A 55,922-nucleotide genomic window follows, 5' to 3' on the forward strand; every position below is an offset into this window, starting at 1 on the left:
GCAGAAGTGCCGCAGGCTCGCGAAGTACGGGCACGACCGGGTCCACCGCGGCTGGGAGTTGAGCGGCGGGTTCGCGACCCACGTCGAACTCCTCGAGGGCACGGCCATCGTGATCGTGGGGGAGACGCCGCCCGCCGCCGTCTTCGCGCCCGCGTCCTGCGCGACGGCCACCGCGATCGCCGCACTGGATGCGGCCGGGCACGACCTGCCCGGCACGGCGGTGCTCGTGACCGGCGCCGGGATGCTCGGGTTGACCGTCGCGGCCATGGCGGCCGATGCCGGGGCGCGCGTCGTCGTGAGTGATCCGGACCCCGCCCGCCGGCTGCTCGCCGGCCGCTTCGGCGCCATCGCGACGGTCGACCCCACGATCGGCGCCGCCGAGCACCTCGACGCCGCACACCTCGCGGCGGGTGTGGAGGGCTTCCCCGTCGCCATCGAGATGTCCGGCGACGCCCGTGCCGTGGACGCCGCCATCGCGTCGCTGTCGATCGGTGGAACAGCTGTCCTCGTCGGCAGTGTGTCGCCCGGTGCACCGCTCGGCATCGACGCCGAACGCATCGTCCGACGCCTCCTCACGGTGCGCGGGGCACACAACTACCGACCGCGGGATCTGGCCCGCGCGGTCGACTTCCTTACCGGTGCGTGGCGTCGGTATCCGTTCGCCGAACTCGTCGGCCCGGAGTTCCCCTTGCAGGACGTCGACGACGCGCTCGCCGCAGCCGCGTCGGGCACCTTCCCGCGCGTCGGGGTACGACCCTGAACGGACCACGGGGTGCGCTTCGACCTGGCGCGGATCGTCCGATGAGCCAGGCGGGGTCCCGACGACGGCTCGGCGACGGCCCGCCAAGGCGGCGTGACCCCTTCGGGCGCCCCCATTCCGGGGGCCACCGCGGTCGATCCGCCGCGGATTTCCGCCGATCTCGGCTCGTGAATCCCGCCGCATGACCCACCTTGTGGGGTATCCTCGGGCCATGACGGTCACGACTCGCCACCCCGGGGTGGTCCGTGTCGGTGGTCGCCTCATGGTCGTGGATCCCTTCGCGGAACGAGGCGAGCTCACCGAGGGTCAGCAGCGCGGTCACCAGCTGCGGCGGAGGATCACCCTCCTGCTCGGTGCCTTCCTCCTCCTCACGGGCTTCGTCCTCGGTGCGACGGCGGGCGTGCTGGTCGAGTGGTGGCTCGTGCACGACGAACGCTCGTCCGTGTCACTCCCCGGCTTCGACCCGGATTGGGCGCCCGGACTCGACGTCGTCGGCGCCTTGCTCGGTGCGATCCTCGTCGCCGTCCTCCTGCTCGCGTCGGCCGAGCGACGCAACCGCCGCCGCCGACTGGACGGCGGACACCAGCCGTCGCGGTGGATCGATCCGCTCAACGATCACCTCATCGGGCTGAGTGACGACCTTCCGTGGACCTCGCTCTGGACGCTGACGCGCATGTACGCCACTGCGGAGCGGCTGCAGCGGGAGCTCGTGGAGCGCAGCGGCACACGCAGCGAGGTGGGCAGTGACGATTCATGCGATCTCGTCGAGGCACGGCTCGCGGCCGACGATGCACGCGACGCGCTCGAGAAGACGGCCACGCTCATGGGTGTCATCGTGCCGGAGGGGCCGCTGCCCGATGCGCAGGCCATCCTGGCCGACAGCGCTCGGCTCCGTGCCCGTCGGAAGACGAGCTGACCGGTACCTTCGATCAGCGACCGGTGCCGGTGAGGCGCTCGAGGAGTTCGCGGTAGCGGGCGGCCGTCTGCGTGACGATCTCGGCAGGCAGGGTGGGTGGTGTGGGCGTCGAGGCGTCGTTTTGGTCCCAGTTGTGGGCCAACCAGTTGCGGACGATCTGCTTGTCGAAACTCGCCATCCGTGCGGTGGGGTCGTCGCTCGTCAGGTAGACGTCGCGGTCCCAGTATCGGCTTGAGTCGGAGGTGAGCACTTCGTCGCCGAGCGTGATGACGCCGGTCGCCGGGTTGCGGCCGAACTCGAACTTCGTGTCGGCCAGGATGACGCCGTGACGCTCCGCCGTGAGCGATGCCGTCTCGTAGATGCCGAGTGACAGGTCCTTCAGTGCGACCGCGTCGTCCTCGCCGATGAGTTCGACCATGCGGCTGAACGAGATGTTCTCGTCGTGCTCGCCGAGCGGCGCCTTGTACGCGGGGGTGAACAGCGGCTCGGGCAGGCGATCGCCGTCGCGCAGACCCTCGGGCAGCGGGATGCCGCAGACGGTGCGGTTCGCGACGTACTCCTTCCAGCCGGAGCCGGTGAGGTAGCCGCGGACGACGCACTCGATGGGGAACATGTCGAGCTTCCTGACGAGCATCGCGCGCCCGGCGAACTCCACCGGGATGCTGGACACCGCGACGCCCGCGGCGTCGAGCTCATGATCGGGCACGAGGTGGTTCGGCACCTCGCGGAGCTGGTCGAACCACCAGAGGCTCAGGCTGGTGAGCAGATCGCCCTTGCCGGGGATGCCCGGCTCGAGGACATGGTCGAAGGCGCTCACCCGGTCGCTCGCGACGACGAGCAGGAGGTCGTCGGGGCCGGCGGCCGGCTCGTACAGGTCGCGGACCTTGCCCGAGTAGACGTGGTTCCAGGCGTTGGTCTCCGAGGGTGCGCTCACTCGTTCATTATCGCGCATGGCCTCCTCTCTGGCCGATCGTCGGCCTTGCGTCAGCGTCGACGGCAGCGTATATTCCATGTGGAATAGTTCGAGCGGAACGATGGTGGGAGTCATGGGCAAGGTCAAGCCGCTCGGTCCGCTCGCCGTCGCCGCGCTCGGGTATCTGGCCGAGCGACCCATGCACCCCTACGAGATGTACCAACTCGCGCTCCACCGGCAGGAGGACCGCGTCGTCAAGGTGAGTCCCGGCTCGCTCTACCGCGCCGTCTACGGACTCGAGGCCGACGGCCTCGTGCTCGCTTCCGGGACCGACCGCGAGGGAGCCCGTCCCGAGCGCACCACGTTCGAGATCACCGACCTCGGTCGGCACCTGCTGGGGGAGCGGCTGCGCGAGCTGCTCAGCACCCCCACGAACGAGTACCCGGAGCTCGGGCTCGCGCTGTCCGAGGCCCACGAACTGGGCGCCGAGGAGGTGCGGATGCTGCTCGAGACCCGTATCCTCCGGCAGGAGGCCGAGCTCGCCGACCTCGATCGCCGCATGACGTGGGCGCTCGAACGCGGGATCCCGCGCGTGTACTGGATCAACGTCCCCTACTCGGCCGCCATGGTGCGCGCCGAGATCGCCCACCTCGAATCGCTCCTCGCCGAGATCGCCGACGGTGCACTCGCCTGGCACGTGCCGGGGACCCGTGCGCCACTCCACGAGCAGGCGGCGACCCCGCCCGTGTCCTCTCAGCCGACACCCTCCCCGTGAACCTCCGGGACGACCGACCAGTCCGGCCGGCGGTCCCGCTCATCCTCGCGTCCCGAACGCGAACCCGTCCTCCATGCAGAAAGGGACATCATGTCCGCATCCCCCACGCCGCCGCCCGCCGGCGTCCCGTCTCCTGCGAAGGGGGCCGTGCGCCCTTGGCCGGCGCTCTGGTCCTTGGTCATCGGCTTCTTCATGATCCTCATCGACACGACCATCGTGTCCGTGGCGAACCCCGCGATCATGCGCGGCCTCGACACCGACATCAACAACGTCATCTGGGTCACGAGCGCCTACCTGCTCGCCTATGCCGTGCCGCTGCTCATCACCGGTCGTCTCGGCGACCGCTTCGGCCCGAAGAACCTCTACCTCACCGGTCTCGTCGTCTTCACCCTCGCCTCGCTCTGGTGCGGCCTGTCGGGCTCCATCGAGATGCTCATCGTCGCCCGCGTCGTGCAGGGTCTCGGTGCGGCGCTCATGACGCCGCAGACGATGGCCGTCATCACGCGCATCTTCCCGCCGGATCGCCGTGGCGCGGCCATGGGTCTCTGGGGAGCGACCGCCGGTGTCGCGACGCTCGTCGGCCCGATCCTCGGCGGCGTGCTCGTCGACGGCTTCGGGTGGGAGTGGATCTTCTTCATCAACGTGCCCGTCGGTGTCATCGGCTTCATCATGGTCTGGCGCAACGTCCCCGCGCTCGCCACGCACCCGCACAGGTTCGACGTGCTCGGGGTCGTCCTCAGCGGACTCGGGATGTTCCTCCTCGTGTTCGGCATCCAGGAGGGCCAGAGCTACGACTGGGGCACGATCACCGGTCCGATCACCGTGTGGAGTCTCGTCATCGCCGGCGTCGTCGTCCTCGGCCTGTTCGTCGTGTGGCAGGCCGTCATGAAGGGTGAGCCGCTGCTCCCGCTGGCGTTGTTCCGCGATCGCAACTTCTCGGTCGGCAACCTCGCGATCTCGACGATCGGGTTCACGATCACGAGCATGTCGCTGCCGCTCGTCTTCTTCTACCAGACCGTCCGCGGCCTGACCCCGACGCAGTCCGCGCTCATGCTCGTCCCGATGGCCGTGCTCTCCGCCGGCCTCGCGCCCGTGGTCGGGCGGGCGATCGACCGCGTGAACCCGAAGTGGTTCGCGCTCGCGGGGCTCCTCCTGCTGGCCCTTGCGCTCGGCTGGTACTCGATCCTGCTCACGCCGGAGCAGCCGATCCTCTTGCTGCTCCTCCCGAGCGCCGTCCTCGGTCTCGCCAACGGCTTCATGTGGGGCCCGGTCTCCAATCTCACTACCCGAGGGCTCCCGCAGCACCAGGCCGGCGCCGGCTCAGGTGTGTTCAACACGACCCGTCAGATCGGAGCCGTCCTCGGCAGCGCCGCGATCGCCGCGCTCATCCAGGGACGTCTCGCGGCCGAGCTGCCCGCCGCTCCCGGTGGGGCGACCGGAGGCGTGAGCGAGGTGACGGGCGGCGAGCTGCCCGAGTTCCTGCACGCCGGCTTCACCACCGCGATGGCCCAGTCGCTGCTCCTGCCCGCAGCGTTGGCGCTCGTGGGCGCCGTCGTGGTGCTGTTCTTCCAGAAGCCGAAGGCGGCGTCCTGGTCGACCCCGGAGACCCAGCACGGTCAAGCGACCGCAGCGGCCGAGGCGGCGAGTCGCGCAGCCGCCGAGTGACGCGTTCGGAGCGACGACACCGGGTCGGCTCAGGGATCGACGAGGTCGCTGACCGTCCTGGTGCCGCCGTTCCAGAATCGGAGGCCGAGGACCCGTCCGTCCGGGTACGGGCCGATCGCAGCCAAGGTGTCGAGCGCTGTGGCCGTCTGCTCCCGGGTCAGCCGACGGGAGAGCGTGACGTGCGGCGTCCAGAACCCCGGCCGAGTGTGGTCGAAGGCGCCCTGGACCAGCGCGGCGATCCGGTCGTGCAGCTCGAGCAGAGCCACCCCTGGGACGACACCGAGCGCGAGGACCGCGCCCGACCGACGAGGGAAGAACAGCGGGGCGCCGAGGCGGACGGGGAACGGTCGGAAGTCGGGTCGTCCCTGCAGCTCCAGCGTCGCCCCGGCGGCCAGGGTGACATGCGGACGGTTGCTGGCACCCTGATGGGTGGACAAGCTCGGCAGGCCGGCCTCGGCCAGGGCACGCCATCGAGCCCGGACGGCCGCGTCGAGCTCGTCGTCGAAGGTCACGTCGATACTGTCCGTCATCAGTCGGTCGGCACCGGCCAGACGTAGTCGAGCGTCGCCGGGTCGTCGGGGAAGATGCCGCTGTAGAGCTCCGGCGCTTTGGCGAGGAGCTTGGACCGGTGGGAGCGATGGACGTCGGCCCGCCCGAGCCACGGCGGCAGCTCGAAGTCGTCCGCCTCGTAGGCTCCGAAGTCGTCCGGGGCGTCGGCGAGTGCCAGCAGGGTCTTCTCGAGGCAGGTGTCGGCGTGACCTCGGCCGACCCAGACCGCGCAGGTGGCGACCTGGTAGTCCATGAGCGCGGGCCGATACCCTCGCCACATCGCCGTCACCGGATGATGCTGCCAGCCGTACCCCGGGACGATGAGCGCCTTCATCACCTGCAGCGTCTCCACCCGCTGCTTGCCCAACCGCTTGTCGTCGAGGACCTCGGCACTCGCCAGGAAGTCGGGGTAGGGGAGGAACGTCTGCACCCTCCCAGTCAACACGGCGGCAGCGCCCGTCGACAGGGCTTGCGGTCCTGGACCGCCTCAGTCGACGGGGAAAAACGGGAAGACGGCTGCGGCGAAGGATCGCGGCTGCTCCACCCAGGGGTAGTGTCCGCACCCGTCGAGCACGATGGCCTGGCCGAGGGGGAACCGCTGCGCGAGGGCGACGACGGGCGCGAGTCCCGTCAGGCCGTCCTCGGAACCCGCGACCACGAGCACGGGTGCCGTGACGGTTCGGAGGGCGTCGCGGATGTCCTCGACCTCGTCGATCGTGGGGGTGTGCACGAACGCGTCCTGCGCGGCCGGGTGCCAGGCGCCCAGGCGCTCGTGTTCGCGGGCGGTGTCGTCCCACTCGCCCCAGGCGATGGGCGCCACCGCCGGGAACAAGCGGTTCCCCGACGCGGAGTCCGGGGCCGCGAGCAGTTCGGGCAGCGCCTCGAGGAAGCCGGGATACCAGTCCTCCGCCGCGTGTCGGGCGATGATCTCCGCGCTGTCGTCGTCCGTGTCGACGAGCCAGGTGGCGGGTGGCGTGATGAGGCACAGGCGGTCGAGCCGGTGCGGGTAGCGCGCTGCGTAGCTCACGGCGACGCGGGTACCGGCGGAGTGCCCGAGGAGTTCGAGGCGGTCGACGTCCAGCCAGCGACGCACGGCCTCGACGTCCTCGGCGAGTTCCGGCCAGCTCGCCGCCGCGGTCGACGACCCGCTCTCGGACCGTCCGACCCCGCGCTGGTGCAGCAGGATGAGGCGACGCCTGGTGCTCAGGCCCGCGAGATCACCGAGGTAGGCCGGGTGACGCGCCGGACCGCCGGCGAGGACGACGAGGGGCGGCAAGGCGTCGTCGCCGATCACGTCCACGTGCAGCCTGGTGCCGTCGTGACTCTCGACGACGGCCGACGACCCGGTTCCCGCTGCTGCGCTCATCCGGGCCGCGATCAGGAGACGCGTGCGGCGATGTCGGTGCGGTACTGACCGCCCTCGAGTTCGATGCGCGACAGCGCCTCGTACGCACGTCCGCGTGCCTCCGGGAACGTGGATCCGAGGGCCACGACGTTGAGGACGCGGCCGCCGGTGGCGACCAGGCCACCGTCGACGTCGGCCGTGGCCGCGTGGACGAGGTGGACCCCCTCGACGGCGACGGCGGCGTCGAGGCCGGTGATGCTCCGGCCGGTGACAGGCGTTTCGGGGTAGTTCTGGCTCGCGAGCACCACGGTCACCGCGCTCGCCTCGGCGAACGCGGGCCGTGGCTGCTGGTCGAGCGTGCCGGTGGCCGAGCCGAGCAGGAGCGCCGACAGCGGGGTGACGAGCCGGGGGAGGACGACCTGCGTCTCCGGGTCGCCGAAACGTGCGTTGAACTCGATCACGCGGATTCCGCGTTCCGTGAGGATGAGCCCGGCGTAGAGGAGCCCCTGGAACGGGTTGCCCTCCGACGCCAGCTGCCGTACGACGGGGACGGCGACGGTCTCCAGGACCTCGTCGACGAAGGCCGTCTCGCTCCCGAAGCGGTTGTCGAGCCAGGGCAGCGGGGAGTAGGCGCCCATCCCGCCGGTGTTCGGGCCGGCGTCGCCGTCGAGCAGTCGCTTGTAGTCCTGCGCGGGGGAGAGCGGGAGCACCGTCTCGCCGTCGGTGATGAAGAAGAGGGAGACCTCCTGGCCGTCGAGGAACTCCTCGACGAGGACGCCGCCGTAGCCCAGCCAGTTGGTGGCGTGCTGGATGGCCGCGTCGCGGTCGTGGGTGACGAGGACGCCCTTGCCCGCCGCGAGGCCGTCGGCCTTGACGACGTACGGGGCACCGAAGTCGTCGAGCGCGGCGATCGCTGCGTCGAGGTCCTCGGCGCGGACCGCGCGACCGGTGGGCACGCCGGCTTCGTCCATGATCCGCTTCGCGAAGGACTTCGAGCCCTCGAGCGCGGCCGCCGAGCGATTGGGGCCGAAGACCGGGATGCCGGCGGCGCGCAGCTTGTCGGCCACGCCGGCGACGAGCGGGGCCTCGGGCCCGATGACGACGAGGTCGACCGCTTCGTCGCGGGCGAAGTCGCGCACGATCGAGGGGTTCTCCTGGTCGATGCCGACCACGGTCACGTCGCCCGCGATGCCCGCGTTGCCGGGGGCGGCGATGATGTGGTGCCCGGCCTCTTCGGAGAGGAGAGCCTTGATGATGGCGTGCTCGCGAGCACCGGAACCGAGGACGAGGATCTTCACCCGTCTAGCTTAAGGCGCAATGGCCTAGCCTCGAATGCATGGCCAGACCCAGGATCACGGACGCCGTCGGTCGCGCTGCCCTGGAGCAGGCACTCGGGGACGCACCGGCATCGCGCACGGACACGGCGACCGCGGTCCGCTACCTGTTGGAGCTCCTCGTCGAGCGGGCACCCGGCAACACCGTCGAGGTGCGGGTGCCGCCGTTCGGCGCGGTGCAGTGCATCGAGGGCCCCCGCCACACCCGAGGCACGCCGCCGAACGTCATCGAGATGGATGCGCCGACCTGGCTCGCCCTCGCCTCAGGCCGCATCGACTGGACCACGGCGATGGCCGGCGGCACGGTGCACGCGTCCGGCCAACGCGCGGACCTCACGGGCCTCGTGCCACTGCTGCTGCCGCGCTGACGTTCGGCGGGATTCCGCGTGCTGCCGGGAGCGAACCGGGGTGGTGCATCACCGCCTCGTGCGCTGTGATGGAGGCATGAGCACGAAACGGCTGTTGGTCCTGGGCGGGACGGAGTTCGTCGGGCGAGCGGTCGTCGACGAGGCCGTCGCCGCCGGCTGGGAGGTCACCGTCTTCCATCGCGGCACGAACCGGTCCTCCCCGTCGGACTTCGTCAGCGTGCTGCACGGCGACCGGACGCTGCCCGGCGGACTCGACGCGCTCCGGGTCGGGTCGTGGGACGTCGCCGTCGACACCTGGTCATGGGCTCCGGTCGCCGTCCGCGACGCGGCCGCGCTGCTGGCCGACCGGGTCGGGAGCTACGTCTACGTCTCGAGCCGTTCCGTCTACGCCGACCCGCTTCCCCCCGGAGCTTCGGAGGACGCGCCGGTCGTCGACGGATCGGCGCACGACGAGGGCTTCGCGGACTACGCCCGTGCCAAGCGCGGCGGTGAGCTGGCCGCCGTGCAGGCGTTCGGTGACCGAGCGGTCTTGGCGCGAGCGGGCCTCATCCTCGGCCCGCACGAGAACATCGGCCGACTGCCCTGGTGGCTGGCGCGGATCGCCGAGGGCGGTGAGGTGCTCGCCCCCGGCGACGCCTCCGACCCCATCCAGTACATCGATGCGCGGGATCTCGCGGCCTTCCTCCTCACGGCCGGTTCGACGGGCGCGAGTGGTGCGTTCAACGTCGTGAGCGAGCCGCGGGCGGCCACGCTGGGCGATCTGCTCGACGCCTGTATCGCCGCAACCGGGTCAGGCGCGACCCTCCGCTGGGTGGATCAGGAGCGGGTGCTCGCGGCCGGGATCCAACCCTGGACCCAGCTCCCCGTATGGCTTCCGACCGGACCCCACGCGGACGCGATGCATCACGGAGACGTCTCGCGTGCGATCGCGGCGGGTCTCCGTCGTCGTCCGCTCGCCGAGACCGTCGCCGACACCTGGGGTTGGCTGCAGGCCCTCGGCGGTGTGGCGCCGCAGCGTCCGGACCGCCCCGTCATCGGACTGGACCGCGCCCTTGAGCGGGCCGTGCTCGCCGGGAGCTGAGCGGCTGTCAGCGGACCTCGCGGAGCAGGGCGAGCCGACTGCGCGTCCTGACCGCGTCGCGGGCGAAGCCGCCCGGCCCGAGGGCGGGGTCGGTCATAAAGGTCTCCCGGTCGGTGGCGGCCACGACGTGGAGTTCGACGCCGAGATCGCACAGGGCGTCGATGAGCAGGACGAACCGGGCGCGCGCCTCCCGGGTGAGGGCATGGGACGCGGGCAGGCCGTCGAGGACCCACCGGTCGTAGTCCGCCGCCCAGGCGAGGTAGTCGCCCACGGAGGTCGGACGTTCGATGAGTTCGGCGCTGGCGAACCACACGCGGCCGTCGCGCGCGGCGGCCGCGTGGAACGTGTGGCCACTGATCGTCAACGTCGTCGCCTCGCCCGGCCCCGGTCGGTGGAGGCCGACGGTCGCGAGGCGGGCGTCCGCGGCCTCGCCGGCGATGGACCAGCTGCCACGGGCGAAGCCGTCGCGGTGTCTGACCGGGGAGCTGCGACGGTGGTCGGTCGAGCCGGCGAGTTCGAGCACCTGCATGTTCGCCTCGATCAGGGCGATGCCGGGCTCGAAGACGTGATGGTACGCCGGGTCCGGCAGGAGGTCCTGCGGCCGGAAGTTCGAGCTCGTCAACAGGGTCACCTGTCGGGCGAAGAGGGCTTCGAGCAGCCGGATCATGAGGGTGCCGTCGCCGGGATCGTGCACGTGGAACTCGTCGAAGAGCACGACGTCCACGTCGGCGAGCAGCTCGTCGACGGCTTGCTCGACCGCGTTCGTCACCGCTCCCGCCGCCGCCCGGGACGCGGCGCCCGGCTCGCCCGTCGCGCGGGCCGCGTCGGCGGCCTCCGCGCGGACCCGGTGGATCGCGGCGTGCAGCCCGCGGAAGAAGGAGTGGAAGTGGACGCGACGCCGCCGCTGCGTCGGGAGCGCTGCGAAGAACGCGTCGAGGAGCCAGGTCTTGCCCCGCCCGGCCGCACCCCACAGGTACAGGTGTGCGGGTCGATCGTCGGCGATCCGGAGCGATGCCAGGCGCCTCGCCACCTCCAGCTGCTCCGGCTCGAGCGTGAACCCGGCGGCGGCGGCGGCGGACTCGACCGCCGAGAGCAGGGCGTCGCCCGGAGGGATCGGAGCGGGATCGGTCGTCTCGGTCCCCGTCGTGTCCACCGCTCGATCGTACCCGTCTGCTCGTCGACCGCGGCCGTTCACCATCGGTTCACGATGCCCAGGATCGTGGGGGAGAATGGAGGCATGACAGACGCCACCGGGCAGCCAGCACCGGAAGCTCAGCACCCATCCGAACCGACCGGTCCGACGCCCTCGACCGAGCCCGACACCGAGGTCGCGACCGTGTACTCCTCCGGTTCGGTCTCGGTGCGCCGGTCACCCCGCTACTGGCGGTTCCTCGTCATCGGTGCCTTCGTCGGTGTCATCGCCGCACTCATCCTCACCTTCGCGTTCCCGGGGAGCGCCGACTACTCGCTCACCCAGGTGTTCGGCTTCCTCCTGCTCGTGTGCGTCGTGGTCTTCGGCGCGATCGCCCTCGTCGTCGGTCTCCTCATCGACCGCTCCATGGCGCGACGGACGCGGATCGTCGCAGCGGATAGAGTTGACGTGCATCCAGCCGGGACCCCCGCGGCCGACGCGGAACCGACCGGTTCCGTCAGTGCCGAGCCAGGTGAGTCCGGCCCCCGGAATCCACCCATCGCAGAAGGTTCAGGACGGTCATGACCTCATCCACCAGCTACCGGGAGGCCGGTGTCGACACGGCGGCCGGTGACCGCGCCGTCGAGCTCATGAAGGCCGCCGTCGCGAAGACGCACGGCCCGGAGGTCTTCGGCGGCTTCGGCGGGTTCGCCGGCCTGTTCGACGCCTCGGCCCTCACGGCCTTCCGTCGGCCCCTGCTGGCGACGTCGACCGACGGCGTCGGCACGAAGGTCGCGATCGCCCAGGCCATCGACAAGCACGACACCATCGGCCAGGACCTCGTCGGCATGGTCGTCGACGACATCGTCGTGGTCGGTGCGAAGCCGCTCTTCATGACCGACTACATCGCCTGCGGCAAGGTCCACCCGGAGCGCATCGCCTCCATCGTCGCGGGCATCGCCCGGGCCTGCTCCGACACCGGGACGGCGCTCATCGGCGGCGAGACCGCGGAGCACCCCGGACTCCTCGGGGTCGACGACTACGACGTCGCCGGCGCCTGCACCGGTGCGGTCGAGGCGGACGCCGTCCTCGGTGAGCACCGCGTCGAGGACGGCGACGTCGTCCTCGCACTCGCCTCCTCGGGCCTGCACTCGAACGGCTTCTCCCTCGTGCGGCACATCCTCGCCCAGGCGGGCGTCGGCTACGCCGACCACAGCGACGAGCTCGGCACGACGTTCGGCGAGGCCCTCCTCGAGCCGACGCGGCTCTACACCCTGCCCCTCCTGCGGCTGCTCGACGCCCCGGCCTTCGCGGGTGGCGTCCACTCGCTCAGCCACGTCACCGGCGGCGGGATCGCCGCCAACCTCGCGCGCGTCCTGCCCAAGGGGTCCTGGGCCGAGGTCGACCGCTCCACCTGGAGCCCGTCACCGGTGTTCCGCACCCTGAGCGAGCTGGCCGGATCCTCGCTCGAGTCGAGCGAGGGCACCTGGAACCTGGGCGTCGGGTTCTTCGCCGTCGTCTCGCCGGCGGTCGCCGACGGCGTCACGGCCGCCCTCGAGGCCGACGGGATCGCGACCTGGCAGGTCGGCACCGTGCACCTCGGCGACGACGCCGCAGACCTCAGCGCGTTCGAACAGGGTGCCAAGGGGGTCGACGGCGGCGCCGTCCGCCTCGTCGGCGCCTACCGCGACTAGTCCCACCGCTCTCCGGCCCACCTTCCTCCGTTCCGCCACTCGCCCAGCACGAACCCCAAGGAGTCCCCACGCATGTGCGGCATCGTCGGCATCGTCTCAACCGAGCCTGCCAACCAGCAGGTCTACGACAGCCTCCTGCTCCTCCAGCACCGCGGTCAGGACTCCACCGGCATCGCGACCGCCGACGGCAGCACCTTCCACATGGTCAAGGCCAAGGGCCAGGTGCGTGAAGCCTTCCGCACCCGCGACATGCGCTCGCTCCTCGGCAACATGGGCCTCGGCCACGTGCGCTACGCGACGAAGGGCGACGCCGCCAACGAGAGCGAGGCGCAGCCGTTCTACGTGAACGCGCCCTACGGCATCACGCTCATCCACAACGGCAACCTCACGAACACGCGCGAGCTCAGCAAGGACCTGTTCCACGTCGACCGTCGTCACGTGAACTCCACGAGCGACACCGAGCTGCTGCTCAACGTCCTCGCGACGGAGCTGCAGGGTCAGATCAGCGGCCTCGACCTCGATCCCGACCAGGTGTTCAACGCCGTCGAGAACGTGCACGAGCGGGTCGAGGGCTCCTACGCGACGATCGCCCTCATCGCCGGTCACGGCCTGCTCGCCTTCCGCGACCCGTTCGGTATCCGCCCGCTCATCCTCGGCAAGCGCCAGACGGGCATGGTCGGCAACGACTGGGTGGTCGCCTCGGAGTCGCTCGTCCTCGAAGCCGGCGGCTACGAGATCGTCCGTGAGATCGCCCCGGGAGAGGCCGTCTTCATCACCGCGTCGGGTGAGCTGTACTCGCGGCAGTGCGCGAAGAACCCGCGGCTCGTGCCGTGCTCCTTCGAGTACGTCTACCTCGCGCGCCCCGACTCCGTCATGAACGGCATCTCGGTCTACGAGGCCCGGCTGCGTCTCGGCAACAGGCTCGCCGACACCATCGCCGAGTACACGCCGATGGGCGACATCGACGTCGTCATGCCGATTCCGGACTCCTCCCGTCCAGCGGCCATGCAGGTCGCGCAGAAGCTCGGCATCGAATACCGCGAGGGCTTCTACAAGAACCGGTACGTGGGGCGCACCTTCATCATGCCGGGCCAGGCGCAGCGCAAGAAGAGCGTCCGTCAGAAGCTCAACGCGATGGGCTCCGAGTTCAAGGGCAAGAACATCCTCATCGTCGACGACTCGATCGTCCGCGGGACGACGTCGAAGGAGATCGTCGACATGGCGCGTCTCGCCGGTGCCAACAAGGTGACCTTCACCTCCGCCGCACCGCCGGTCCGCTACCCCCACGTGTACGGCATCAACATGCCGTCCCGCCAGGAGCTCGTCGCACACGGTAAGAAGATCCCCGACATCGCGCGTGAGTTGGGCGCTGACAACCTCATCTACCAGGAGGTCGCCGACATGAAGGCCGCCATCCTCGAGGGCTCCGGCATCAGCGACCTCGAGATGAGCTGCTTCACCGGCGAGTACGTCACCGGTACGGTCTCCGAGGAGTATCTCGAGTGGGTGGAGCGCTCGCAGCTCTCCTGAGCCCTGCCTGAACGACGAAGCGCGCGAGCCCCGAGGGGATCGCGCGCTTCGTCGTTCAGGAACCGACTGCTACTCCGGCGCACCGGGCTGCTCGAGCGGCGCCGGCGTGGCTGCGGGGGCCGCCTTCGGCTTCGTCGTGCGCGGCTTCGCCGGTGCCTTCGCGGTGGCCGTCTTCGCTGCGGCGCCCGTCGTCTTCGTCGTCGGTGCCTTCGCGGCTGCGGTCTTCGGCGTCGTGGTCTTGGCCGCTGCCGCCTTGGGCGTCGTCGAACCGGTGGTGGCGCGCGTCGAACTCGTCTTGCGGACGGTGCTCCCCGCGGCCGTCGCCGTGGTCGTCTTCGCGGCGGGCTTCCGAGCCTTCGTCGAACGCGTCGTCGTCGACCGGCTGGTCGAGGTGCGTGGCGCGCTCACGGCCGCGGCCGGTGCGGTGGCCGACACGGTCTCGTCGCGTCCGGTCGTGTCTGCGGCTCCGGTCTCGTCGCTCGCGAGGCGCGCCTCGGTCTCGTCGGCGGCGGCTGCGACGGTCTCCGCGTCGCCGGTGGACGTCGACTCCAGGACGATCGACTCGGCCGGTTCGGCGGAGGTGTTCGCTGCGGCGGCGGCCTCGGGCGCGCGGTCGGTGCCGGAGAAGACCGCGGCGAACTGCTCGGTCGGGGTGGGCTCGGCGGCGCGCACCCAGTCCGAGGTGGGCTCCGCGGCCGGAGCCTCAGCGGTCGGAGCCTCGGTCGACGGTGCCTGGTAGGCGCCGTACTGCTGCGTCGCCTGGGAGCCCTGCTGGGTCTGCGTCGTGCCGTATCCGCCCGTCTGGCCACCGGCATACTGCGAGGTGTCGTAAGCGGTGGTCTGTCCGTACTGTGCGGGGTCGTACACCGGCGCCTGGCCGGTCTGGCCCGCCTGGTAGGGGTGCTGCTCGTAACCGCTCTGACCGGCGTACGGTGCCTGCGTGGGGTTCGGCTGCGAGGCGGCCTCGCGAGCGGCAGCGCGCTGCTGCTGCTGGTTCACGAGGCGCGCGACCTCGGCGTCGATGGCGTCCTCGGTGATGTGCTTGGACGGACCGTAGGCGTCGAGTCCGACGAAGACCAGGGCGATGCCCATCACGAAGATCGGCCAGATCGGCCAGAAGTACCCCCAGGCGCCGGTGAGGAGCCAGATGACGATCAGGAGGACGGAGACCGCACCCCAGACGGCGAGAAACTGCTTGAAATCGTGCTGCGCCTTCAGGCGCTTCTTGGCGGCAACGCGGAGTTCGTCGGTGTTCATCCGTCCAGGCTAGTCTCCGCCCAGTGAGAACTCCATTTGCCGACATTCGTCTGGGAGATCACCCGGCCGAGACGTGCCGGAGCGATGGCAAACCGCTGATGCAGACGCGCCGGAACGGTGGGAAGGACGCGCCTACGCGCCCTTCGCCTCACCGTCGGCGTACTTCTCGGCGTACTCAGCCCACTTGGCGATCTCGTCGTCGTAGCTCTCGTCGACGCCCGTGCCCGGGTGGTCGACGGAGTGCCCCGTGAGCTCGCGCTCGAGCGCGTTGTAGTTCACGTCCGGGCTGAACGACTTGAGCTCACGAGCGATCTTCGTGTGCTTTGCCTTTTGACGGCCACGACCCATGCGAGACCCCCTCATGATTTTCTGACCGGCCGCGCTTGCGGGGCGTCCGGGGCTTTCGCCTACCAGGGAACGATAAAGACTAGCGTTGAGCTTACCATGCCGCCCGTGGACGGGGCGCTCGTACGGGGACGGTCCGGCGCGCACCGGTGCCGACACCGCGACGGAACGGGGCTGGGCCAGCACGCCGAGTGGTGGGACGATGGACCCATGACCGGAACCCTGCACATCACCGGAGATGCGGACGCCGACCGCCTGTTGTCGACCGACCCGCTCGCCCTGCTCGTCGGCATGCTGCTCGATCAGCAGGTGCCGATGGAGACCGCGTTCGCCGGCCCGCTGAAGATCAGCGACCGCCTCGGTTCCTTCGACGCGGCCACCATCGCGCGGGAAGAACCCGAGGCGTTCGCCTCGCTCTTCAAGACGAGTCCCGCCGTGCACCGGTTCCCGGGTTCCATGGCCGGCCGGGTGCAGGGGCTCTGCGCCGCGATCGTCGACGATTGGGACGGTGACGCTGAGGCGATCTGGACGCGCGACGCGCCCGACGGCCCGGAGATCCTGAAGCGCCTGCTCGCCCTGCCGGGGTTCGGTGAGCAGAAGGCGAAGATCTTCCTCGCGCTGCTCGGCAAGCAGTACGGGCTCGACGCGGCCGACTGGCGGGAAGCGTCGGCGCCCTACGGCGAGGACGGCAGCCTCCGGTCCGTCGCCGACATCGTCGACCCGGAGTCGCTCGCGCAGGTGCGGGCGGCGAAGCAGGCGGCCAAGGCCGCCGCGAAGCGCGCGAAAGGGGAGTGAGGACATGAGCGAAGCGCAACGCTCGGCCGCGATCGTGGTCGGTGTCACGCCGGGGCAACCCGACACCGTGCTCGTCGAAGCGGCGTCGTTCGCGCAGGCCTTCGCCTGCCGGCTCGTCCTCGCCCACGTCGACGCGAGCCGGTTCGTCGTGGTCGAGAACGTCGACGGCACCGTCACCTCACTCCCGTTCGACGCCGATCTGCACGACTTCGATCCGGAGCCCGTCGATCCCGACCTGGAGGCGACGGCGCATCGCCTCCTCGACGACACCGGCGTCGCCTGGGAACTGACCCAGCTCGCCGGCGACCCGGCTCGCGCCCTCGGTCGACTCGCCGATTCGGTGTCCGCGCGGGCGATCATCGTCGGGACCCGGGAGCGCGGCCTCCGCAAGGGGATCCTCGAGTTCTTCAACGGTTCCGTCGCCGCGACGCTGGCCCATCGGCAGGCGCGTCCGGTGGTCGTGGTCCCGCTCGCGCCGAGCGCCACCGACGAACCGCTGTGGGACGCCGCCGCCGGCGACCTGCGGTGACGGCCGCTCCGACGGGGACACGGGCTCCGCACCTCCGACCCGCCACGATCGCGATGGTCGCGCTCGGTGGCGCGATCGGGACGGGCGCCCGCGAGGCGATCTCCCTCGCGGTCCCGCCCATCGGCGGTGTCCCCGTGGCCATCCTCGGCATCAACGTCGTCGGCGCCTTCCTGCTCGGCCTCCTCCTCGAGTCGCTCCTCCGACGCGGACCCGACGACGGCCGTCGACGCGATCTCCGCCTCTTCCTCGGTACCGGCGTCCTCGGTGGTTTCACGACGTACAGCGCGCTCGCGGCCGACAGCAGCGTCCTCCTCATCGAGGGGAACGCTGTGGTGGGGGTGCTGTACGCGGTGGGGAGCGTCGTGCTGGGCGTCCTCGCGGGCTGGGGCGGCATCGTCCTCGCCCGACGGATCGGCGGTGGCCGCTCGTGACGCCCTGGCTCTTCCTCGCGATCGCGGCGGCCGGCGGTGTCGGCGCCGCTGCTCGCTTCGTCGTCGACGGCCTCATCCGCTCCCGCGTGGGCGGCGCGTACCCCTGGGGGACGACCGCCATCAACGTCAGCGGGTCGCTCCTGCTCGGCCTCGTCACGGCGCTGGCCCTCGGCGGGGTCGTCGACGAGGCGTGGCGGCTCGTCCTCGGAGGTGGGCTGCTCGGTGGGTACACGACGTTCAGCACCGCGAGCATCGAGACCGTCCGGCTGCTCCACGACGGACGTTCCCGGGCCGGACTGGTGAACGCGTTCGGCATGCTCGTCGCCTCGGTCATCGCGGCCCTGGCCGGCTACTGGCTGGGCTCGCTCGTCGCATGACCGCTCGTTCGCCCAGACCTGGGCGAACGAACACGGCGGCTACGCCTCGAAGCGGCGGTTGTGCCTAAGGTTCAGCACGATCGGGATCCCGAGGGCGACGATGAGCAGCAGGATGCTCCAGAAGCCGATCTCCGACCACAGCAGGAAGACCCCGAAGACGCCGAGTCCGCCCGACAGGCCGCGCAGGATGATGGTGAACTGCGGGAGTCGCTGCGGGCGGCCCTGCCACATCGGCAGCGGCGAGTCGGGGTTCGCGGCGATGAGGCGGACCATCGACAGCGTCCCGAAGACGGCCGCGAGGAACAGCAGCGAGAGACCCCAGGTGAACATGTCCCCAGTCTGTCAGTCTGCGGCCGACCCCTCACGCCGTCGCCGGAGCGCGTGGCCGATCAGGAGCGAGGCTGCCCCGTGTTGCGGTCGATGTGCGGCTTCCGCTCGATCGGCTTCTTGACGCGGACGATCTCGCCACGTCGTTCCTGGCCGGGCAGCGGCCGTGACCGACGTCCGTAGATGAGCTCCGAGGAGTCGAGCAGCCACGGCACGAGGGCGACGGTCACGCCGTGGACGAGCATGATCTGGTTGCGGATCCGCGACGCCCGCCGGTTGTGGAGGAGGCTCTCCCACCAGTGCCCGACGATGTACTGCGGCATGTAGACGGTCACGACCTCGGCGCCGTGCTCAGCACGGTGCGCCTTGATGTACTTCGCGAGCGGCATCGCGAACTCGCGGTACGGCGACTCCAGGATGACGAGCGGCACGTGGATGTTCTGTTCGATCCACTGCTGCTCAAGCAGCTTCGTGGCCTCCGGATCGATCGACATGTGGACCGCTTCGAGGCTGTCGTGCTTGGCGGCGATCGCGTAGTCCAGCGCCTTGAGGATCGGCTTCTGCATCTTGCCGACGAGGACGATCGCGTGGTCGCCGGTCGCGCCGAAGGTCGTGGTCGGGTCGACCTCGACCTCCTTCTCCACGTCGCGGTAGTAGCGGTTCACGCCGAGCATGAGGACGAAGAGGATCGGCATGAGCACGAAGACGAGCCAGGCGCCGTGGGTGAACTTCGTGATCGTGACGACGATGAGGACGCTCGCGGTGAGCAGGGCGCCGAACGCGTTGATCGCGAGTCCGCGGTAGACGGAGCCGCGGTTGTCGCAGCCCTCCCGGAGCATCCGCAGCCAGTGCTTCACCATGCCCGTCTGGCCGAGCGTGAACGACACGAACACCCCGATGATGTACAGCTGGATGAGCTGGGTGAGGTTCGCCTGGTAGACCACGAGGATCGCGCATGCAGCGAGACCCAGGATGATCATGCCGTTCGAGAACACGAGGCGGTCGCCGCGGGTGTTGAGCGACTTGGGGGCGTAGGAGTCGCGCGCGAGGACGGCACCGAGCAGCGGGAAGCCGTTGAAGGCCGTGTTGGCTGCGAGGAGCAGGACGCACGCGGTCGCCGCCTGGATGAGGAAGAACGGGATGCTGTTCGCGCCGAAGACCGCGGTCGCGACTTGTGCCATGAGGCTCGGCTGCGGCGTCGTCGCGCAGTCCGCGAACCCCTCGAGGTGACAGGCGTTCTCGGCGTAGTGCACGCGGGAGATGAGGGCGAGTGCGGTGAGGCCGACGAACAGCACGATCGCGGTGCCGCCCATGAGGACCAGCGTCTTCTGGGCGTTCTTGATCTGCGGGCGGCGGAACGCGGGCACACCGTTCGAGACCGCTTCGACACCGGTGAGTGCCGAGCAACCGGAGGAGAAGGCGCGCAGGAGGAGCAGGATGAACGCCGCCTGGGTGAGGCTCTCACCCTGCACGGTGAACTCGGCGCTCGAAGCGACCGGGGCGTCGCCCATGAAGGTGCGGGCGAGTCCTGCGACGATCATGACGAGCACGCTCGCGATGAAGAAGTAGGTGGGGATCGCGAAGGCCTTGCTCGACTCCCGGACACCGCGCAGGTTGACGGCCATGAGGACGAGGACGAATCCGACGGCCAGCTCGACGCGCCACGGGTTGAGCCCGGGGATCGCGGAGATGATGTTGTCGACGCCCGAGGCCACCGAGACGGCGACCGTGAGGACGTAGTCGACGAGGAGGGCGGAGGCGACCACGAGGCCGGCCTTCTCGCCGAGGTTCCGGTGGGCGACCTCGTAGTCGCCACCGCCCGACGGGTACGCCTTGATGAGCTGCCGGTAGCTCGCGACGACCACGACGAGGAGGATCACGACGCACGCGGCGACCCACGGCGCGAAGCTCAGGAAGGCGAGCCCGCCGAGCGTCAGGATCATGAGGAGTTCCTGCGGTGCGTACGCCACACTCGACAGCGCGTCGCTCGCGAAGATCGGCAGTGCGAGCCGTTTGGGGAGGAGCTGGCCCTCCAGGTTCTCGGTCGGCAGCGGGTCCCCGATCAACCAGCGTTTTGCCGATCGTGGTTCTGTCCCGGGCTCTCGACCCTCAGTTGTCACGAGCGGCGATATTACTCCTTCGGGAACCGGAGTCAAGCGGGGATGAGCTGGATGGACAGGCATCGTCACCCGACCGTGACGCAGTGTTCATCGACCGGGGGAGTGGCGGACCAGGATGGTCGACCAATATTCTGAGCGACGGCTGTTGCCTGGCTGTGAGCCCGGACAGTCGCTCGTGATCGACCACCCACCTCAAGGACCCTCATCGTGACCGCTCGCCGTCGTCTCCTCCCGCTCGCCCTCGCCGCCCTCGCCGCGACCCTGACGCTCTCCGGGTGCAGTGTCGTGGAGGGCATCCTCCCGAAACCCGCCGAGACCCGGGACGCGCAGTCCGGCGAGATCGTCGGTGGAGGTACGACGGACGTCTTCACCCTGTCGGTCGGCGACTGCCTGAACGACGAGTCGTCGTCCGACGAGGTCACGGAGGTGCCGACCGTGCCCTGTTCCGAGCCCCACCAGTACGAGGTGTACGGCGAGGTCACGCTGGTCGGCGACGAGTGGCCCGGCGAGGAGGCCGTCACGCAGCAGGCCGACGATGGTTGTTACGCGCAGTTCCAGGCGTTCGTCGGGATCGTCTACGAGGACTCCAACCTCGAGTTCAACTACTACACGCCGACCGAGGCCAGCTGGAACGGGGTGGACGACCGGCTCGTCACCTGCGTGATCTACGACTCCGAGGCGACCACGGGCTCGCTGGCCGGGGCCGCACGGTAGCTCGACCGCGCGCGCTGCGCCGACGGAACCGCCCGACTCCAGCAAGGGGTCGGGCGGTTCCGTGTCTCGGCTCGCGTGGCGGGGCGATCAGCCCTGCAAGCGCTCCCGCAGGCGGTCGCGGACGGCGACGAGGTCGGCACGCAGGGCTGACACGGTGTCATCGTCCAGCGCGCCCCCACGGGCGACGTGCTCGCGGAGTTCGGCTCGGACCGCCTGTCGGAACTCGTTGATCGACACGTCGGTCTCGTGGAGCGCCAAGCGACCCTGCACCTTCTGATCGGCGCTCTCCTCGGCGGTCGACGTCCAGCTCGGACCGGGCTTCGCGGACTGCTTCGCCTCGCGCGCGGCGGAGGCGAGATCGGCCCGGAGGCTCTTCATGGCCGCCGTGACCCCGCTGCGGACCTCGTCGGCGATACGGCGGACGGAATCGGTGAGCTGGTCCTCGATGCCGTCGAGCTCACCCGCCCGTGCCGCGAGCTCGGCCCGGCCCGCCTCGGTGATCTCGTAGACGGTCTTCCGGCCGTCACTCGTCTTCGTGACGAGTCCCTCCTCCTCGAGCTTCGCGAGGCGCGGGTAGATGGTGCCGGCGCTCGGGCTGTAGGTGCCACCGCTCCGGTCGGTGAGCGCCTGGATGAGTTCGTAGCCGTGCTTCGGCGACTCGTCGAGCAGGCTCAGGAGGTACAGCCGCAGGCTGCCGTGGGCGAAGACGGGGCTCATGCGCCTGCCTCGCTCCCTGCGGTGGTGGCCGCGCCCGCCGGCTCGCCAGCCGGGCGGCGGAGGACGGTCACCGCGCCGCCGACGGTGTTCATGCGCACCTCGGCGAACTGTCCGGAGAGGGCGCCCGTGTGCGAGTTGTACCCGCCACCGCGCAGTCCCTTGAGGACGACGCCGTCGATCGCCAGGCGGCCGCCGACCGAGTTCGCCGTGTAGCGTGCGGCGAGTTCCTCGTCGAGACGGACCGTGATCGCGCCGCTCACGGTGTTCAGGTCGAGCTGCTCGCACGCACCGTGGATGTCGAGGAGTAGGTCGGAGGAGACGCCGTCGATCGAGGCGCGCGTGATGTCGCCGGAGACGGTGACGTCGCCCGAGACCGTGTGCGCCTGGATGCGACCCGTGTGGTTCTGGACCGTGAGCTCGCCGCTCACGGAGTTGAGGTCGAGTCGTCCGGTCATCCGGTCGGCCACGAGGTCGCCGGACACCGTGTTGAGCTTGGCGTCCGCGGTGAGGCCTGCGACCAGTCCGCTGGCGCTCACGACGCCGAACGTCAGAGCGATGTCGCGGGGGACGAGGACACTCACCTGGGCCGTGGCGCGGTTGGCGCCGAAGTTCGAGAACACTTCGAGGAAGTTGTCCCACCGCAACTGCGGGTGGTCGATCTCGGCGACGTCGCCGTCGATGGTGATCTTGAGGTCCTTGCCGGTGACGGCCCCCACCTCGATGCGTGCGCCGGGCTCGTCGTGTCCGATGATGTCGACCTGGCCGCCGATGAGGCCGACCTTGAGCCGTCTCACGAGTTCGAGGTCGATGATGCGGCTCTCGCCGGGAGCGATGATCCACTTCTCCTGTGCCATGGTGCGCTTCCTTCCGAGTGATCGCGATATATCGCGTTGAACTGAAGTTCACGATATATCGCGTCTCGGCGCATGGCAACCCCCGGAACCTCCGGGATCACCCTGAGTCGACCCTGGGATCGGCGGCCGCTCGGTCGCGGCCCCACACGTCCGGCCGGACCGGCCGCCGCTCAGTACCAGGGAGCGATGGCCAGGTCGTCGGGGACGGACCCCTCGTCGACCGGCGGCCCACTGCCGTCGAGGCAACTCGATCCGGCGGGGACCTCCGAGTGCGCCGACCACGGGTCGTCGGCCTCGGCATGGAAGGGCACATAGCCGACGAGCTTCGAGGACGGGGGCCTCACCACGGCCTCGAGCGCAGCGGTGAAGTCGCCGAACTCCTTCGTGGCGAACACCGTCGCTCCCTCCAAGCCCGACGACCGATCCAGCTCGCAGGAGACGGCCACCGGCCGCCAGCCGGCTTCGCGCAGCTGGACCAACATGGCGGTGGCGGCAGGCCAAGCGGGCCCGCTCGGTCCTGGTTCCGCGGTCACGTCCGACGGCCAGAGGCCATCGACCGTGATCGCCCCGCGTTGCACGCTGACATTGGCGGAGGTGTCCGGAACCTGCGGCCCGCTGACGCTGCCGTCCGTGAAGAGCGGATCATCGGCCAGCGCGGCGAGCCGGGCGTCGTCGGTCTCGTCCGCCACGACGGGTGTCGACGACAGACCGCATCCCGTACAAGCGAGCGCGGCGACGAGGATCGTCAGCGACACGGTCGCAAGGCGACGATGGATCTGCTGCATGACGGTTCCCTCCGCGGCGCCCGAGCGGACGCGTCACCCTCACCGTAACTGACACCCCGGCGTGCGCCACGTCCGACGCCCGACGGGTGATGGGGAGTGCTGCCCATCGTCTTCCGGAGCCGGCGGGGACAGGGTGGAACCATCGGATCAGGCGCCTCACCGGGATCGACCGGCAAGCGCGAACAGCACCGGAGAGCGGGGACCCATGAGTGGCACGATGCAGGTGGACGACGCGGGCCTGACGGCGGTCGTCCAGACGGTGGGTGGGGCGGCCACGAGCGCGACGGGGATGTTCTCCACGTGCCTCGACACGTCGTTCCTCGACGAGCAGGTGGCCGCGAACGCCGCCGCCTTCGAACTGACGTGGCGGACCGAGATGACGGAGGCGGGCAAGACGCTCGACGACTTCGCACGGTGGATGCAGCACGTCGCGGACACCATGGCCGGCACGGACGCGGCCCTCGCCGAGGACGCCTCATGACCGCGCCGACGCCGCAGGCTCCGCCACCCACGGTGGTCCCGTCCGATCGCCGTGACGCGTCCGAGCGGGCCGCGACCGGCGCACGGGTCGCGTCGCTCGCCGCGGAACTCCGCGGGGCCGGTGTCCCCGCCGGCGTCACCGAACAGGTCGCGAGCGTGGTCCGCACGGCCGGTCTCGACGCCGTGATCGACCTCGGTGCCGGCATGCTGACGGACGAGCAGGCGGGGGTCGTCCTGCTCGACGCCCTCCTCGACGCGCGTCGTCGAGGTGTCGGCAGCGCTGAGACCGCCGCCGAACTGCGCGCGGTCGCCCGATTGCAGACCGTCGTCCGGCAGCTCCTCTCCGGACTCGCCATGACCACGCGCACCGCCGGGGTCGGAGACCGCTCGTGAACCTCTCCGAACTGCGCACCAAGAGTTCAGCCGAGATCGACGTGCTCGCCACCTTCATCGGTTCGCTGAGCGGCGACCCGATGAGCTTCATCACCTCGATCGGATCGTTCGTCGATCGCGCGGTCGGGCTCATCCCCAGATCCTCCACGTTCGCGGACACCCCACCGCCGGGTGATCCGGCCACCATCGACGGGCTCGCGGAGCAGTACGAGCACGCGGCGCTCGCCGCCGAGACCATCCAGACCACGCTCTCCACCGTCACGGCGTCGAGCCTGCCGGACGCCTTGGTCGGGGTGACCGGCGCGAGCGCGGCACACGTCCTGGCCTCCGTCGACACCCTCGTCGGCAGCGAGATCGAGGGGCTCCGGACCGGGGCCACCGGTCTGCGCGACTACGCGGACGCCATCACCGCGGCCCGCAGCGCTCACCATCCGGGTGCGGACACCATCCGCGACGGTCAGCGGACCATCGGGAACATCTCCGTGAACCCATGGGCGATGACCAACCCGATCACCGGAGCCGGAGAGGTCGCCGGTGTGCTCTCGGACCTCATCCGCGGGGCCGGCCAGATCCTCGACGGCGTGTCCGTCTGCCACGACGCCTACGACGACGCATGGGCGGCCGGTGAGGCGCTGCAGCGGGCACTGTCGGACTCCGAGGGCCACGCCGTGCTCGCGGGCGTCGAGGTGCCCGTGGGTCAGACACGGCTGGACGTCCTCGTCTCGCGGACGCAGTTCCCGAACGGCGACCCGGACGGTTCGGTCCTCTCCGAGACGGAATGGGCGAACTACGTCCAGAACTGGAACGCGATGAGCGACGACGAACGCGAACGCATCCTCGCGGCGATGGAGGAGTCCGGCGATCCCGCCGTCAGCGCCCTCCTCATGAGCGCGATCGCCACCGGCGCCGGCAGTTCCTCCGTGCTCGCCCTCGCCGACGCGATCAAGAACGCTCCGGCCGGCGAACGTCAGCGCATGATCGACGAACTCACGAACCTCGGCGTCGGCGACAACGGGGACGCCACGGTGAACGGCGAGACCTTCGACCAGTACAACAACAAGACCTGCGGATCGACGACGCTCATCACCCTGGCCGCCCAGTCCGATCCGTTCCTCGCGTACTGGCTGCGGACCGGCGAGCTCCTCGACGGACATGTGCCCGACTACCTCCGGGGACTCGACCTGGCCGACGCGGCCGGTCTGGACACCGAGGATCGGATGACGTTCCTGCAGCAGGCCGTCCAGGACCGCGCGAACGACCTGTTCCCCGGCCCGGTCGATTACCCGAACGTCGCGGGTACGGCACCCGGCGGCGCGGTCGACGAAGCCGACCGCACCGGCACCGACTACCACATCGACTGGACCAACCTCCTGGGTGGCGACTCCGGCAGAGGGGCGGCGCTCACCGAGGCGGCGGTCGCCGCGAACGACGGGACCCCCGTCCCGCTGCTCGTCGGCCCCGGCGACAACACCATCCCGCAGCACTATGTGCTCATCATCGGCTTCCACGACGGCGACTACGAGATCTACGACCCGTCGACCGGCGAGACGAACTCGGTGGACGAGGACATCATGCTGAACGGCTCGGATGAGCCGGTCACGGGCTTCGCGAACTGGAACCAGATCTACGCCGTCGTGAACCCGAGCTGACCCTTCGACAAGCTCAGGGACCGGGTGGGGTGGCTCGGGGAGCGGGTGCGGCTCAGGGGCCGGGGTGCGCGACCGGGTGGAGCCAGACGTCCGCTCAGCGCCAGCGGTACTCGAGCTCCGGGCGCCCCGGGGTGCCGTAGCGCGGCGACCGCTCGACGGCGCCCGTCTCGGCGAGGTACTCGAGGTAGCGCCTGGCCGTCACCCGCGACAGGGACCCGGCGGCTGCCGCCTCGCTCGCGGAGAGCGGTCCGGCTGCCTGCCGGAGGAGGTCCGAGACCAGGCGGAGGGTGTCCTCCGAGAGGCCCTTCGCCAACTGCGGACGGGAGGACGGCGCTCGCAGCGTGGCGAGGGTGAGGTCCACCTCGTGCTGGCTCGCCACCGAGCCCTCCGCCGACATCGTGCGCCGGAAGGAGCGGTACGCCTCCAGCTTGTCGGCGAACGCGGGGAACGCGAACGGCTTGATGAGGTATTGGACGATGCCCGCCGAGACCGCCGCTCGGACGATCCGGAGATCACGGGCCGCGGTGATGGCGATGACGTCGACGTCGATACCCGCCGTCCGGATGCGTCGGCAGAGCTCGAGACCGTGCGCGTCCGGCAGGTTGAGGTCGAGCAGGACGAGGTCGATCCGGTCGTCGGGGGAGCGGTGGGCCGCAGCTGCCCGCAGCGCCTGCATGGCGGTGGCCGCATCGCCCGCCACGGCGGCGAGTTCGAAGCCCTCGACGCGGCGCAGGTAGGACGCATGGGCCTGCTGGGCGATCGGTTCGTCCTCGACGACCAGGACCCGGATGCGCTCGCTCATGTGCCTGCCTCGTCCCGGACCCCGACCGCGGCCGGCAGCGTCACGACGAACGCCGAGGACGGCTCGCGGACGACCTCGATCGTGCCGCCGAGCCGTGTCACGGCCTGCTGGACCAACGCGAGACCGAACCCCCGGCCGTAGCGGCCGGGCTCCTTCGTCGACCAGCCGCGCACGAACGCGAGGTCGAGCGCCTCCGGGGGCAGGCCCGGTCCGCTGTCGGTCACCTGGATCACGAGCTCCGTCGTCTCGGCGTCGGCGGACCGCCCGGCGCCGAGCGCGTCCGGCAGCCCCTGCCCGAGGTAGACCTCCACCCAGGGGCGATCGCCGGACGCCGCGTCGATCGCGTTGTCGATGAGGTTGCCGAGGATGGTGACGATCACGGCCGGGTCGACGCGCACGCGACCGAGCGCCGGGTCGCTCTCGAGGTGCAGCTCGACCCCCTGCTCGGCCGCCTGCGCCGTCTTGCCGAGCAGCAGTGCCGAGATCACCGGCTCCTGCTCCGCCGCGAGCACGCGGTCGGTCAACCGCTGACTCGCTCCGAGTCCCTGCGCCGCGAGGTCGAGCGCCTCCTCCCGCCGGTCGAGCTCGATGAGCGAGACGATCGTGTGCAGCCGGTTCGCGAACTCGTGGGTCTGCGAGCGCAGGGCGTCACTCATCGTCCGCATCGAGGCCAGCTCGCCGCTCAGGTGTTCGATCTCGGTGTGGTCGCGCAGCGTCATCACCCACCCACGCGGGTGCGGTCCCGCCGTCTCGCCCGGACCGACCGCCGACTCCTGGTTCACGACGAGCACGTGGTCGCGCGTGAGGTGGATCTCGTCGACGGCCTGGCGTCCGCTCGCGAGGAGCTCCCGCAGCCCCGCGTCGATCGGCAGCTCGTCGACCGGTACCGCTCCCGGGGAACGCTCGCCGAAGGGCAGCCCCAGCAGTTCGGCCGCCTGGTCGTTGACGAGCACGAGACGGCGGTGTCGGTCCACGAGGACGAGCCCCTCGCGTACGGAGTGGAGCACCGATTCGTAGTAGTCGAACATCCTGGCGAGGTCCTCCGGTCCGCGCGAACCGGTGACCCGTGCGAGGTAGCGGCGGAGCGTCCAGGAGCCGATCGCGCCGATGACGAGCACGAGCAGGGCCGTCCCGAGCAACCACGGCACCCGGGTCTCGAAGGTCTCGGACACGTTGCTGACCGTGACCCCCGCGGCGACGAGGGCGACGACCTCGCCGGCGTCGTCACGGATGGGTGCGACGGCGCGGACCGAGGGGCCGAGCGTGCCCGTGTACGTCTCGGTGAAGGTCCGTCCCTCGAGCGCCGGTCCGATCGTGCCGATGAACGGCTTGCCGATCTGGTCGCGCTCGCGGTGCGTGTACCGCGTGCGATCCGGAGCCATGATCGTCACGAAGTCGACACCGGTGTCGCGCATGAGTGCCTCGGCGTAGGGCTGGAGCGCGTCCGACGGGTGATCCGAGCCGACTTGTGCGACGACGTAGGGGTTGTCCGCGACGCCGTTCGCGACGTCGAGGCACTTCGCGACCGCGCGGTCCTCGGTCTCGGTGCGGGCCTGGAACCAGAGCAGGACGCCGGCGACGAGCGTCATCGCGACGACCGCGACGAGCTGCACGAGGAAGAGCCGCGAGGCGATGCTCCTGGACCGACCGGCCATCGCGTCACCTCCGTCTGCTCCGTCGCGTCGACCCCTCAAGTATCGGGGGTGACGACGGCCTCAGGCGTCGCCGACCGCGACCAGTACGACCACAAGCGGTCACTACGACCACAACCCGCTCGATCCGGCGGGGCGGTCGCAGCATGGGTCGATCGACCACCCGCTGCCGCACTGACGCGGCCGACGAAACGGATCTGGAATGGCAATGACGCTCTCCTCCCTGAAACGGCTGGACAAGACCCACTACCTCTACCTCGCGGTGATCGTCGCGGTGCTCGCCGGCATCGTCGTCGGCCTCGCCGCCCCGGAGTTCGCGAAGGGACTCAAACCCATCGGCGACGCCTTCGTGGCGCTGATCAAGATGATGATCGCCCCGGTCATCTTCTGCACCATCGTGATCGGCGTCGGGTCGATCGCGAAGGCCGCGACCGTCGGCAAGGTCGGCGGGCTCGCGCTGCTGTACTTCATCGTGATGTCGACCTTCGCCCTCGCGATCGGCCTCGTCGTCGGCAACCTCATCCAGCCGGGCGCCGGCTTGAACCTCGCCGAGACGAGCTACCAGGTCGAGGGGGAGGCCAAGAGCACGACCGAGTTCATCCTCGGCATCATCCCCACGACGCTCGTGTCCTCGCTGACCGGCGGCAACATCCTGCAGGTCCTCTTCGTCGCCCTGCTCGTCGGCTTCGGGCTGCAGAAGATGGGGACGACGGGTGAACCGATCCTGCGCGGTGTCAAGCTCATCCAGGCGCTCGTGTTCCGGGTGCTCGCGATGATCATGTGGATCGCGCCCATCGGCGCCTTCGGCGCGATCGCCGCCGTGACCGGGTCCGCCGGTGCGAGCGCGCTCGTCGGGCTGGCCACCCTCATGATCGCGTTCTACATCACCTGCGCGTTGTTCATCGTCGTCGTGCTCGGCGGGGTCTTGCGCCTCGCCACGGGCTTCAACATCTTCAAGCTCATGAAGTACCTCGGCCGTGAGTACCTCCTCATCGTCGGCACCTCCTCCTCCGAGGCGGCGCTGCCGCGACTCATCGCGAAGATGGAGCACCTCGGTGTCTCCAAGCCGGTCGTCGGCATCACCGTCCCGACGGGCTACTCCTTCAACCTCGACGGCACCGCGATCTACCTCACCATGGCGTCGATCTTCATCGCCGACGTCATGGGCGTCCCGATGAACCTCGGGGAGCAGATCTCGCTCCTCGTGTTCATGATCATCGCGTCGAAGGGCGCCGCGGGCGTCACCGGCGCCGGTCTCGCGACCCTCGCCGGCGGGCTGCAGGCCAACCGGCCCGACCTCGTCGACGGGGTCGGCCTCATCGTCGGCATCGACCGCTTCATGTCGGAGGCGCGTGCGCTCACGAACTTCACCGGCAACGCGGTCGCCACGATCATCATCGGCACGTGGGTGAAGGAGATCGACCGGGTGCAGGTCGGTGAGGTCCTCTCCGGTCGCTCGCGGTTCGACGAGGCGACGATGAGCGTCGACGACCACACGGGCGCGGTGGCGGTGGCGAAGCGCTGAGGCATCGGCACGTCGACAGGCTGAGGGACCGGACAACCCGGTCCCTCAGCCTGTCGCTCCCGGACCCTGAGCCTGTCGAAGGGTGCTCAGTTGGCCGGTGAGTCGACGATCGGCTTCGACGGCGGGGTGTCGCCCTCGAGCACCGCCTCGTCCACGGCGGTGGTCGAGTGTTCCGTACGCGGAGCGATCCGGAACAACGGGATCGTGTAGCCGCAGATGGGGCCGATGAGCACGGCGAAGACCACCGTTCCGATGCCGACGTTCCCGCCGAGCAGCCACCCGATGCCGAGGACGACGAGCTCCACGCCCGTGCGCCCGACCCAGATCGGCCAGCCGGTGACGCGGTGGATGCCGGTCATGAGGCCGTCTCGCGGGCCGGGGCCGAAGTTGCCGCCGATGTAGAGGCCCGAGGCGACGCCGAGGAGGAGCAGTCCGCCGGCGAACAACAGGATGCGCGCCCACAGGTCGAGGTCTGCGGGGATGAACGCCAGCCCGATGTCGGCCGATGGCCCCACGAGGAGGACGTTCAGGACGGTGCCGACACCCGGCCGCTGCTTGAGCGGGATCCAGGCGAGGAGCACGAGCCCGCCGACGATGATCGTGATGAGTCCGAAGCTCAGGCCGGTCCGCAGGTTGAGTCCCTGAGTGAGGACGTCCCAGGGGGCGACCCCGACGGCACCGCGCACGATCATCGCGATGGCGATGCCGTACAGGAAGAGGCCGATGAGGAGTTGGAGCACACGACGGGTCATGGTGGACAATCCAATTGCACGATTGGCTTTGGCGCTAGAGGCCAATCTGGGTATCGTGGTTCAATGGCTTCCATCACCCTGAGTGCCCGATCGCTCGCCGCCCTGCTCGGGCAGTGGAAGACCGCTGCGCCCGCATACCGCGGTCTCGCCGACCGAATCCGACTCCTCGTCCTCGACGGACGCATCCCGGTCGGTACCCGTCTGCCGGCCGAGCGGGAACTGGCCGATCGGCTCGCGCTGAGCCGCACCACGGTCACCGCGGCGTACCGCGAACTGCGCGAGGCGGGCTACCTCCGCAGCATCCGCGGTTCTGGCAGCGTCACCCTCCTGCCGTCGGCACCCACTGCGCTGGCTCCCGTGCCACAGGGCGGGTTCCTCGACTTCAGCAAGGCGGCCGTCCCGCCGTGCCCTGAGATCATCGACGCCGTGGCCACCGCCGCCGCAGAGCTGCCGCGGTACATGCACGACTTCGACTACGACCTCGTCGGCATGCCCGAGCTCCGGCAGGCCATCGCCGACCGCTACACCGCGCGCGGCCTGCCCACCGACCCCGACGAGATCATGGTGACCGTCGGGGCCCAGCACGCGATCGCCCTCATCGCCCGCACCCTGCTCAGCCGAGGCGACCGCGTCCTCGTCGAGATGCCGAGCTATCCCCACGCCTACGAGGCGCTCCGGGCGGCCGGAGCCAGGCTCGGCGCGGCGACCGTCTCCTCGGAGACCGGCTGGGACGTCCGCGAACTCGAGCAGTGGTTCGAGCGCACGAGCCCCGCGATGGCGTACCTCATGCCGGACTTCCACAACCCGACCGGGGCGTCGATGCCGCTCGAGACCCGCCGACGGGTCGCCGCAGCCGCCGAGCGGCACGGGACGGTGCTCGTGATCGACGAGACCACGGCGGAACTCGACATCGACCGGCCGACGGACCAGGGGCTCGACGGCACGCCGTTCGCTGCTCTCGAGGGTGCGCCGGTGTCGATCATCACGATCGGTTCGGTGGGCAAGACGATCTGGGGCGGGCTCCGCATCGGGTGGATCCGGGCCGAGCGCGGCACGATCAGGAAGCTCGTCTCGGCACGCTCGCTGGGCGACCTCGGCACCCCGATCCTCGACCAGCTGACCGTCCAGCAGTTGATGCCGGCGATGGACGGCATCGTCGCCCGGCGCGGGGTCGCGCTCGGCGAGACCCGCGACCGGCTCGTCGACCTCCTGGCCGACCGCCTCCCCGAGTGGACCGTGCCGCGGGTCGACGGTGGGATCGCCACCTGGGTGAACCTCGGCGAGGCCGCGTCATCGCAGCTCTCGCTCGCGGCGCGGAGTCACGGGCTCGTGATCGTCGCGGGGCCGCGGTTCGGCATCGACGGTGCGTTCGAGCGCTACCTGCGCATCCCGATCAGCTATCCGTGGGCCCAGACGGAGCAGGCGGTCGAGCTGCTGACGCAGACGTGGCACTCCGCGATGTTCGGGCACGTGCCGGCCCTGGACTACCTCGAAGACGTCGTCTGACCTCGTCGCCGACGAGTGTGACACCGCTCCACACGCAGTGCTTGTGCGTGCCGTGTCCAGCCTCCGCGCGAGACCGCCGTCGGACGGGTGCGCGGTGACATAATTACAGCGTCCGCACCTCTCGCAACAACCGAAAGCGGCTCCGTGCACCTGCTCTCCGTCCTCAGCATGAAGAACCGCGCGTTGATCGCGCTCGTCACCATCGTGGCAGCCGTGTTCGGCGTCCTGGCGGTGGGCGGCCTCAAGCAGGAGCTCATCCCGTCGGTCCAGTTCCCGCAGCTCGCGATCATCACGAGCTACCCGGGTGCGGCACCCGAGGTCGTCAACGACGACGTCTCGACCCCGATCGAGACCGCGATCCAGGGCGTGCCCGGTATCGAGTCCACCTCGGCGACGTCGAGCACGAACTCGAGCCTCATCAGCGCGACCTTCACCTACGGCACGGACCTCGCCACCGCCGAACAGAAGATCACCCAGGCGATCAACCGCATCAAGTCGACCCTGCCCGACACCGTCGACCCGCAGGTGGTCAGCGGCAGCATCGACGACCTCCCGGTCATCCAGATCGCCGTGTCCGGTGCGGCCGACCAGGACTCCCTGGCCGAGGTGCTCTCGAGCTCCGTGGTCCCCGACATCAAGGACGTCGACGGCGTCCGCGACGCGGCGATCGTCGGCGAGGTGGGCAAGCGGGTCACGATCACCCCCGACGACGCCAAACTGGCCCTCGCGGGGCAGACCAGCCGGGTCATCGGGACGACGCTGCAGCAGAACGGCTCCCTGCAGCCCGCGGGCGACATCACCGAAGGCGACAAGACGTTCTCCGTCCAGACGGGCACGAAGCTCACCTCGGTCGACGACATCGCCGCCCTGCCGATCACGGGCGCCTTCGCCGCCGACGGCTCCGTCCTGACCATCGGCGACGTCGCGACGGTCGCCCTGAGCGACGACCCGATCACCTCGATCTCCCGCGTCGACGGCGAGCCGGCGCTCACCATCGCCGTCACGAAACTGCCCGCGGCGAACACCGTCGAGGTCTCGCAGGGCGTGCGCGACATCCTCCCCGAGCTCGAGCGCACCATCGGGTCCGACGCCAAACTCACCGTCGTCTTCGATCAGGCGCCCTACATCGAGCAGTCGATCGAGTCGCTGACGACGGAGGGGCTCCTCGGTCTGGTCTTCGCGGTCCTCATCATCCTCATCTTCCTGCTCGACGTCCGCGCGACGATCGTGACCGCCATCTCCATCCCGACCTCGGTGCTCATCACCTTCATCGGTCTCCAGGTGGCCGAGTACTCGCTCAACATCCTCACGCTGGGTGCGTTGACGATCGCCATCGGGCGCGTGGTCGACGACTCCATCGTCGTCATCGAGAACATCAAGCGGCACCTCTCGTTCGGCGACAACCGCACGGGCGCGCAGCGCGCCGGATCGATCCTGAGCGCCGTCCAGGAGGTCGCCGGAGCCATCACCGCGTCGACCGTCACGACCGTGGCCGTGTTCCTGCCCATTGCCTTCGTCGGCGACGTCACCGGCGAGCTGTTCCGACCCTTCGCCCTCACCGTCACGATCGCGCTGCTCGCGTCGCTCCTCGTCGCGCTCACCATCGTGCCGGTGCTCGCCTACTGGTTCCTGCGTTCTCCGAAGGCACAGCGGCTCGCGGCCGCTGCCGCAGCCGAGGAGGCCTCGGCCGACGCGAACGCCGAGCCGGTGCGGAGCCGACGGGAACGCCGAGTCAGCGTGCAGGACGAGGACGACCTCGCAAAGCCGTCGAGGCTCCAGCGGGCGTACCTCCCGATCATCCACTGGACGCTGAAGCACTCGGCCGTCACCCTGCTCCTGTCGCTGCTCGTGCTCGGCGGAACGATCGCGCTGATCCCCTCGATGAAGACGAACTTCCTCGGCGACTCGGGCCAGAACACGCTGACGGTCACACAGACCCTCCCGGTCGGCACGAGCCTCGACGCCCAGGACGCGGCGGCGAAGCAGGTCGAGACGAAGCTGCGCGACATCGACGGCATCGACACCGTCCAGCTCTCGATCGGGTCGAGCGGGAGCTCCCTGCGCGACGCGTTCTCGGGCGGCGGCGGTGGAGCCATCACCTACTCGATCACGACCAGCGAAGACGCCGACCAGACGGCACTCCAGAAGACGGTCCGCAGGGACCTTTCCGGGCTCGACGACGTCGGCGAGATCGAGGTCGCCGCGTCCGCGGGCTTCGGTGGGTCGAGCGACATCGAGATCGACATCACCTCCGCACGGCAGAGCGATCTCGCGGAGGCCGCCGAGGCGATCCAGCAGGCCGTCACCGGCCTCGACGGCATCGACCAGGTCACGAGCAACCTCAGCGAATCGCGACCCTACGTCCAGGTGGCCGTCGACCGCGACGCCGCTGCCGCTGCAGGGTTCAGCGAGGTCGCGCTCGGCGCGTACGTCTCGCAGCTCATGCAGCCGACGACGGTGGGCTCGATCGTCATCGACGACACCACGCTCACCATCTACGTCGACGCCCAGGACCCGCCGACCACCATCGACGCCCTCGCGGCGACGGAAGTCCCGACCGCCACCGGCCCGAAACGCCTCGACGCCCTCGCGACGGTCTCGCAGGTCGACGGACCCGCGTCGATCTCGACCGTCAAGGGCCTTCGCTCGGCCACGATCAGCGCGACTCCGGGCAGTGACAACCTCGGCACCGCCAGTGCCGAGGTGCAGACGGCGATCGACGACGTCAAGCTGCCCGCCGGCACCACGGCGACCCTCGGGGGTGTCACGGCATCGCAGAGCGACGCCTTCGGCCAGTTGGGCCTCGCGCTCCTCGCCGCGATCCTCATCGTGTACGTCATCATGGTCGCGACGTTCCGTTCGCTGCGGCAGCCGCTCGAACTCCTGGTGTCGGTGCCGTTCGCCGCCACCGGTGCGATCGGCCTCCAGGTGATCACCGGCGTGCCGCTCGGTGTCCCGTCCATCATCGGCGCGTTGATGCTGATCGGTATCGTCGTGACGAACGCGATCGTCCTGGTCGACCTCGTGAACCAATACCGGCGACGCGGCATGACGGTGGTCGAGGCGGTCGAGCACGGCGCGGCACGCAGACTCCGCCCGATCCTCATGACGGCACTCGCGACGATCTTCGCGCTCACCCCGATGGCGCTCGGTGTCACCGGGCACGGCGGGTTCATCTCGCAGCCGCTCGCGATCATCGTGATCGGCGGGCTTGTTTCGTCCACCGTGCTGACGCTCGTCGTCCTGCCGTCCCTCTACAACCTCGTCGAGGGGTTCCGCGAGCGTCGCGAGCAGCGGCGGGTTGCAGCCGAGCCGAAGCCGACAGCGCGCACGGTCGCCGCGATCGAGGGTCCGCGGGTCGCGACGGTCCCCGCTGAGGAACCGGCCCTCGTCGGCGCCGGTGGTGGAAGTGCTGCAACCGTGGCCACCGCGCCTGACGCGTCCGTTCCGTCGGCCACGGCGGACGCGGCTTCGGCGGACGCGGCTCCAGATGCCGCCGCTCCCGCTGGCGCGGAACCGGCGGAGGATGCCCCGATCGATTCGGTTCCCGCGGACGCCGGACCGGCCGATGCGGTTCCCATGGACTCGGATGCGGCACCCGAGCCGCAGGTCGCTGCGCCGAGTGAGCCGGCGGTGGATCGACCGATGACGCGCCCGGCTGCGCACGAAGCCCACGAAGCCCACGAAGCCCACGAAGCTCACGAGGTGCACGGGGCGCATGTGGCGACGGGTGACGAGCTGCCGCGCACCGAGGCGATCACCCTCCCCGACGCGGTCTCCGACGCCCCTGCGGACGAGGTCGCGCATTCCGGCGAGCACGCCGCCCCAGCGGCGGAGCCTGAGCCAGACGCGCAGGCTGATGCTGATGCGGTCGCTGAGCCGGTCGCTGAGCCGGTCGCTGAGCCTGAGCCGGTCCTGGAGCCGGGGCCAGCGGCGGAGTCCGAGCTCCCTGCTGAGTCTGAGCGAGCTACCGAGTCCATGCCGACGCCCGACACCGAGTCGACGCCAGCCGCTGAGTCGGCGTCCGATGCCGATACGGCACCCGCTACCGAAGCGTCATCGGGCACCGAACGGCCGAAGCGCCGCCGCGCGCAGTGGCCGTGATCGACCACCTGCCGCTGGGTCGCTGAGCTGCGGCTCGCGCGGATCGACACGAAGCCCTCGGGAACGCCGTCACCGGCGCCCGAGGGCTTCGTCGTGTGACGCCCGACTCAGCGGAGATCGCCGACCGCGCCGGTGACCGCCCGCACGACCCCACCCGACTGCACCAGTGCGGTGACCGCCTCGATCTCGGGGGAGAGGAACCGGTCGGGACCGGGACCCGTGACCTGCTCACGCACCCGGCGGAGCACCGCTCCCGTGCCGACGGCCGGCTCGAGCGGGCCGCGCAGGTCGAGGCCCCGGGCTGCCGTCATGACCTCGATCGCCAGCACCCGGCTGAGACCGTCGATCGCCCTCCGGAGCTTCCGCGCCGCCGCCCAACCCATCGAGACGTGGTCCTCCTGCATCGCGGAGGACGGGATCGAGTCGACGGACGCCGGGTGCGCCAGGCGTTTGAGCTCGCTCACGATGCCGGCCGCCGTGTACTGGGCGATCATGAGGCCGGAGTCGACACCCACCTCGTGTGCGAGGAACGGCGGGAGGCCGTTGCTCCGGCTCCGGTCCAGGAAACGGTCGGTGCGGCGCTCCGACATGGACGCGACATCGGCGACAGCGATCGCGAGGAAGTCGAGCACGTAGGCGACCGGGGCACCGTGGAAGTTCCCGTTCGACTCGACGCGTCCGTCCGGCGTGAGCATCGGATTGTCGACGGCACTCGCGAGCTCACGCTCGGCGACCATCGCGGCGTGGTCGACCGTGTCCCTGGCGGCACCGTGCACCTGCGGGGCACAGCGCAGTGAGTAGGCGTCCTGCACCCGGGTGCACTCGGGACCCCGGTGGCTCGCGACGATCGGGGAGCCGTCGAGCAGCAACCGCAGGTTCGCGGCGCTCTCGGCTTGACCCGCCTGCGGGCGCAGGGCCTGCAGGTCCGCGGCGAACACGGCGTCCGTGCCGAGCAGGCCCTCAACGCTCATCGCCGCGGCGACATCGGCGGTGCGCAGGAGCATCCGCAGGTCGTCCACGGCGAGCGCGAGCATCCCCAGCATGCCGTCGGTGCCGTTGATGAGCGCGAGCCCCTCCTTCTCGGCGAGCTGTGCCGGGACGAGGCCGGCGTCGGCGAGGGCGTCGGCTGCAGGACGACGGCGTCCGTGCGAGTCGGTCACCTCGCCTTCACCCATCACCGCCAGCGCGCAGTGCGCGAGGGGCGCGAGGTCGCCGGAGCAGCCGAGCGACCCGTACTCGCGCACGACCGGGGTGATGCCGGCGTTGAGCATCGCCGCGTAGGCGCGGACCGTCTCGACCCGCACCCCGGTGCGGCCCGTCATGAGCGTCGAGAGCCGCAGCGTCATCAGGGAACGCACGACCTCCCGCTCGACGACGTCACCGCTGCCGGCGGCGTGCGAGCGGACGAGACTCGCCTGCAACTGCGAGCGGCGTGCCGGCTCGATGAACGTGGTCGCGAGCGCACCGAACCCGGTTGAGATCCCGTAGTGGGGCTCGGGGTCGGAGGCGAGCGCTTCGATGATCCGACGGGATGCGGCGACGTCGTCGAGGGCCTCGCCGTCGAGGTCGATCCGAGCGCCGTGCCGGGCGACGGCGACGACCTCGTCGATCGACAGCGGTCCGGTGCCGAGGGAGACCGAGGTCGGACCGACGGGCTCGGGATGCGGGCGACCGGAGGTCGTCGGGTCGCTGGTGGTCGGGGTCGCGCCGGGCTGGATGTCCATGTTCCGATCGAACACCCGGACGCCGACCGCGGCGGTGCGCGTAGAGTCGTCCGTGTCTGGGATGACAGACATGGACGACCAGGCGGCCGCGCCCGAGCCGCGGAGACGAGGTCAACGGTGAGTCAGGTCCCGGCAGCCGACGCCACTCTGCGCGTGCTGAGCCATCTCGCCGGAGCCCGCGGCCCGCTTCCGGCCGCGGCCATCGCCTCGGCACTCGACCTCCCGCGATCGACGGTCTACCACCTCCTCAGCGTGCTGCAGGAGCACGGCTTCGTGGTCCACCTGCCCGAAGCCCGTCGCTACGGGCTCGGGGTCGCCGCCTTCGAACTCTCCGGCGGGTACGCCCGGCAGGAGCCGCTCAGCATGCTCGGGCGCCCGTTGCTTGCCGAGCTGGTCGACCGGGTGGGTGAGAGCGCGCACCTCGCCGTGCTGCACGGCCGGGATGTGCTCTACATCGTGGACGAGCGTGCCCCGCGTCGGCCGCACCTCGTCACCGATGTCGGTGTGCGCCTCCCGGCTCACCTGACCGCCAGCGGCTGCGCGATCCTCGCCGCGCTCCCGGCCGGCCAGCTGCGCGCCCTGTTCCCCGACCAGGCGGCGTTCGTCGACCGCACCGGCCATGGGCCGAAGCGGTACCGGGAGTTACGACAGGTCCTGACCCAGACGACCCAGGACGGCTATGCGCGCGAGGCGGGCGGGGTGACGCTCGGGCTCGCGAGTGTCGGGGTGGTCGTCCGCGACCACACGGGGTGGCCGGCGGCGGCGATCGCGGTCACCTACGACGCCGATGCGGGACTCGATCCGGTGTGGCTGGCCCGCGAAATCCAGCCGGCGGCCGCCGAGCTGTCGCGGCGGATCCGAGGTCGCTGAGCGCTCGGCGGAGCGGGCGGAGCGGGCGGGCGGTGCGGCGGCTCAGGAACCGTGGTCAGGCGACCGAGCGCAGGATGAGCTCGAGCAGTGCGGTCGCATACGCGTCGGGCGCTGTCGCGGCGCTGAACCGTCGCAGTTCGCCGCCGAGCTCGACCACGACGGTGTACGCCTCGGCGTCGCCCAACGACAGGAGGACGTCGAGTTCGTCGTCGAGCGTCGGCTCGCCGTCGGTCGGCGCAGCCGGGGAGACCGCGCGTTCGAGCGACCGGAACGAGCCGCGCAGCAGAGCGCGCAGCTGGTGCTCCGACGGCAGCCAGAGCGTCTCCTCCTGGTCGACGGAGTCCAACGCCCACTCGGTCGTCCCGTTGAAGCCGAAACTGCGGCCACCCGGGTGCTCGTGCACCTCGACGGTCATCTCGCTGACCGTGAACACGTCGCCGGCGAGCTCGCCGCCGTCGATGGTGAAGCGGTCGCCGGGTTCGGGGGTCCAGCGCAGGCCGGCGGTGCGGAGCGCTCGGGCGAGGTCAGCGGAGATCATCAGTCCAGTATCGCCGACCACCGTGCGATGCGGCTGGCAACCCCTCGATTCGGACGGAACCCTGTGCGAGGGTGGATGGACTCTTCGAAGGGTCCGATGATGCCCGCACCTGATGATGGCCTATCCGGTCGCTTCCCTGCGCGCGGCCGCGTGACCACACGACGGTTCGAGGGGACGACCGGGATGCAGGAGGCGTCGGGCGCGCTGCGATTCGTGGACGTGGACCCCGATCGGTTCTCGATGACCGTCGACTCGGTCATGCTCGGCGAGTATGTCCTCCATCGCAACACGGTCGGGCCCGGGACGTTCGACGTCCTCGCCGACGCCTACGGGCTCGATGAGCCGGTCGCGACGATCGTGATGCTCATCGAGGGTGCGGCCAGCCTGGTCCACGGCCGACAGCAACTCGACCTGCTCCCCGGGACCGGGACGCTCACGGAGGGCGCCGAGACCTACCGGACGACGATCCAGGACCACGCGACGTATCTGTACGTGTTCGTGCCGATGCGTGCGCTCCGCCGCCTCGGCATCGCCCCGACGAGCGCCCTCGGCCCGTTGGCGCCCTCGGCGCTGCTGCGGGGGAGCGCCGCGTTCCTCGTGGAGGTCATCTCCGCGTTCGAGCCGATCGGCGGCGCCGCGCAGCTCAGACTCTGCCGGGTGATCGACACGATGCTCGCGACCCTGTACGCGGAGAACGACCTCTTCCGCGCCGAGGGCGAGGCGGGACGGGTTCCACTCCGGCTCCGGATCATCGAGCACATCGCCATGTCCTTCGCCGAGCGGGAGCTGCGACCGGAGACGTTGGCGCGTCGCTTCAACATGTCCACGAGGTCCCTGCAGCGGGTGTTCGAGGGCTCGGGAACGAGCGCCGCGGGCGAGATCGCCGAGCGGCGGGTGCAGCTCGCGCTCGCCCTCCTCTCGGACCCCGATCACCGAGGCCTGTCGATCGCCGAGGTCGCGGCCCGCTGCGGCTACCACTCGCAGGCGCACCTCCGACGAGCGGTCGTCGCGCACACCGGACTCAGCCCGAGCCAGTTCCGGGAGCAGACGAGGGCGGAGGACGCCTGACGTCGCAGCGTCGTCAGGCCGCCGGATCAGCCTGCGGTACGCCTGCTTCGACGCGGGGCCGTCAACCATGGACGCAGCAGCCTCGTGACGAGCGGTAGGAGCCAGTAGGTCATGATCGGCGTCAGGATGAGCGTCGAGATGAGCACGTGGAGGAACACGCCGAGCGGTTCCCAACCGGGCACGAGCGCCGTGACGAGGAGGGTGAAGACGAGGTTGAGCGGGAAGAAGCCCAACCAGATGCTCACCGCCTGCTTCCAGCGCGGCGGTGCGGGCGGGATCGGGTCCGGGTCGCCGGAGAGCTCGGCCTCCTCGACGCGGAGGATCCCGTCGGGCGCGTCGAACCACCCCTCGATCCCGCTGCGCCGTTCGACGCGGGACTGCTCCATGAACTCGCGGCCGCTCGAGAGCCACCAGGCGCGTTCCTTTGACTCCTCCCAGTCGGTGAGCGTCTGTTCGTCCGCGAAGCGGTAGAGCATGTACCAGACGTCGCTCTCGGCACCCGCGCGCACCCAGCCGGAGCCGAGGAAGCCGGGGTACCGGTTCGCGAGGTTGATGCCCGCCTGGACCCAGATGGTGGCCTCGGAGATCGACGCCGGGTTGACGCGTCGCTCGATCGAGACGGTGATGGGATCGTGTTCCATACGCCCAGTAGACCGCACTCGTGTTTCGATCTCGTGTCCCACCGCAGCCCCCGTAGAGTCGAGGCATGGCGACTCCTGACTTCGTACTGGCCCTCCGCGAGCGGATCGGGCACGCGCCCCTCTGGTTGACGGGGGTGACCGCGGTCGTCCTGCGCGGTCTCGGGACACCCGAGGCCGAGGTCCTGCTCGTCCGGCGCCAGGACAACGGGGCGTGGACACCGGTCACGGGCATCATCGACCCGGGCGAGGAGCCCGCGGTGGCGGCGGAGCGCGAGGTCCTCGAGGAGGCTGCCGTGGTCGCGGTCGCCGAGCGTCTCGCCCAGGTGCAGGTGCTCCCGCAGAACGTCTACGACAACGGCGACATCACGCAGTACATCGATCTCGTGTTCCGATGCCGCTACGAGTCGGGCGAGCCGTATCCGGCGGACGGCGAGAACTCCGAGGCGCGGTGGTTCCCGCTCGGCGCCCTACCCGAGCAGGTCTCGCAGAACTTCCGCACCCGGATCGCGCTCGCCGCCTCCGACGAGCGCGAGGCCCGCTTCACCCGCTGACGTCCCTCCACCTGCCCGCGAACTGTCACTTGAGGTCGGTTCTGTGGCCCCGGACTAGCCGTTGGTGACAGTTCGCGGGCTGGCGGGGGTGGCGGTGGCTGCGGCGATGGCGTCGGCGGCTCGGACGAGGGTGAGGTGCGAGAGCGCCTGCGGGGTGTTGCCGACCTGCCGCGCCTGCTGCACGTCGTACTCCTCGGAGAGCAGTCCGAGGTCGTTGCGGAAGGACAGCAGCCGGTCCATCAGCTCGCGGGCGTCGTCGAGTCGGCCCGAGGCCGCGTACTGCTGCACGAGCCAGAACGAGCACGCGAGGAACGGGTGCTCGTCGCCCGGCAGACCGTCGACCCCGCTCGTGGTGCGGTAGCGCAGGAGGAGACCGTCCTGGAGGAGGTCCTCCTCGATCGCGGCCACCGTCGCGAGCATGCGCGGGTCGTCGGGCGCCACGTAGCCGATCTGCGCGAGGACGAGCAGGGACGCGTCGACCTCGGTCGTCCCGGCGTGCTGGACGTAGCACCCGCGTGCGTGGTCGACGTTCTCGCGCTCGATCGTCTCGCGAAGGGTCTCGCGCAGGGCCTCCCAACGTTCGACGGGCCCGTCCAGGCCGTGCTCGCGGACCGCGCGGACGCCGCGGTCGAGCGCCGCCCAGATCATCGCGCGCGAGTGGGTGAAGTGCTGCTCGTCGCCCCGTACCTCCCAGATGCCGCGGTCGGGGCGGTTCCAGTGCTCCTCGAGGACGCCGAGCAGGGCGCGCTGGAGGCTCCACGAGAAGTCGTCGTCCGCGAGACCGACCGCGCGTGCCTCGTCGAGGGCGATCATCACGGACCCGAAGACGTCGCCCTGGTACTGCGTGTAGGCGCCGTTGCCGACGCGCACCGGGGCGGCACCGAAGTAGCCGGGGAGGCTGTCGAGCTCCTCCTCCACGAGGTGGCGTTCGCCCGCGAGGCCGTACATGATCTGCAGGTCGTTCGGATCACCGGCGATCGCCCGGAGGAGCCACCTGCGCCAGTCGTGCGCCTCCTCGGTGAAGCCGTGCTGCATGAGGGCCTCGAGGGTCAGGGACGCGTCGCGCAGCCAGACGTAGCGGTAGTCCCAGTTGCGGACGCCCCCGAACGACTCCGGCAGGCTCGTGGTCGCGGCGGCGACGATGCCCCCGGTGTCCTCGTGCGTGAGGGCGCGGAGGACGAGCAGCGAACGCACGACCGCCTCCTCGTACTCGGCGGCGGGATCGCAGCGGGACGCCCAGTCGCGCCACCAGGCGATCGTGTGGTCGATGCGCGATCCGACGTCGACCGGGTCCGGCACCTCGCGGTGCGACGGGTACCAGGTGAGGGTGAGGTCGACGGTGTCGCCCGCGGACACCTCGACGGTCGCCGAGTGGGCGTGATCGGACGCCGTCAGGTGCACACCGCGGACCACGACGGCGTCGGGGCCGGCGACCGCGACGATCCCGGAGCCGTCCGGGAGCTGCCGCACCCACGGGATCGCGTCGGCGTACCCGAAGCGGAGGCGCACCTCGACGTCGACCGCGACGGTGCCGCTGACGCCCTCGATGCGCCGGACGACATCGGCCCGGCGGTCGCCGTGGGGCATGAGGTCGGTCACGCGCACCTGGCCGTCGGGGGTCGTCCAGACGGTCTCGAGGACGAAGGTGTCGTCGAGGTAGGCGCGGCTCGCCGTCGCCCGCGCGTCGGCGGGCCGGACCGTCCAGCACCCGTGGTCTTCGGTGCCGAGCAGTGCACCGAACATCGAGGGCGAGTCGAACCGGGGGAGGCACAGCCAGTCGATGCTGCCCTCCGACGACACGAGCGCGGCGGTGTGGCAATCGCCGATGAGGGCGTAATCCTCGATGGGGCTGGGCATGCACCCATGCTGCCACGCCGCCGTGCCCCTCCCTGGGAGTGATGCTCCGTGACTTCTCAGGAGGGATCGGGTAACGTAGGTGAGTCGGCTCGAGACACCGCGTTTGTACCGCGGAGGGTTATGTCAGTCTGGTGGGCCGGTTTCGTCGGAGAGAACTCCGCGAACACACACATGATGTGGACGGCCCCGGCCAGTGATCGCCCGGGTATGAGCATGCCGCAGCGCAGCCGAGGTTTCGGATGGCGCTGTGTGAGTCATGCAGGTTGTTCATGCGAACGAGTTATAACCCGGAAAGCATTTCTCCATGCCCAAGAACAACACCCCCGCCGGCAAACGCCCGGCCAAGAACTTCGACCCCAAGTCCAAGTACGGCGAGAACAAGCGACCCTTCGGCTCGCGCCCCGGCGCGAAGTCCGGCAGCAAGAGCGAAGGCCACCGCGGCTACCGTCCCGACACCGGTGGGGCGCCGCAGAAGTCCCGCTGGAACGCCGACGAGCGCGCCGAGCGCGCCGCCCGCTTCGAGTCGGAGGAGCGCGGTGACCGCGCACCCCGCGGTGACCGCAACGAGCGCCCCGCGTACAACCGTGGTGGCGACCGCAACGAGCGTCCTGCGTACAACCGTGGCGGCGACCGCAATGAGCGTCCTGCGTACAACCGTGGTGGCGACCGGAACGAGCGTCCTGCGTACAACCGTGGTGAGCGGACTGAGCGTCCGTCGTACGGCGACCGCAATGAGCGTCCGGCGTACAACCGTGGTGAGCGGACTGAGCGTCCGTCGTACGGCGACCGCAATGAGCGCCCGTCGTACAACCGCGGTGGCGACCGCAATGAGCGCCCCGCGTACAACCGTGGCGAGCGGACTGAGCGTCCGTCCTACGGCGACCGGAACGAGCGTCCGGCGTACAACCGTGGTGAGCGGTCCGAGCGTCCCTCGTACGGTGACCGGAACGAGCGTCCGGCGTACAACCGTGGTGAGCGGTCCGAGCGTCCCTCGTACGGCGACCGGAACGACCGTCCTGCGTACAACCGTGGTGGTGACCGGAACGAGCGTCCTGCGTACAACCGTGGTGAGCGGTCCGAGCGTCCCTCGTACGGCGACCGGAACGACCGTCCCGCGTACAACCGTGGTGGCGACCGCACCGAGCGCCCGGCCTACAACCGGGGTGAGCGCACGGAGCGTCCCTCCTACGGCGACCGCACCGAGCGTCCGTCCTACGGTGACCGCCCGGCTCGACAGGGTGACCCGCGTCAGGCGAACCGCACCGACCGCCCCGCGCGTTCGTACGACGACCGCCCCAAGCGGTCCTTCGAGGAGCGTCCGGCGCGTTCGTACGACGACCGCCCCAAGCGGTCCTTCGACGACCGCCCGAAGCGCTCGTTCGACGACCGCGGCGCGTCCGACGCCGGCCGTGGCAGCGACTACTACCCGAAGCGCGACGCCGGCTCCTACACGCCCCAGGACGACGTGGTGCTCGAGCGCCTCGAGGCCGACGCGATCCAGGCCGGCGACGTCGAGGGTGTGACCTTCGAGAGCCTCGGCCTCGGCGGCAACATCGTCCGTGCGCTCGCCGAGCTCGGCGCCGACAGCCCGTTCCCGATCCAGGCGGCGACCATCCCGGATGTCATCGCGGGCCGCGACGTGCTCGGACGTGGCCGCACCGGCTCCGGCAAGACCATTGCCTTCGGTGCCCCGCTCGTCGAGAAGCTCATGGAGAACGGCGGCGGCAAGAACCGCAAGCCGGGTCGCAAGCCCCGCGCCCTCATCCTCGCCCCGACGCGTGAGCTCGCCCTGCAGATCGACCGCACCGTGCAGCCCATCGCGCGCGCCGTCGGCCTCTTCACCACGCAGATCTACGGCGGTGTCCCGCAGGGTCGCCAGGTCGGCGCACTGCAGCGCGGCGTCGACATCATCGTCGGTACGCCCGGTCGCATCGAGGACCTCATCGAGCAGGGTCGCCTCGACCTCTCGCAGGTCACCGTGACCGTCCTCGACGAGGCCGACCACATGTGCGACCTCGGCTTCCTCGAGCCCGTGCAGCGCATCCTGCGTCGCACCGCGCCCGACGGCCAGAAGCTCCTCTTCTCCGCCACCCTCGACAAGGGTGTCGCAGCCCTCGTCAACGAGTTCCTCCCGAACCCGTCGGTGCACGAGGTCGCCGGTGAGGACCAGGCGTCCTCCACGATCGACCACCGCGTGCTGGTGGTCGAGCACAAGGGCAAGGACCGCCTCATCGAGGAGCTCGTCAACCGCACCGAGAAGACCCTCGTGTTCGCCCGCACCCGGGCGTACGCCGAGCGTCTCGCGGAGCAGCTCGGCATGGCGGGCATCCCCGCCGTCTCGCTCCACGGCGACCTCAACCAGGCGCGCCGCACGCGCAACCTGGAGAAGCTCACCTCGGGTCGCGTCAACGTGCTCGTCGCCACCGACGTCGCCGCCCGCGGCATCCACGTCGACGACATCACGCTCGTCGTGCAGGCCGACGCCCCGGACGAGTACAAGACGTACCTGCACCGTGCCGGCCGCACCGGTCGTGCCGGCAAGATCGGTCGCGTCGTCACGATCATCCCCAAGGCCCGTCGCCGCAGGATGACCGAACTGCTCGACCGCGCTGAGATCGAGGCCGCGTTCGACGACGCCGCCCCCGGCGACCAGCTCGTCGAGGACATCGCCACCGCGTAGTCCGCACCGCAGCAGGAACGCCCGCCGAGCTCACGCTCGGCGGGCGTTCTCGCGTGTCAGGGGGTGAGGGCCGCCCGCTCGTCGTCGCGCGGGGCGAGGACGACGGCGTCGTCGACCCCGTCGAAGGTCCGGACCGGGCGGGTGGCGTCCCAGCGCTGCCAGCCCGGGTCGCCTGCCTTCGCGAACGCGACCCAGGCGTCGTGCATCGCGGTCGCGAGCGACTGCGGGGCCGAGCGGCCAGCCATCCGGACGGCCTCCGGGGAGTCGAGGTGGTCGAAGACGAAGCCGATCTCCATCGCGTGGGCCGCACCGAGCTCACCTTCGCCGTCCCCGCCGACCGGGCTCCGCCAGGCGAACTCGTACACCCAGGTGTCCGAGCCGTTGTCGGCGCGTGCGTCCGCGAGTTGATTGAGCGGGACGCGGAGCAGGATGTCGGTCGCGATCGCCCCGAGGATCTCCCCGGACTTCGCTTTCGGACGGTTGCGGCGGAAGGTCCGCACGGCCGAAGCACTGACCCCGAAGCGCAGTCGCGCCGCGAACAGCTGGAGACGGGTGATCCGCCGGGCGATACCGGTCGGGACGAGGAACAGGCGGTGTTCCTCGGTCGTCGTCCCGATGAGCACGGGGATGTCGGCGGAGCCGCCGGACACCAGGGCGTCCAGCGGACTCAGCGGCGCGAGTGGTGACGACGTCGTGATCGAGAACCCCGGACCGCCGGTCAGTGGGTTGCCGCCACCCATGACCCGTTCCTGGGCCCCGACGAGTCCCTCCGGCGGCACGCGGCGGAAGCCGGCTCGGGTGGTCGGGACGCCGAGGTCCTTGCCCATGAGCTTCGAGATCCGGCCGGAGCGCTCTCGGGGTTCCGAGCGCAGCGGGCCGCTCTGGATGATCGCCCGTCGCATCACGGACGAGGCGTCCGGGTGCGCGAGGAGTGCCGCTACCGAGGCTCCGCCCGCGGACTCTCCGAAGACGGTGACGTTGTCGGGGTCACCGCCGAAGCGGGCGATCTCGTCCTGCACCCACGTCAACGCGGCGAGTTGGTCGGCGAGACCGAGGTTCAGCGGGACGTCGTCGAGTACCGAGAACCCCTCGGACCCGAGGCGGTAGTTGACGGAGACGAGGACGACGCCGTCGCGCGCGAACGCGGTGCCGTCGTACGAGTCGAGTGCGTTGGAGCCGTGTACGAGCGAGCCGCCGTGGATCCACACCATGACCGGGAGCGGGGTGTCGGACCGCTCGGCCGGGGTCCAGATGTTGAGGTTCAGGATCTCATTGCCCGGCACCGTCACGGTGGCGAGCAGCTCGCCGACCGCGCCGGCGTAGGGCGGCTGCGGGGCGGTCGCACCGGGACGGGTCGCATCGCGGGGGTCCTCCCAGGGGACGACCGGCTGGGGGAGTCGGAAGCGGTCGTCACCGAACGGAGCTGCCGCGTATGGGATACCGAGGAATCGGGAGACACCGGCTTCGGTGAGCCCGGTGATCGGGCCGCTGCCGGTGGCGATGGTGACCGGTGTCGATCCGTCAGGCGCCGGGATCGGTTCGCCGGTCGGTTCCAGGCCAGGGTCGATGCTCATACGGGTCCGTTCGTCGATGCTCGGGTGACCAACTGTATCGACGCCGCGTGTGCGGAAGACTGGGCTGATGCAGATCCGTCCCTTCACGCCGTCCGACACCGAGGCCGTCATCGCCCTCTGGCACACCGTCGGGCTCACCCGACCGTGGAACGACCCGGCGAAGGACATCGAGCGCAAGTCGACGACGCAGCCCGAGCTGTTCCTCGTCGCGGCGGATGCCGACGGCGCCCTCGTCGGCACCGCGATGGTGGGGTACGACGGCCACCGCGGTTGGGTGCACTACCTGGCGGTGTCGCCGGCCCAGCAGGGCGGCGGGCTCGGACGGCAGCTCATGACCGAGGCCGAACGCCTGCTCACCGAACTCGGGTGCCCGAAGGTCAACCTCATGGTCAGGACGGGCAACGACCGGGTGATCGGCTTCTACGAGGCGCTCGGGTACGGCACCGACGAGGTCGCGCTCCTCAGCAAGCGCCTCATCCCCGACGCCTGACGCCGGTTCGTTCGCCCATTCTTGGGCGAGGGAGTCCTCGTTCGCCCGAGAATGGGCGAACGAGCGGGGTCAGAAGAGGGTCGGCTGGACCTGCAGGCCGGTCGTGACGAACTCCGGGGCGCGCTTGCGCAGCTCGGCCCGCTCGCCGTACCCGTCGCGCAACATGCCGAGCGCCGACGAGCGGACACCTCCGGTAGCGGGGTCTTCGGTGCCGCGCTCGAGCCCGTGCTCGCGGATCATCGGGCGGATGCGCGCGGCGAGCCACTTCCGGTACTCCTTCGGGGCGTAGGTGCCGTCGGCGTACATCGAGGTGTAGCGGTCGACGAGCTCGGGGTGCTCCCGCGACAGCCACTGCATGAACCAGGGTTTGACGCCGGCTTTCAGGTACAGGGTCGAGAAGAGGACGGTGCTCGCGCCGGCCTCGCGGATGCGCGACAGGGCGAGGTCGAGGTGGTCGACGGTGTCGGTCAGGTAGGGGAGGATCGGCATCATGAAGACCCCGACGTCGAAGCCGAGGTCGGCAGCAGCGCGGACGGTCGCGAGTCTGGCCGCCGCGGTCGGGGTTCCGGGTTCGATCGATTGCTGGAGCTCGTCGTCGTAGATGGCGATCGACATGGCGAGGTCGACGGGTACGCGCTGAGCGACCTCGGCCAGAAGGGGCAGGTCTCGCCGGAGCAGGGTGCCCTTCGTCAGGACCGAGAACGGGGTCCCCGAGTCGGCGAGGGCGTTGATGATCCCCGGCATGAGCCGGTACTTGCCCTCGGCGCGCTGATACGGGTCGGTGTTCGTGCCGAGCGCCACCGGGTGCCTGCCCCAGCTCGCCTTCGCGAGCTCCTTCTCGAGGACCTCGGCGACGTTCACCTTGACGATGAGCTGCGAGTCGAAATCCTTCCCGGCGTCGAGGTCCAGATACGAATGCGTCGGTCGGGCGAAGCAGTACACGCAGGCATGGGAGCAGCCCCGATAGGGGTTGATGGTCCACCCGAAGGGCATCACGGACTGACCGGGCACGCGGTTGAGCGCGGACTTCGCGAGCACCTCGTGGAAGGTGATCCCGGCGAACTCCGGCGTCTGGACGCTGCGCACGAGGTTGTTCAGCTTCGCGAGGCCCGGCAGCGCCGACGTCGCCTCAACCCCGAGTTCCTGTCCGCTCCACCGCATGCCTCCATTAGAACATACATTCGATTGAGGCGGCCATTTGGCATCTGTCATTGACCGTCAGAGTTTGAAGTTTTAGTATTCCAGACACATAGAGAAAGGTGTGAACAATGGCTGTTCATCTATCTATCCAGTCCGAGGCCGACCCTCGACCCGTGCGCTCTCGAGCTGCTGTCAAGATCATCTTGGTCGGGCTGACAGCAGCGTCCGTCGTTCTCGCGCAAACGGGGCCAGCGTCGGCCTCTGAACGCGAGTCTTCGTCTGGAGGTCCGGTTTCGACCGCCGCTGCAGCCGAGCCGAGCGATCTCTCCACGGACACGATCGAAACCGATGGTGCGCCCCTCGTACTGGCGATCGTGGGCGCCGTCCTAGCGACCGGAATGGCCGCCGATCAAGCAGGTCGAACCGCCGGTGCACGGGTGTACTACGCCGGCGTATCCCTCACGCAGTACCAGGAAGTGAAGTGGCAGACGAGGGCCACGGCGGTTGCCGCCCTCGGCGTGATTATGGGGCCGGTCTTCATGGCGTCGTTCGAAGCGACCTTCTTTGGATTGGCCTCTTGACCAACGGTCAGCTGCGCTTCTTCCTCGCATTCGTGTCTGCGCTGTTTGCTGCGTACGTCGTGGTGGGTGGCCTGCTCGACCCCCTCGGCCTGCAATCCGGTCAATTAGCGATCGCGTTCAGTATGGCCGTCATGATCATCGCGGCCAGTCTGCCTTCCAAGCCGGGAGACTCAGCCAAGTAGGTTCTCGGTGTGTGGTCCCAGCGTTGGGGCCACACACCGTCGCGCGACGTCATCAAGCGGTCCGATGGGCTCCGGCGGCGAGGCTCCACCACACAAGCACGGCGCTCACGAGCCAGAAGGCGACCATGAAGCACCAGTCGCGGGTGCGGAAGGGGGTGCGGGTCCGCTCCGTGCGCTGCGGATGAGCACCGAAGGCGCGGGAGTCCATGGCGAGCGCGACCCGCTCCGCGTGACGGATGGCACCGGCCAGCAGCGGCACGACGGTGCCGGCGGCGCGGCGGACGGCGGCGATCGGTCCGCGACCCTCGGCCATACCGCGGACTCGGTGGGCGGAACGGATAACCTCCAGTTCGTGCCCGAACCGCGGCACGAACCGGTAGGCAGCGAGCGCCGTGTACCCGATCCGGTAGGGCACGTGCAGCTGCTGGATCATCGCGCGGACGAACTCCGGGCCGGTCGAGGTGAGGCCGCCGATGCAGGCGAGGACGAGGAGGGCCGCGAGCCGCAGGGCCGTCGCGAGGCCGACGAGCAGCGCCCCGAGGAAGAACCGGTAGTCGCCGACCTGGAACAGCAGGACGGACTGGTCGACGCGGCTCGGGTCGGTCCACAGGCCGAAGCTGAACGACATGATCGCGACGATGAGCGGCAGCGCCACGAAGAGCAGGAGGGCGACCGTCCGCGTCAGGCTGGCTCCGACGAGGATGACGACGACCGCGAGGGCGATGAACAGCGCCGGCGTGACCGGGTCCCTCGTGAACGCCAACAGGATCATCACCGGGAGCGGAGCGCCGAGCTTCGCGAGCGGGTTCAACCGGTACAGGAATCGACCGGCCGGTGCCGTGCCCGAGGCGTACGGGTCGATCGTCGTGGCGCTCATCGGGCGGCCGCCCCGGGCAGGTCGTCGAGTCTCGACAGGTGCCGCCAGTCGGGGTGGTTCGCCAGCGAGCGCATCGCCTGGGCGAGCGGTGGTGGCCGGAGCCCCGCGCGGCGCAGGAGCTCGTCGTCGCCGAGGATCGCGGCGGTCGTGTCGTGGGCGAGCAGGCGGCCGTCGGCCATCACCGCGACGTGACTCGCGTGATCGGCGACGAGCTGGAGGTCGTGGGTCACGACGAGGACCGTGGTGCCCTGCGCGTTGAGGCCGGCGAGGAGGTCCAGGAGCTCGTTCGCCCGCGCCCGGTCCTGACCGAAGGTCGGTTCGTCGAGCGCGAGCACCGGAGCTCCGGCGATGAGGGCGCTCCCGACGGACAGTCGACGCTTCTGACCACCGGAGAGGAGGAACGGGTGCACGTCGCGTGCGGACTCCAGGCCGAACCGCCGCAGCAGGTCGTCGACGCGCCGTTCGATCCCGGTGTCGTCGACGCCCCGGATCCGCAGGCCGTGCGCGAGTTCGTCGTGGACGGTGTGGGCGATGAACTGGTGCTCGGGGTTCTGGAAGACGAAGCCGATGTGTGCCGCGATCGTCCGGACCTCGCTGCGCCCCGGGTCGATCCCGCCCACGTCGATGCGCCCGCGGGGAGGTCGGACCACGCCGGCGATCGCCTGGAGCAGCGTCGTCTTGCCGGCGCCGTTCGTCCCGATCACGGCCAGGAAGTCGCCCGCGGCGACCTCGAGGCTCACCTCGTGGAGGATCGGGGTGCGCCGGCGGCCCCGACCGCGTTCGACGCTGAGGCGGTCGACGCGGACCGCGACCGACCGCTCGGCGGTGATCGAGGCGACGGGTGCCGTCGGCGGCGCCGGCAGTGCGGTCGCATCGAATGCGGCCGTCAGCTCGGCGGGTGTCAGGGGGAGGTCCGGCAACGTGACACCGGCCGACCGCAGACGCAGCGCGGCGAGCGTCGCGACGGGGAGCCAGACGCCCATGGCGAGGAGCTCGTCGAGGTGTCCGAGCAGGACCTCGCGGGTCGGACCGTCGAAGGCGAGCCGACCGTCACGATCGAGGACGACGACCCGGTCGACGAGGTCGATGGCGGCGTCGAGGTTGTGCTCGACGAGCAGGATCGCGTGCCGCTTCCCGGCGCCGCCCGGTCCGGAGACGAGTGAACGGAGGGCGGCGTAGACCTCCTCGATCCCGGCCGGATCGAGGTTCGCCGTCGGCTCGTCGAGGACGAGGAGGTCGCTGCCCATGGCCAGGGCGCAGGCGATCGCCAGTCGCTGTCGGCCTCCGCCGGAGAGGCGGTCGGGGTTCTCGGTCCGACGTTCCCAGAGCCCGACTTGCCGGAGCGCACGTTCGGCGCGGGACAGCACCTCCTCGACGGGGAGCAGGAGGTTCTCCGGGCCGAAGCACACCTCGTCGAGGACCGTTCCGGTGACGATCTGCGCATCGGGGTCCTGGAACACCATCGCCACGTGCTCGCTCAGCTGCGCGACCGTCGAGGTGGCCGTGTCGAGCCCGCCGGTGATCACAGCACCCTCGAACTCGGCCGGTACGGCGTGGGGGACGAGGCCGTTGAGGGCCAGGGCGAGCGTCGACTTCCCCGAGCCGCTCGGCCCGAGCAGGAGGACCACCTCACCGGGTGCGACCTGGAACGACACGTCGTCCGGGGTCCACTCCTCGCGCTCGTCGTGACGGATGCGCACCCGCCGGACGACGGTGGCGGGGTGCGTCGGCGGTACGGGGTCCACTCAGGCCCGCGTGCCGGCCGAGCCGCGGTCGCGCTGCAGAGGTTTCGCGATGGACCGCCCCACACCGGCTCTCGCGAGGGCCGCTGCGACCGCCCGCCCGAGCGCGGTGAAGGCGATCGGGCTCAGGACGAAGAGCGCGATGTAGACCGTCTGGGCGAGGGGCGCGAAGTGCTCGATCCCGAGGACGACGAGCACGGAGCCGCCGAAGACGAGTCCCGCGATGCCCGCAGCCAGGTAGAAGACCCAGGCCTTCCAGACGCGGTAGCGCGACACGGCGAAGGGGATCTCCTGCAGGAGCCCGATCGCGAGGCCGGTGCCGAAGTAGCGGAAGAACCACTGCGGGCTGAACGCCGCCGAGACGAGGCCTGCGGTCAGCCCGGTCATGAGGGCCACGCCACCACGTCGGAGGAGCGCCTGCGCGACGACGCCCGGCAGGAAGTACACGCCGATGATGAGGCCGTAGAGCACGGGTGCGGTCGCGGAGATCGTGCCGCCGACGTACCCGGAGACGACGAAGACGAGGCCGCCCCCGACGCCGATGGCGGCGCAGGTCAGCAGCAGTCGCGTACTCAGACGTTGCATGAGCCCACCTTCACGAGCAGCCGATCTCCTGAGGACAGCCTATCCTTTATCAGCCCATGGAGACGCCGACGGAAACCGCTCGGAACGGGGCCCGAGCACCCGATCCGGGCGATCAGATCGAGCGTCGGCGCGGGGTCAGTCGGACGTTCGGCAAGGGCGGCGCCGGGATGCGTTCCGTGCCGTGGCCGGCGACCGACCCGAAGCGCGGCGACCCCGCCTCCCAGTCCTCCCGGGCGGACGCGATGTCCTCGTGAGTGCGACCAACGAAGTTCCACCACATGACCAGTTCCTCCGGGAACGGCGTCCCTCCGAGGAGCACGAAGCGGGCACCGGTCGCGCTCCGGAACTCGAGGCGATCGCACCCGGGCGCCAGGTAGAGCAACGGGCCCGAGTCGAGTTCGACGCCGCCGACCTCGAGCACCCCGTCGAGCACGAGGACGCCGTGCTCGAAGGCCGGATCCACCGGCACCTCGACGACGGTGTCGGCCTCGAGCGTCACATCGGCACCGAGCAGGGGCGAGTGGACGGTCGCGGTCGACGTCGCCCCGCCGAGCGTGCCGACGAGGACGGTCGCCTCCAGTCCCGGAGCGCGGTGGACGGGCAGGTCCGTGTGCTGCTCGAACGCCGCCGGCACCGAGGCGGCTGCCTCCGGGAGCGCCACCCACAGCTGGAGGCCGTGCATGGCGGCCGCCTCCTCGCCCACCGAGAACTCGGAGTGCGACACGCCGCGGCCGCTCGTCATGAGGTTCAGCTCGCCCGGGCGGACGACCACGTCGCTACCCACGCTGTCGCGGTGGCGGATGTCGCCGACCAGTGGCCACGTCACGGTCTGCAGGCCGGTGTGCGGATGGGGCAGGACGCGCATCAGCGAGCGGTCCTCGTCGAAGCGGTCGAGGAAACACCAGGCGCCGATCATCGGCAGCTCGCGCTGCGGGAGGGTGCGGTGGACGCTCAGGCCGCGGACGCCGCCCAGGGGGACCTCGCGGGCCTCGAGGAGCCTCGTCCCGGATCCGTCAGGTGCGTGGCAGACGCTGGGGACCGGGTCGGCGTCGAGTCTCGTCATGAGCGCCTCCTTATCACGGACAACGCTACTCCCGCTCGGCCTGACCTCGGCCCGCACCGACGTGGTTGACTGGGCGCGGGGCCCGTCCGGCTCCGCCGCTGCCGAGATTGGGGATCCCATGGGCCTGTTCGACAAGCATGAGGACGCATCGGAGCCGCTCGCCCGCGGCCTCTGGCACGATCGCATCGGCACGCTCGCGACCCGGAGTGTCCAGACGCTCGCCATCGTCGCGGTCGCCGCGCTGATCGTCTTCGCGCTGACCCAGCTCTCGCTCGTGATGATCCCCGTCGTCATCGCACTCATCCTCGCCTCGGCGATCTACCCGCTCATGCGGTGGATGCGGTCGAAGGGGCTCCCGTCGATCCTCGCCACCTGGATCGCCCTCGTCTCGATCCTCGTCGTCCTCGGCGGCATCGGGTGGCTCATCGTCTGGGCCGTGCGCAGCCAGTGGGACGACCTCGTCGACTCCGCCTCGAAGGGCTTCGGTCAGCTGCAGGACTGGCTCGGCACCCTGCCGTTCGACATCGACGAGAAGCAGATCGAGGACGCCAAGCAGACCGCGGTCGACTTCCTCACCTCGAGTCAGTTCGGCAGCGGGGCGCTCGCCGGTGTCTCCGCGACGGCGAGCTTCCTCACCGGCCTGGTGCTCATGGTCGTCGTCCTGTTCTTCTTCCTCAAGGACGGGCCGCGGCTGTGGGAGTTCCTGCTCCGCCCCTTCACCGGAACCGCATACGACCGTGCCAAGCGCATCGGCGGTAAGACGGTGGACACCCTCGGCGGGTACGTGCGCGGCACGGCGACCATCGCGGCCGTCGACGCGATCGGTATCGGTATCGGCCTCGCGATCATCGGGGTCCCCCTCGCCCTCCCGCTCAGCGTCATCGTGTTCCTGACCGCCTTCATCCCGATCGTCGGTGCGACCGCCGCGGGCATCCTCGCGGCGCTCGTCGCGCTCGTCGCCAACGGTCCGGTCGCCGCCCTCATCGTCGTCGGCATCGTCGTGCTCGTGAACCAGCTCGAGGGCAACTTCCTCCAGCCCGTCGTCATGGCCCGCTCGCTCAAACTGCACGCCCTCGTCGTCCTCCTCGCCCTGACCGCCGGCACCATCCTCGGCGGCATCGTCGGCGCGGTCCTCGCCGTTCCGATCGCCGCGGTCGCGTGGGGCATCATCGGCGTCTGGAACGGTCCCGACCAGCCGGCCGAGCCCATGCGACAGAAGCGACCCGAGTCCGTCTGAGGGAGGCCGTCCGGGTCGTGGGTCCGCCCGCCGGATAGCATGTGATCGTGGACCCCCACGATCTCCTCGGCCTCGTCCTCGAGGTCTTCACCTGGATCGGCTTCGGCAGCGCCGTCGTCGTGCTGATCGTCATGCTCATCGCGCGGGCCGCGGACGGCAGCTGGGTGGAGACGCACGGGGTCATCGTGGACCTGACGGACGACGCGGACGGCGGGCAGGGGCGCGAGGTCCGCTGGATGACCGAGTCGGCCGAGCTGTACTCACGACCCGTCACGGACGCGGAGATCGACGCCCTCCGCGACCCCGAGGAGCCGAACGTCTTCTACGCCCGCCGGGAACCGTCGCG

54 protein-coding genes and 1 pseudogene (2 of these 55 only partly in view) are annotated in these 55,922 nt (G+C 70.3%); 29 read left to right on the forward strand and 26 right to left on the reverse strand.

Going from position 1 to position 55,922, the window contains the following annotated elements:
- On the forward strand, window positions 1-760 hold the 3' portion of the coding sequence (locus tag A4X17_RS03010; protein ID WP_064294194.1) for an alcohol dehydrogenase catalytic domain-containing protein. It extends 368 nt beyond the left edge of the window; only the last 760 of its 1,128 coding nucleotides appear in the window; the start codon falls outside the window, past its left edge; its stop codon occupies window positions 758-760.
- Window positions 761-971: 211 nt separating this feature from the next.
- Window positions 972-1,676: a hypothetical protein gene (locus A4X17_RS03015; protein WP_139205499.1), complete on the forward strand. Its 705-nt coding sequence runs from the start codon at window positions 972-974 to the stop codon at window positions 1,674-1,676.
- A gap of 13 nt (window positions 1,677-1,689) precedes the next feature.
- Here the strand turns inward: A4X17_RS03015 and A4X17_RS03020 are convergent, their stop codons facing one another.
- Window positions 1,690-2,628, reverse strand: coding sequence for a phosphoribosylaminoimidazolesuccinocarboxamide synthase (locus A4X17_RS03020; protein WP_064294196.1), 939 nt, complete (start codon window positions 2,626-2,628; stop codon window positions 1,690-1,692).
- A 94-nt stretch (window positions 2,629-2,722) separates the two neighbouring features.
- Between A4X17_RS03020 and A4X17_RS03025 the strand changes: the two genes are divergently transcribed.
- Entirely contained in the window at window positions 2,723-3,364 is a 642-nt protein-coding gene (locus A4X17_RS03025) for a PadR family transcriptional regulator (RefSeq protein ID WP_064294197.1), read from the forward strand.
- A 90-nt stretch (window positions 3,365-3,454) separates the two neighbouring features.
- Window positions 3,455-5,029 carry a DHA2 family efflux MFS transporter permease subunit gene (locus A4X17_RS03030; protein WP_064294198.1) on the forward strand — a complete coding sequence of 525 codons (1,575 nt, stop codon included), beginning with the start codon at window positions 3,455-3,457 and terminating at the stop codon, window positions 5,027-5,029.
- A gap of 29 nt (window positions 5,030-5,058) precedes the next feature.
- Here A4X17_RS03030 and A4X17_RS03035 read toward each other — a convergent pair whose 3' ends face one another.
- The 4 genes from A4X17_RS03035 to purD are packed head-to-tail and all read right to left on the reverse strand — an operon-like array spanning window position 5,059 to window position 8,221.
- Window positions 5,059-5,541, reverse strand: coding sequence for a 2'-5' RNA ligase family protein (locus tag A4X17_RS03035; protein WP_167620433.1), 483 nt, complete (start codon window positions 5,539-5,541; stop codon window positions 5,059-5,061).
- Window positions 5,542-5,558: 17 nt separating this feature from the next.
- Window positions 5,559-6,008 (reverse strand): MSMEG_6728 family protein, encoded by a 450-nt coding sequence (locus A4X17_RS03040; protein WP_064294200.1) that lies wholly within the window; start codon window positions 6,006-6,008, stop codon window positions 5,559-5,561.
- Between the two features lie 57 nt (window positions 6,009-6,065).
- The gene (locus A4X17_RS03045; protein ID WP_064294201.1) at window positions 6,066-6,944 is read right to left on the reverse strand and encodes an alpha/beta fold hydrolase; all 879 of its coding nucleotides are present in this window, start codon (window positions 6,942-6,944) and stop codon (window positions 6,066-6,068) included.
- A gap of 11 nt (window positions 6,945-6,955) precedes the next feature.
- Window positions 6,956-8,221, reverse strand: coding sequence for a phosphoribosylamine--glycine ligase (gene purD / locus A4X17_RS03050; RefSeq protein ID WP_064294202.1), 1,266 nt, complete (start codon window positions 8,219-8,221; stop codon window positions 6,956-6,958).
- 38 nt (window positions 8,222-8,259) lie between these two features.
- On the opposite strand from purD, the gene A4X17_RS03055 reads away from it, so the two are divergent.
- The gene (locus tag A4X17_RS03055; RefSeq protein WP_064294203.1) at window positions 8,260-8,625 is read left to right on the forward strand and encodes a sterol carrier family protein; all 366 of its coding nucleotides are present in this window, start codon (window positions 8,260-8,262) and stop codon (window positions 8,623-8,625) included.
- Window positions 8,626-8,701: 76 nt separating this feature from the next.
- Entirely contained in the window at window positions 8,702-9,706 is a 1,005-nt protein-coding gene (locus A4X17_RS03060; RefSeq protein WP_064294204.1) for an NAD-dependent epimerase/dehydratase family protein, read from the forward strand.
- Between the two features lie 7 nt (window positions 9,707-9,713).
- Here A4X17_RS03060 and zapE read toward each other — a convergent pair whose 3' ends face one another.
- Complete coding sequence (zapE, locus tag A4X17_RS03065; RefSeq protein WP_197479005.1) at window positions 9,714-10,859, reverse strand: cell division protein ZapE; 1,146 nt, start codon at window positions 10,857-10,859, stop codon at window positions 9,714-9,716.
- A gap of 84 nt (window positions 10,860-10,943) precedes the next feature.
- Between zapE and A4X17_RS19395 the strand changes: the two genes are divergently transcribed.
- From A4X17_RS19395 to purF, 3 genes are all read left to right on the forward strand, one after another.
- Complete coding sequence (locus A4X17_RS19395) at window positions 10,944-11,423, forward strand: DUF2273 domain-containing protein (protein WP_064294206.1); 480 nt, start codon at window positions 10,944-10,946, stop codon at window positions 11,421-11,423.
- On the forward strand, window positions 11,420-12,532 hold the full coding sequence (purM, locus tag A4X17_RS03075; protein WP_064294207.1) for a phosphoribosylformylglycinamidine cyclo-ligase: 1,113 nt from the start codon (window positions 11,420-11,422) through the stop codon (window positions 12,530-12,532). Before A4X17_RS19395 ends, purM begins: the two co-directional genes overlap by 4 nt.
- Window positions 12,533-12,604: 72 nt before the next feature.
- Entirely contained in the window at window positions 12,605-14,062 is a 1,458-nt protein-coding gene (purF, locus tag A4X17_RS03080) for an amidophosphoribosyltransferase (RefSeq protein ID WP_064294208.1), read from the forward strand.
- 69 nt (window positions 14,063-14,131) lie between these two features.
- On the opposite strand, the gene A4X17_RS03085 is transcribed toward purF, so the two are convergent.
- On the reverse strand, window positions 14,132-15,319 hold the full coding sequence (locus A4X17_RS03085) for a 2TM domain-containing protein (protein WP_064294209.1): 1,188 nt from the start codon (window positions 15,317-15,319) through the stop codon (window positions 14,132-14,134).
- Window positions 15,320-15,451: 132 nt separating this feature from the next.
- Window positions 15,452-15,667 carry a DUF3073 domain-containing protein gene (locus tag A4X17_RS03090; protein WP_064294210.1) on the reverse strand — a complete coding sequence of 72 codons (216 nt, stop codon included), beginning with the start codon at window positions 15,665-15,667 and terminating at the stop codon, window positions 15,452-15,454.
- 207 nt (window positions 15,668-15,874) lie between these two features.
- On the opposite strand from A4X17_RS03090, the gene A4X17_RS03095 reads away from it, so the two are divergent.
- Genes A4X17_RS03095 through crcB form a run of 4 tightly spaced genes read left to right on the forward strand, consistent with a single transcriptional unit; the run spans window position 15,875 to window position 17,796 of the window.
- Window positions 15,875-16,459, forward strand: a complete 585-nt coding sequence (locus A4X17_RS03095; RefSeq protein WP_064294211.1) for an HhH-GPD-type base excision DNA repair protein — start codon at window positions 15,875-15,877, stop codon at window positions 16,457-16,459.
- Between the two features lie 4 nt (window positions 16,460-16,463).
- Complete coding sequence (locus A4X17_RS03100) at window positions 16,464-16,988, forward strand: universal stress protein (protein WP_064294212.1); 525 nt, start codon at window positions 16,464-16,466, stop codon at window positions 16,986-16,988.
- A complete protein-coding gene (locus A4X17_RS03105) occupies window positions 16,985-17,419 on the forward strand; it encodes a CrcB family protein (protein WP_369808442.1) in 435 nt (144 codons plus the stop codon). Before A4X17_RS03100 ends, A4X17_RS03105 begins: the two co-directional genes overlap by 4 nt.
- Window positions 17,416-17,796 (forward strand): fluoride efflux transporter CrcB, encoded by a 381-nt coding sequence (crcB, locus tag A4X17_RS03110; RefSeq protein ID WP_064294213.1) that lies wholly within the window; start codon window positions 17,416-17,418, stop codon window positions 17,794-17,796. Before A4X17_RS03105 ends, crcB begins: the two co-directional genes overlap by 4 nt.
- Before the next feature lie 39 nt (window positions 17,797-17,835).
- Here crcB and A4X17_RS03115 read toward each other — a convergent pair whose 3' ends face one another.
- Complete coding sequence (locus tag A4X17_RS03115) at window positions 17,836-18,126, reverse strand: hypothetical protein (RefSeq protein WP_064294214.1); 291 nt, start codon at window positions 18,124-18,126, stop codon at window positions 17,836-17,838.
- 59 nt (window positions 18,127-18,185) lie between these two features.
- Window positions 18,186-20,189, reverse strand: coding sequence for an APC family permease (locus A4X17_RS03120; protein WP_085511822.1), 2,004 nt, complete (start codon window positions 20,187-20,189; stop codon window positions 18,186-18,188).
- Between the two features lie 261 nt (window positions 20,190-20,450).
- On the opposite strand from A4X17_RS03120, the gene A4X17_RS03125 reads away from it, so the two are divergent.
- A complete protein-coding gene (locus A4X17_RS03125; protein ID WP_231884279.1) occupies window positions 20,451-20,957 on the forward strand; it encodes a septum formation family protein in 507 nt (168 codons plus the stop codon).
- Between the two features lie 87 nt (window positions 20,958-21,044).
- Here A4X17_RS03125 and A4X17_RS03130 read toward each other — a convergent pair whose 3' ends face one another.
- The 3 genes from A4X17_RS03130 to A4X17_RS03140 all read right to left on the reverse strand — a co-directional run bounded on the left by A4X17_RS03130 (window position 21,045) and on the right by A4X17_RS03140 (window position 23,313).
- On the reverse strand, window positions 21,045-21,674 hold the full coding sequence (locus A4X17_RS03130; RefSeq protein ID WP_064294217.1) for a PadR family transcriptional regulator: 630 nt from the start codon (window positions 21,672-21,674) through the stop codon (window positions 21,045-21,047).
- Entirely contained in the window at window positions 21,671-22,528 is an 858-nt protein-coding gene (locus tag A4X17_RS03135; protein ID WP_064294218.1) for a DUF4097 family beta strand repeat-containing protein, read from the reverse strand. Before A4X17_RS03135 ends, A4X17_RS03130 begins: the two co-directional genes overlap by 4 nt.
- 170 nt (window positions 22,529-22,698) lie before the next feature.
- Window positions 22,699-23,313, reverse strand: a complete 615-nt coding sequence (locus tag A4X17_RS03140; RefSeq protein ID WP_064294219.1) for a hypothetical protein — start codon at window positions 23,311-23,313, stop codon at window positions 22,699-22,701.
- A gap of 205 nt (window positions 23,314-23,518) precedes the next feature.
- Between A4X17_RS03140 and A4X17_RS03145 the strand changes: the two genes are divergently transcribed.
- Genes A4X17_RS03145 through A4X17_RS03155 form a run of 3 tightly spaced genes read left to right on the forward strand, consistent with a single transcriptional unit; the run spans window position 23,519 to window position 25,835 of the window.
- Window positions 23,519-23,794 (forward strand): hypothetical protein, encoded by a 276-nt coding sequence (locus tag A4X17_RS03145; RefSeq protein WP_064294220.1) that lies wholly within the window; start codon window positions 23,519-23,521, stop codon window positions 23,792-23,794.
- Window positions 23,791-24,186 (forward strand): hypothetical protein, encoded by a 396-nt coding sequence (locus tag A4X17_RS03150; RefSeq protein ID WP_064294221.1) that lies wholly within the window; start codon window positions 23,791-23,793, stop codon window positions 24,184-24,186. Before A4X17_RS03145 ends, A4X17_RS03150 begins: the two co-directional genes overlap by 4 nt.
- Entirely contained in the window at window positions 24,183-25,835 is a 1,653-nt protein-coding gene (locus A4X17_RS03155; protein WP_064294222.1) for a hypothetical protein, read from the forward strand. Before A4X17_RS03150 ends, A4X17_RS03155 begins: the two co-directional genes overlap by 4 nt.
- A gap of 94 nt (window positions 25,836-25,929) precedes the next feature.
- Here the strand turns inward: A4X17_RS03155 and A4X17_RS03160 are convergent, their stop codons facing one another.
- Window positions 25,930-26,637 carry a response regulator gene (locus A4X17_RS03160; protein ID WP_064294223.1) on the reverse strand — a complete coding sequence of 236 codons (708 nt, stop codon included), beginning with the start codon at window positions 26,635-26,637 and terminating at the stop codon, window positions 25,930-25,932.
- Window positions 26,634-28,292 (reverse strand): sensor histidine kinase, encoded by a 1,659-nt coding sequence (locus tag A4X17_RS03165; RefSeq protein WP_064294224.1) that lies wholly within the window; start codon window positions 28,290-28,292, stop codon window positions 26,634-26,636. Before A4X17_RS03165 ends, A4X17_RS03160 begins: the two co-directional genes overlap by 4 nt.
- A gap of 199 nt (window positions 28,293-28,491) precedes the next feature.
- Here A4X17_RS03165 and A4X17_RS03170 point away from each other — a divergent pair, with 199 nt between their 5' ends.
- Window positions 28,492-29,814 (forward strand): cation:dicarboxylate symporter family transporter, encoded by a 1,323-nt coding sequence (locus A4X17_RS03170; protein WP_064294225.1) that lies wholly within the window; start codon window positions 28,492-28,494, stop codon window positions 29,812-29,814.
- 86 nt (window positions 29,815-29,900) lie between these two features.
- On the opposite strand, the gene A4X17_RS03175 is transcribed toward A4X17_RS03170, so the two are convergent.
- Complete coding sequence (locus A4X17_RS03175; protein WP_064294226.1) at window positions 29,901-30,566, reverse strand: YitT family protein; 666 nt, start codon at window positions 30,564-30,566, stop codon at window positions 29,901-29,903.
- 63 nt (window positions 30,567-30,629) lie between these two features.
- Between A4X17_RS03175 and A4X17_RS03180 the strand changes: the two genes are divergently transcribed.
- On the forward strand, window positions 30,630-32,072 hold the full coding sequence (locus A4X17_RS03180) for a PLP-dependent aminotransferase family protein (RefSeq protein WP_064294227.1): 1,443 nt from the start codon (window positions 30,630-30,632) through the stop codon (window positions 32,070-32,072).
- Window positions 32,073-32,216: 144 nt separating this feature from the next.
- A pseudogene (locus A4X17_RS03185) lies at window positions 32,217-35,381 on the forward strand (efflux RND transporter permease subunit); the annotation flags it as partial.
- A gap of 902 nt (window positions 35,382-36,283) precedes the next feature.
- Here the strand turns inward: A4X17_RS03185 and hutH are convergent.
- Window positions 36,284-37,900 (reverse strand): histidine ammonia-lyase, encoded by a 1,617-nt coding sequence (hutH, locus tag A4X17_RS03190; protein ID WP_082915888.1) that lies wholly within the window; start codon window positions 37,898-37,900, stop codon window positions 36,284-36,286.
- A 117-nt stretch (window positions 37,901-38,017) separates the two neighbouring features.
- Here hutH and A4X17_RS03195 point away from each other — a divergent pair, with 117 nt between their 5' ends.
- A complete protein-coding gene (locus A4X17_RS03195; protein ID WP_064294229.1) occupies window positions 38,018-38,770 on the forward strand; it encodes an IclR family transcriptional regulator in 753 nt (250 codons plus the stop codon).
- 55 nt (window positions 38,771-38,825) lie between these two features.
- Here the strand turns inward: A4X17_RS03195 and A4X17_RS03200 are convergent, their stop codons facing one another.
- Window positions 38,826-39,308: a hypothetical protein gene (locus A4X17_RS03200; protein ID WP_064294230.1), complete on the reverse strand. Its 483-nt coding sequence runs from the start codon at window positions 39,306-39,308 to the stop codon at window positions 38,826-38,828.
- Between the two features lie 150 nt (window positions 39,309-39,458).
- Here A4X17_RS03200 and A4X17_RS03205 point away from each other — a divergent pair, with 150 nt between their 5' ends.
- Entirely contained in the window at window positions 39,459-40,376 is a 918-nt protein-coding gene (locus A4X17_RS03205; protein ID WP_064294231.1) for an AraC family transcriptional regulator, read from the forward strand.
- A gap of 26 nt (window positions 40,377-40,402) precedes the next feature.
- Here A4X17_RS03205 and A4X17_RS03210 read toward each other — a convergent pair whose 3' ends face one another.
- A complete protein-coding gene (locus A4X17_RS03210) occupies window positions 40,403-41,017 on the reverse strand; it encodes a hypothetical protein (protein WP_064294232.1) in 615 nt (204 codons plus the stop codon).
- Window positions 41,018-41,082: 65 nt separating this feature from the next.
- Here A4X17_RS03210 and A4X17_RS03215 point away from each other — a divergent pair, with 65 nt between their 5' ends.
- Complete coding sequence (locus tag A4X17_RS03215) at window positions 41,083-41,568, forward strand: NUDIX domain-containing protein (protein WP_064294233.1); 486 nt, start codon at window positions 41,083-41,085, stop codon at window positions 41,566-41,568.
- Between the two features lie 54 nt (window positions 41,569-41,622).
- Here the strand turns inward: A4X17_RS03215 and A4X17_RS03220 are convergent, their stop codons facing one another.
- Window positions 41,623-43,485, reverse strand: coding sequence for a glycoside hydrolase family 15 protein (locus A4X17_RS03220; protein ID WP_255376685.1), 1,863 nt, complete (start codon window positions 43,483-43,485; stop codon window positions 41,623-41,625).
- A gap of 244 nt (window positions 43,486-43,729) precedes the next feature.
- Between A4X17_RS03220 and A4X17_RS03225 the strand changes: the two genes are divergently transcribed.
- Window positions 43,730-46,105 carry a DEAD/DEAH box helicase gene (locus A4X17_RS03225; protein ID WP_064294235.1) on the forward strand — a complete coding sequence of 792 codons (2,376 nt, stop codon included), beginning with the start codon at window positions 43,730-43,732 and terminating at the stop codon, window positions 46,103-46,105.
- 56 nt (window positions 46,106-46,161) lie between these two features.
- On the opposite strand, the gene A4X17_RS03230 is transcribed toward A4X17_RS03225, so the two are convergent.
- Window positions 46,162-47,679: a carboxylesterase/lipase family protein gene (locus tag A4X17_RS03230; RefSeq protein ID WP_079001493.1), complete on the reverse strand. Its 1,518-nt coding sequence runs from the start codon at window positions 47,677-47,679 to the stop codon at window positions 46,162-46,164.
- Window positions 47,680-47,746: 67 nt separating this feature from the next.
- Here A4X17_RS03230 and A4X17_RS03235 point away from each other — a divergent pair, with 67 nt between their 5' ends.
- Entirely contained in the window at window positions 47,747-48,169 is a 423-nt protein-coding gene (locus A4X17_RS03235) for a GNAT family acetyltransferase (RefSeq protein ID WP_064294236.1), read from the forward strand.
- A 69-nt stretch (window positions 48,170-48,238) separates the two neighbouring features.
- Here the strand turns inward: A4X17_RS03235 and A4X17_RS03240 are convergent, their stop codons facing one another.
- Window positions 48,239-49,330, reverse strand: coding sequence for an Rv2578c family radical SAM protein (locus tag A4X17_RS03240; protein ID WP_082915890.1), 1,092 nt, complete (start codon window positions 49,328-49,330; stop codon window positions 48,239-48,241).
- Between the two features lie 152 nt (window positions 49,331-49,482).
- On the opposite strand from A4X17_RS03240, the gene A4X17_RS19105 reads away from it, so the two are divergent.
- Window positions 49,483-49,890 carry a hypothetical protein gene (locus A4X17_RS19105; RefSeq protein ID WP_157583299.1) on the forward strand — a complete coding sequence of 136 codons (408 nt, stop codon included), beginning with the start codon at window positions 49,483-49,485 and terminating at the stop codon, window positions 49,888-49,890.
- The gene (locus tag A4X17_RS03245) at window positions 49,887-50,072 is read left to right on the forward strand and encodes a hypothetical protein (protein ID WP_064294237.1); all 186 of its coding nucleotides are present in this window, start codon (window positions 49,887-49,889) and stop codon (window positions 50,070-50,072) included. Before A4X17_RS19105 ends, A4X17_RS03245 begins: the two co-directional genes overlap by 4 nt.
- A gap of 52 nt (window positions 50,073-50,124) precedes the next feature.
- Here A4X17_RS03245 and A4X17_RS03250 read toward each other — a convergent pair whose 3' ends face one another.
- From A4X17_RS03250 to A4X17_RS03265, 4 genes are all read right to left on the reverse strand, one after another.
- Window positions 50,125-50,949, reverse strand: a complete 825-nt coding sequence (locus A4X17_RS03250; RefSeq protein WP_064294238.1) for an energy-coupling factor transporter transmembrane component T — start codon at window positions 50,947-50,949, stop codon at window positions 50,125-50,127.
- Window positions 50,946-52,694 carry an ABC transporter ATP-binding protein gene (locus A4X17_RS03255; protein WP_064294239.1) on the reverse strand — a complete coding sequence of 583 codons (1,749 nt, stop codon included), beginning with the start codon at window positions 52,692-52,694 and terminating at the stop codon, window positions 50,946-50,948. Before A4X17_RS03255 ends, A4X17_RS03250 begins: the two co-directional genes overlap by 4 nt.
- Window positions 52,695-53,276: an ECF transporter S component gene (locus tag A4X17_RS03260; protein WP_064294240.1), complete on the reverse strand. Its 582-nt coding sequence runs from the start codon at window positions 53,274-53,276 to the stop codon at window positions 52,695-52,697.
- A 112-nt stretch (window positions 53,277-53,388) separates the two neighbouring features.
- Complete coding sequence (locus A4X17_RS03265) at window positions 53,389-54,339, reverse strand: pirin family protein (protein WP_064294241.1); 951 nt, start codon at window positions 54,337-54,339, stop codon at window positions 53,389-53,391.
- A gap of 118 nt (window positions 54,340-54,457) precedes the next feature.
- On the opposite strand from A4X17_RS03265, the gene A4X17_RS03270 reads away from it, so the two are divergent.
- Window positions 54,458-55,576 carry an AI-2E family transporter gene (locus A4X17_RS03270; RefSeq protein ID WP_064294242.1) on the forward strand — a complete coding sequence of 373 codons (1,119 nt, stop codon included), beginning with the start codon at window positions 54,458-54,460 and terminating at the stop codon, window positions 55,574-55,576.
- A 47-nt stretch (window positions 55,577-55,623) separates the two neighbouring features.
- Window positions 55,624-55,922: the 5' portion of a DUF3592 domain-containing protein gene (locus A4X17_RS03275; protein WP_197479007.1), read on the forward strand. Its footprint extends 130 nt past the window's final position; the window shows 299 of its 429 coding nt (coding positions 1-299); the start codon lies at window positions 55,624-55,626; its stop codon lies beyond the right edge, outside the window.

Origin of the sequence: Plantibacter sp. H53, from assembly GCF_001650455.1 — a bacterium.
Lineage (GTDB): Bacteria > Actinomycetota > Actinomycetes > Actinomycetales > Microbacteriaceae > Plantibacter > Plantibacter flavus_A.

Excerpts from the sequence above, each read along its gene's own strand:
- A4X17_RS03015 (WP_139205499.1), top strand. The coding sequence starts at position 972 with ATGACGGTCACGACTCGCCACCCCGGGGTGGTCCGTGTCGGTGGTCGC.
- A4X17_RS03020 (WP_064294196.1), bottom strand. The coding sequence starts at position 2,628 with ATGCGCGATAATGAACGAGTGAGCGCACCCTCGGAGACCAACGCCTGG.
- A4X17_RS03025 (WP_064294197.1), top strand. The coding sequence starts at position 2,723 with ATGGGCAAGGTCAAGCCGCTCGGTCCGCTCGCCGTCGCCGCGCTCGGG.
- A4X17_RS03030 (WP_064294198.1), top strand. The coding sequence starts at position 3,455 with ATGTCCGCATCCCCCACGCCGCCGCCCGCCGGCGTCCCGTCTCCTGCG.
- A4X17_RS03045 (WP_064294201.1), bottom strand. The coding sequence starts at position 6,944 with ATGAGCGCAGCAGCGGGAACCGGGTCGTCGGCCGTCGTCGAGAGTCAC.
- A4X17_RS03055 (WP_064294203.1), top strand. The coding sequence starts at position 8,260 with ATGGCCAGACCCAGGATCACGGACGCCGTCGGTCGCGCTGCCCTGGAG.
- A4X17_RS03060 (WP_064294204.1), top strand. The coding sequence starts at position 8,702 with ATGAGCACGAAACGGCTGTTGGTCCTGGGCGGGACGGAGTTCGTCGGG.
- A4X17_RS19395 (WP_064294206.1), top strand. The coding sequence starts at position 10,944 with ATGACAGACGCCACCGGGCAGCCAGCACCGGAAGCTCAGCACCCATCC.
- purM (WP_064294207.1), top strand. The coding sequence starts at position 11,420 with ATGACCTCATCCACCAGCTACCGGGAGGCCGGTGTCGACACGGCGGCC.
- purF (WP_064294208.1), top strand. The coding sequence starts at position 12,605 with ATGTGCGGCATCGTCGGCATCGTCTCAACCGAGCCTGCCAACCAGCAG.
- A4X17_RS03085 (WP_064294209.1), bottom strand. The coding sequence starts at position 15,319 with ATGAACACCGACGAACTCCGCGTTGCCGCCAAGAAGCGCCTGAAGGCG.
- A4X17_RS03090 (WP_064294210.1), bottom strand. The coding sequence starts at position 15,667 with ATGGGTCGTGGCCGTCAAAAGGCAAAGCACACGAAGATCGCTCGTGAG.
- A4X17_RS03095 (WP_064294211.1), top strand. The coding sequence starts at position 15,875 with ATGACCGGAACCCTGCACATCACCGGAGATGCGGACGCCGACCGCCTG.
- A4X17_RS03100 (WP_064294212.1), top strand. The coding sequence starts at position 16,464 with ATGAGCGAAGCGCAACGCTCGGCCGCGATCGTGGTCGGTGTCACGCCG.
- A4X17_RS03115 (WP_064294214.1), bottom strand. The coding sequence starts at position 18,126 with ATGTTCACCTGGGGTCTCTCGCTGCTGTTCCTCGCGGCCGTCTTCGGG.
- A4X17_RS03130 (WP_064294217.1), bottom strand. The coding sequence starts at position 21,674 with ATGAGCCCCGTCTTCGCCCACGGCAGCCTGCGGCTGTACCTCCTGAGC.
- A4X17_RS03135 (WP_064294218.1), bottom strand. The coding sequence starts at position 22,528 with ATGGCACAGGAGAAGTGGATCATCGCTCCCGGCGAGAGCCGCATCATC.
- A4X17_RS03140 (WP_064294219.1), bottom strand. The coding sequence starts at position 23,313 with ATGCAGCAGATCCATCGTCGCCTTGCGACCGTGTCGCTGACGATCCTC.
- A4X17_RS03145 (WP_064294220.1), top strand. The coding sequence starts at position 23,519 with ATGAGTGGCACGATGCAGGTGGACGACGCGGGCCTGACGGCGGTCGTC.
- A4X17_RS03150 (WP_064294221.1), top strand. The coding sequence starts at position 23,791 with ATGACCGCGCCGACGCCGCAGGCTCCGCCACCCACGGTGGTCCCGTCC.
- A4X17_RS03160 (WP_064294223.1), bottom strand. The coding sequence starts at position 26,637 with ATGAGCGAGCGCATCCGGGTCCTGGTCGTCGAGGACGAACCGATCGCC.
- A4X17_RS03165 (WP_064294224.1), bottom strand. The coding sequence starts at position 28,292 with ATGGCCGGTCGGTCCAGGAGCATCGCCTCGCGGCTCTTCCTCGTGCAG.
- A4X17_RS03170 (WP_064294225.1), top strand. The coding sequence starts at position 28,492 with ATGGCAATGACGCTCTCCTCCCTGAAACGGCTGGACAAGACCCACTAC.
- A4X17_RS03175 (WP_064294226.1), bottom strand. The coding sequence starts at position 30,566 with ATGACCCGTCGTGTGCTCCAACTCCTCATCGGCCTCTTCCTGTACGGC.
- A4X17_RS03180 (WP_064294227.1), top strand. The coding sequence starts at position 30,630 with ATGGCTTCCATCACCCTGAGTGCCCGATCGCTCGCCGCCCTGCTCGGG.
- hutH (WP_082915888.1), bottom strand. The coding sequence starts at position 37,900 with ATGGACATCCAGCCCGGCGCGACCCCGACCACCAGCGACCCGACGACC.
- A4X17_RS03200 (WP_064294230.1), bottom strand. The coding sequence starts at position 39,308 with ATGATCTCCGCTGACCTCGCCCGAGCGCTCCGCACCGCCGGCCTGCGC.
- A4X17_RS03210 (WP_064294232.1), bottom strand. The coding sequence starts at position 41,017 with ATGGAACACGATCCCATCACCGTCTCGATCGAGCGACGCGTCAACCCG.
- A4X17_RS03215 (WP_064294233.1), top strand. The coding sequence starts at position 41,083 with ATGGCGACTCCTGACTTCGTACTGGCCCTCCGCGAGCGGATCGGGCAC.
- A4X17_RS03225 (WP_064294235.1), top strand. The coding sequence starts at position 43,730 with ATGCCCAAGAACAACACCCCCGCCGGCAAACGCCCGGCCAAGAACTTC.
- A4X17_RS03230 (WP_079001493.1), bottom strand. The coding sequence starts at position 47,679 with ATGAGCATCGACCCTGGCCTGGAACCGACCGGCGAACCGATCCCGGCG.
- A4X17_RS03235 (WP_064294236.1), top strand. The coding sequence starts at position 47,747 with ATGCAGATCCGTCCCTTCACGCCGTCCGACACCGAGGCCGTCATCGCC.
- A4X17_RS03240 (WP_082915890.1), bottom strand. The coding sequence starts at position 49,330 with ATGCGGTGGAGCGGACAGGAACTCGGGGTTGAGGCGACGTCGGCGCTG.
- A4X17_RS03250 (WP_064294238.1), bottom strand. The coding sequence starts at position 50,949 with ATGAGCGCCACGACGATCGACCCGTACGCCTCGGGCACGGCACCGGCC.
- A4X17_RS03260 (WP_064294240.1), bottom strand. The coding sequence starts at position 53,276 with ATGCAACGTCTGAGTACGCGACTGCTGCTGACCTGCGCCGCCATCGGC.
- A4X17_RS03265 (WP_064294241.1), bottom strand. The coding sequence starts at position 54,339 with ATGACGAGACTCGACGCCGACCCGGTCCCCAGCGTCTGCCACGCACCT.
- A4X17_RS03270 (WP_064294242.1), top strand. The coding sequence starts at position 54,458 with ATGGGCCTGTTCGACAAGCATGAGGACGCATCGGAGCCGCTCGCCCGC.